Source organism: Nitrospira defluvii (genome assembly GCF_905220995.1).
Classification (GTDB): domain Bacteria; phylum Nitrospirota; class Nitrospiria; order Nitrospirales; family Nitrospiraceae; genus Nitrospira_A; species Nitrospira_A defluvii_C.
Genome location: NZ_CAJNBJ010000008.1, coordinates 1 through 57,671, shown reverse-complemented (window position 1 = coordinate 57,671; position 57,671 = coordinate 1). Strand labels below are relative to the sequence as shown.

The window sequence follows — 57,671 nt, the reverse complement described above, 5'->3', positions numbered from 1 at the left end:
CGATCAAGTCACGGTAGCGTGCCTCGAGGCGACGCACGTCTTCCATACGCTGTTCGATCTGCTCGAACGACACACGCAGATTGTGCGCCATCTTATTGAACGCCTCAGCAAGCTGTTCGATTTCGTCGCCGGTCTTCAGTTCCAACTGCTGATCCAATCGCCCGCTCCCGATTCGTTGGACACCCTCATGCAACAGGCCGATCGGGCGGGCGATTCTTCGCGCAGCGGTCAAGCCTGTGAGCAACAGCACCGCAAAAACGCCAAGCCCATACACCGTCACCTGCACGACGAGCCGTTCGAGCGGGGCATAGGATTCGGCCGGGTCCTGGCGGACGAAGGTCACCCAGCCTTTGCCGCCCAGACTCTCCGGCGTCAAATCCCCGCCGAGGCGAACCGGCGCGAATCCCACGATAGAATTCTCCCCGCCATGCGAATCATTCGCCACCGTCGTCCATCCGGCCGCATGTCCGTTGATCGCGCTCACCAATTCCGGTTTCACCACATGCTCTTCGGGCGACAGGATCGGACACACGAGCGGAACCCCGTCCGAGCTCAACAACATGGCATGCCCCGTCTTCCCCACCGTGGCCTCGGACACGGAATGGAACAGTGTCTCCCGACGCAAGAGAATCGTGACGGCGCCGATCGTCGTATGCTGCTCATCATCGATGATCGGAGCGGACACGTTGACCACATGGGTTCCGAAGGCCGGATCGAAAAAGATGTCGCTGACGAACACCTTCCCCGTACTCCGCTTCATGACGGCCTGCCACCAAGCCGTTTTCCCGTGGTAGTACTCGACTTGGGGTATAGAACTGACGACCAACGCACCTCGATTGTCCGTCACAAAAATGCCGACGTAATCGGATTTGCGGATGTCATGCCACCGAATCAGATAGTTGGTCACAATGCGGTTGATGAACAGCGGAAACTCGCTTTGCTTATCCCGCTGACGCCACCGCTGCTGCCAGGCCTTGATCATGGACTGGACGGTTTTTTCGTCCTTGTCGGCATAGGTGCGATTAGATTCGCTCACAGAGGTACGGAGGAATGGCGTGGCAGCGAGTTGTTGCGCTTCATTAATGCCGCGCGTGACTTGCATCTCGATCCGCCGGGCGGCCTCGACCGCCACTTCCTTGAAGTTGGCGCCGATGGTTTCACGCAACGCCCGGCGTTCTTCGATGTAGGTCAGGACGAGAGACAGGCCTAACGGCAGGAGACCGACCATCACGATGGCGGTGATGATCTTTCGCTGGAGACTGTGTGACCGGCTCCAGAGGAGCATGCGTGCGGCGACTCCGGCTAACGGCCCTCACACAACAGGAGGCAGGACCCCAGGCCCGGCTCAAAAGAGCCGGGACCTAGCGACGCTTCAGGAGGCTCCCGGCGCTACCGGGCCAGAGCAGCAGCAACGGGCTTGCTACGAAGACGGAGGAATAGGTGCCGAATATGACGCCTCCGAGCAGGGCCAACGAAAAATCATGCAACACTTCAGCCCCCGCCAAGACCAGTGGAATGAGCACGATCACGACGGTGAGACTGGTCACGATGGTTCGACTCAGGACCTGATTAATGGCCGCATTGATGATCGTTGCCTCGTCCTCGCGGCGACGGGCGCGAAGATTCTCGCGGATCCGGTCAAATACGACAACGGTATCCGTCAACGAGTACCCCGCCAACGTCAGCAACGCCGTGACAACCAACAACGTAATCTCTTTATCCAACACGTAGAACACGCCCAACACCGCCAGCACATCGTGAAACGTCGCCAAGGCGGCCGCCACCCCGAATCGCAGCTCGAACCTGACCGCGATGTACAACACGATTCCGACGAAGGAGATCAACACCGCAATCATGGCATCTTCTTGCAGCTTTTTCCCGATCGTCGGACCGATCTCCATGCTGGAATCCACGACGAACTTGTTTCCGGGAAACTCCTTGCTGAACACGGCCATGACCCGCTCCGCGACCTTCTCCTCGATGGTCGTCGACGCTTTCACGCGAATGAGCAACTTGTTGTCCTGCGTGAATTCCTGCAATTCGGCAGAGCCCAACCCGTTGTGTTCCAGTGCGCGTCGCGCTTCATCGATCCTGATCGATTGATCGAACTTGAGCTGGACCGCCGTCCCACCCGCAAAATCGATTCCCAGATTTGCCGCTCCACGCCCAATTTGAAGCACTGCGATGAGCCCCAGAAAGGCGAGGATGCCGGAGATGGCAAACGAGATGGTACGCTTCCCCATAAAATCGATATTCGTCTTTCCCAAAACCTCGAACATGCCGACTCCCTCCTAGCAGAATGCCGACCATGTTATCCAGCGCGATCTCTGTCCCTCCCAGAGGCTGCCGGCATCCACAAGATATGTCTCGTTGGACGGACATGTCGAACATTCTGTGACTGCGATTGCTATACCTATCCACCAGAGCAGTGTCCCGGCGACCATCCGGAATCGGAGCACCATGGTCCCACTAGATACTGAGCTGCTCAATTTTCTTGCGCTGATTAAACAGATCGAAAATCACCTTCGTCCCGACCAACGCCGTAAAGAGATTGATCGCGATGCCGAGGCACAAGGTCACAGCGAAGCCCTTAATCGGCCCGGTACCGAAAAGAAACAGCGCAAAGCCGGTGATCAACGTGGTCACGTGGGAATCGACAATCGTCAACAAGGCCTTGTCATACCCCGCATCAATCGCGACCCGAACCGCCTTTCCTTGCCGAAGCTCCTCACGAATACGTTCAAAAATCAGCACGTTGGAATCGACGCCCATGCCGATCGTCAGAATGATGCCGGCGATACCAGGCAAGGTCAGCGTCGCATTCAGCGCCGCCAAGGACCCGATGAGACAGATGAGGTTCAGCACCAGCGCGAAATTCGCAATCACCCCCGACAACCGGTAATAGAGGGCCATGAAGACGATCACAAGGAGGCCCGCGAAGAGCGTTGCCTTGATGCCCTTTTCGATTGAATCCTGCCCCAGAGAAGGGCCGACGGTGAGATCCTGAATGATCTTCAGCGGCGCAGGCAACGCACCGGCCCGGAGCACGATCGACAGATTGTTCGCCTCCTCCATCGAAAAGGTTCCGGTAATCTGGGCTCGACCGCCGCTGATACGCTCCTGAATGACCGGCGCCGAGTAGATGGTATTGTCGAGCACGATCGCCATGCGCTTCTTGACGTTCTCGCCCGTGATCCGATCGAACTCCCGGGCGCCTTTCGCATCAAAGGTCACGGACACATAGGGCTCATTGAACTGTCCGATCGAAACCCGCGCATCGCTCAACACGTCGCCGGCCAGCATGACCCGTTTCTTCACCAGATAGGGAGCCAGCCATTCTTGCCCGCTCTCTTTTTCAACGATTCGCTCAAAGAGGATCTGATCGCCTTCCGGAACCTTACCCTCTACTTGCTTCAGAAACGCCTCTTCTCGCTCCTTCCCTTTCTGTACGCGGCCCGGCAGATCCAATTTGAGCTGATTGTCGTCATCCAACAGCTTGAATTCGAGCAATGCGGTTTGCTTGATCAGATCCTTGGCCAACTTGGCATCCTTGATTCCAGGTAGCTGCACGACGACCTGCTTCAACCCCTGCCGTTGAATCAAGGGTTCCGCCACACCGAACTGGTCGATGCGATTACGGATCGTTTCCAACGCCTGATTGATCGCGGAATCCTTGATCCGCTTGATCTCCGCCTCACGCAAGCCCCACACCACCGTATTGGTCGAACCGGCCGACTCAACTTCCACATACGTCGGGAAGTCGTCCAACAGTTTCTGTACTTGGGCCTTCAATTCGGCATTTTGAAACCCGATCGTGATCTGCGACGAACCGGTCCGCTTCACCGATTCTGCAGGAATCTTCTTCTCCACGAGCAGATCCTGAAGCCCCGCGGCCGTCCGTTCCACGGCAATTTCAACCGCCCGATCCTCTTCCACTTCGAGCACGAGGTGAATGCCGCCTTGCAGGTCCAACCCCAGGGTAATGCCCTTGTCCGGCAGCACTTCACGAATCCACCGCGGCAATTCCTTGTACAGCGGTTGGTAGGAGGGCAAGAAAAAGATGATCGACACGACCACCAGCGTCACCAAAGCCAACAACCGTCCACCGACTTTTTTCATACGTCCGCCAATCCTTCCCGTCTCATTCGCATGTGTCAATCCTCTTCGTCACCGCGCAACCGAGCAATGTGTTCCTTTTGGATTTTGATTTTGGTCGTGTCCGCGATTTGCAGCGTCACGGTCTCTTTCCCCATGTTGGTGATGGTACCCCAGATGCCCGAGGCCGTGACCACCTTGTCGCCTTTCTTCAGAGCGGCGAGCATCGCGTCCGCCTGCTTTCGACGTTTCTGCTGCGGCAGAATCAGCATGAAGTAAAAAATGACGAAAATGAGGACGAATGGAACCAGCGACAAGAGGCCGCCACCCGTGCCTGCACTCCCCGATGTCCCCTGCGCCCAAGCTACAGAATCCCACATACCCTGCCTCGCCTGCTCTGCCGTTAAGACACGTTCGTATTCTGGAGATCCGACCCACTTTCACCGCCAGGCCGGTCCACGACATAAGTCCGATGAAATTCGCGACGAAATTCTTGAAAGGTTCCACCCCGCACGGCGCTGCGGATCTCCTCCATCAGCTTCGCAAAAAACCACAAATTATGAATCGTGTTCAGACGAGCCCCCAACATTTCTTTGATTCCAAATAAATGATGGAGGTAGGCCCGTGTGTATCGCGTGCAGACGGGGCAGCCGCAGGCCGGATCAATCGGTTGCTCATCCCGGGCGTACCGGGCCTGCTTAATCACGACCCGCCCGAAGGAGGTAAAAAGCCAGCCCGTGCGGCCGTGACGCGAGGGAACGACACAGTCGAACATATCAATCCCGCGCGCCACCCCTTCCACCAAATCCTCCGGCATCCCGACGCCCATCAGGTACCGTGGTTTATGGGTGGGCAGCTCCGGCACCGTCACATCCAGCATGGCATACATGTCGGCCTTGTCCTCCCCCACCGACAAGCCGCCGACGGCATACCCATCAAACCCGACCGACACTAAATCGCGTGCCGACCCCACTCGTAGACATCGATCCAATCCGCCCTGAACGATCCCGAACAGTGATTGATCGGTCCGGCGTTTTGCAGCCACACAGCGACGCGCCCAGAGCGAAGTCCGCTTGGAGGCGTCACGCACTTGGTCCAGCGACGAGGGCAAGGCAACAACATGATCGAACGCCATGATGATGTCCGCCCCCAACGCTTCCTGAATCTCAATCGACGTTTCCGGGCTGATAAACCGGGAAGACCCGTCGATGTGAGATTGAAAGATCACGCCTTCATCCGTCACCTTGCAAAACTTGGCCAAACTAAACACTTGAAAACCGCCGCTATCGGTCAGGATCGAACCTGGCCAGGCCGTAAAGCGGTGCACGCCTCCCAGTTCCTCGACGATTTTGTGCCCAGGACGCAGGTAGAGATGATAGGCATTGTTCAAGATGAGCCCGTAACCCATCTTGAGCAGCTCCTCACCATCCACACTTCGCACGTTCCCCAATGATCCCACCGGCATGAAGGCAGGCGTCGCGACTTCACTGCGTGCCGTGGTGAGAACCCCAACCCGAGCCCTTCCGCCTGCCTCTTCATGGGTAATTCGAAACGACAGCATGTGATCGGCAGTCCTACATCTGCTCCGGGGCTGACACACCCAGCACGTTCAACCCATTTCGGACCACCTGCTGCACCGCCCACATCAGCGCCAGCCGAGCCCCGGTCACACCAGGCGGGATCGAATCCGTCCCCCGATTTGGACGAGGCGCCGAGTCCGGCAAGATTGCCGTAGATGTCTCACTGTCGGGAGCCGGAGGAAGAATCCGATGTTTGTTATAAAAGGGATGCACCATGCCAGCCAGCTCGCGAAGATAGTAGGCCATACGATGCGGTTCCAGCTCCACGGCGCTGGCCTCCATCACCACTGGAAAAGTGGATAACTTTCGAATGAGTGCAAGTTCGTCCGGATCTTCCAACAGACTCAGCGTCGACTGACTCGGACGAGGACACTCAATGCCACGCGAAGCGGCCACGCGCAGCAGACTCGCGATCCTCGCATGCGCATATTGGACATAGTACACTGGATTTTCCTGGGACTGCTGCTTGGCCAGCTCCAGATCAAAATCCAAATGGGTGCTGGAATCGCGCATGAGGAAAAAAAACTTGGCTGCGTCTGCCCCAACTTCATCCATAACCTCCCGAAGAGTGATGAATTCTCCGGCCCGTTTGGACATTTCCACCTTACGGCCGCCGCGCAAGAGATTGACCATTTGCACCAGGACGACACGAAGCCGTTCCTTCGGATGCCCATAGGCCTGCACCACCGCTTGCATGCGCGGAATGTAGCCATGGTGATCCGCCCCCCACACATCGACAAGGAGATCAAACCCTCGGCGTAGCTTGTCGCGATGATACGCAATGTCGGAAGCCAAATACGTATACTCACCTTCCTGCTTCCGAACAACACGATCTTTTTCGTCGCCAAACGCCGAGGAGCGAAACCATTGCGCGCCGTCTTGATCGAATAGGAGCCCTCTGGTCTTCAGCTCGGCAAGCACCTGTTCAACTGCACCGGACGACAATAACGAGGCCTCACTGAACCAGGACTCAAAGCTAATCCCAAATCGTTCCAAGTCCTGCCGAATCAGCGCCAGCAGCTCTCGATAGGCGAATTCCCTGCTTTGGCGTTCCGCGTCCTCAACGGGAAGCGACAAGAGGTCGGCCCCTCGTTCGGCCTTCACCCGTTCTGCAACTGCGCGAATATACTCACCTTGGTACCCATCCTCCGGAAACGAAACCGTTTGCCCACACAATTCCCGGTAGCGTGCCAGGACAGACACCCCGAGCAGTTTCATCTGTCGTCCCGCGTCATTGATGTAGTATTCACTCACCACATCATGACCGGTCGCCCTCAGCAGGCCGACCAGCGCCTGCCCCACCGCGGCACCTCGCCCATGGCCGACGTGCAAGGGGCCGGTCGGATTGGCGCTGACATATTCCACCAAGACCCGCCGCGTTCGCCCCAGCTGACTGTGCCCATACTGCCTACCCTGCGCTTCGATCTGATGCAGCACGTCCTTCCACAGCCCCGGCTGAACCGTCAGATTGAGAAATCCCGGCCGCGCAATTTCAGCCCGGACGAACAATGAATCTCGCTGCTCAATGTGATCGAGTATGATCTGCGCGATTTCAAATGGCGGTTTGCGTTCCAGGGCAGAGAGAGACATCGCAACGGTGCAGGAAACATCTCCCCATTCTGGCCGCTTTGGGGCCTCCAAATGCACCGGCGGCAATAACTCAAAATTGAGAAGGCCTTTTTGTTTGGCGGAGAGCAACGCTCCGGTCAGCGCCGCACTCACCTTATCCTGAACGATCCCTTGAGTCACAAAGATCCCTCTAAGTCTGCGTGGAAACAGAGAAAATTAAACAGGGACTCTAACACACCAGGACTGCAGAGACAAGATCAGGTGTTCTCAGAATGGGGGAGGACTCGCTCAATCAAATATGCACGAATGGCCTCGATAATGCGCTCTGGACTTATCTGCAGACAGGCGCGTTCCCCGCAAATTTCGACGTCATGCCAGGACGGGCAGGCGCAACGTAACCCCGTGAGAACGGTGATGTGCGAACCACGCGGCGCCCAGCGACGAGGATCCGTTGGCCCGAAACACGCAACCGTTGGAACGCCCAATGCAGCAGCAAGGTGTGTGATGCCTGAATCCTGGCCGATATAGAGGGCCGCTTGCGACAGCACTCCGGCGATCACAGAGACACTCTCACCGCGTACCACCGGCACCCCGTGGCTCAGCCGCGACAGCACCGAAGCAACGGCGTTCTGATCAGCGGGTCCTTCCAGGAGCAACGGAGCGGCACCAAACGCAACCAACCATCCAATAACCTGCGCAAGCCTCCATGGCTCGATACACTTGCTGACACTGCCACTCCCTGCGTGGACCACCACCAGCGGTGTGTCCCTTCGCACCTTGAGCGCTTGCAAGCTCTGCTGCCCCTGCCTCCTTATCCCCGATGGTAGAGCAAGACGTCGGCCGAGCTGCAGCTCGGCCCCTTCCAGCCCGAGTGCCTCACAATACCGATCCGCCTGATGCTCAGCTTGATAGTCGGCCGACAAAGCAGGTTGAAACTGAATCGACCGCACGCCAACGGCACGCAAAGTGCCGGCGACGATCCCCTCACGATCTGTCAGCCAACCGACTGCCACATCAGCATGCTCTAGCCAATCCCGGAACGGCCGGCTCAGGTATTCGCTTCCGGCGAATAACTCACCCAAGTATGCCGATTCAATTGGAAAGACCTGATTCACCTCTCCACAGTCGTGCAAGAGCATGCCCACCGCCCGCCCCCCAAGGAATGCCATCTCATGGTTTTGGAATCGCCGGCGGAGCGCCCGGATCGCAGGGCGGGCCAACAGCACATCTCCCAATGCTGCTGGATGAATCACCAGTACCTTCCGCCTACTACTCTCCAGCGGCTCCTGCTCCATCATCGGCCGTCAACTCGCGCTCTCTGCCGAGACCAGGTCATCGGGGGTATTAATGTTCCGGAATGACCGGAGTCTCGATCGGAAATGAAGCAAATCCGCTTCGGTTAAGACCCTGACCTTCAACTCCTTGCAGCGAAACAGCGACTGAATCTTGAGCTCCCCTCGCTCAACCATGCCTTGCAGAATCGGAACACAACGCTTCGAATACACTGCATGCATAGGATGAAACCGGCCCTCAAGGTGCCCAACAACCACATCGGCAGTAGGATCACAGGAAGACATGAAGCGGATGACATCCTGGTCCAGGAAAGGCATATCACAGGCTATGGCAAATACTCTTGCCCGCGTGGAAGCGATGAGTCCAGTCAGAAGTCCTCCGAGGCTCCCAGCATTCCTCACCACGTCATACACAACGGAACATCCCTGTACCCCAAGTCCCTCAATTGGTTCAGCAAGAACCACGAGTTTTTCGTCAAAAATCGTTCCCAGTAGCGCGAGAGACCTATCAAATACACTCACGCCGGCCACCTTGAGAAAACGCTTGTCTCGCCCCATTCTTCGACTCTGCCCACCAGCGATCAAGACACCGGTAACATCCTCGATGTTTGGACTACCCATCCGGTGGCCCTCCCCAAATTGGGCTTAAAACAACGAGGGGGTGAGTTTCCTCACCCCCTCGCCACTACGCACTTCTGGTCAGGTAATCCTAGAATACCTTACCCTTTTTCCGGTTAGCACGGCGGGTCAACATCCAACCCTCCAGGAACACCACGCCAACTGCGATCACCGCAGGATAGATGTAGACCTCCTGAGGGATCGGCGGCTGCAGAATCGTGTAATAGAAGGCGGAGACCGCCATCTTCCGACCCGCATCACCATTATGTCCATCCCAGGCAAAGAACACCATCGGTATATACTTACCGATATCAAATCTGGTGTATTCGTCATAATCATCTTTGCTCCCTTTGAGGGGACGGGAGATCATGACAGTCCACTGGCCATTCTTCCATTCAGACTTCAACAGCTTGACCTTCTCCTCGAAGTCATCACGCTCTTCGAAGTCCTGATCCCATCCAGTTCCCTTGAATGAACGCAAGGAGCCGTCTGCTTCCCACTTGAGGATGTCAGCGTTGAACTTCGCATCTCCCCACAAATAGCGTGGCTTGAATGGCGCTGGAATCTCCTGCCACTTTATCGGAAACTGGAACGCGATAGCATCGTTATAGACGGCATAATTGTTCTGAGCCGCAGCGATCGACCCTTCCTCTCCCGTCTTTGGAGCCTGCTCCTTCACGCCGAAATTCTCGACGTTCACCTGGGTCGGCGCCCATGGGAGCTTACCTTCCGCGATGCTCTTCGTGCGATCATCCCATTGGATCAAGTACACGACGCTCTTCTCGTTGTAGAGCGACTTCACCCAAATATCGTCGATACGATTCACAAAATTTCGTGGCTTGTGCGTAATTTGACCGCCCATCGCCACGTAACGCCGTGGTTGCTTCTTCCACATCTCGTTCTCTGGATCGTTCGAGATCTCCCCTTCGACGGCGGTAGAAGGCACGACGAAGTTGATCTTCGGCTTGTCGGTCAAAGGATCGATACCAAGAGGCTTTCCTTCCTCGTCACGCTCGCACAAGGAATTGACAAAATTTGCGATGTTCCAACGGTCCTCGATCGAGGTGCTATCGGCAAATGAGGGCATCGGGGTTCCGTTGACGCCGGTCGAGAATGTACGGAAAATATTCCTTACATTGTAGGGATCCTGACGGCTTCCGCGGAAATTCCAGCATTTATGCCAATTCGCTGGCTGGATGGAGAAGCCCCAGTCGTCTTTCAAATTGAAAGCATTTCCGTCACCACGGCCCTCGACTCCATGACACTCAATGCACTTCTTGTCAACGATAAGTTGAGCGCCCTTCTTGATGCTATCTTCCGTAGCTTCAGCAGGCTTGATCGTACCAAGCTGAAGGATCGTTTGCGTTTCAGACTGTTTGTCCGTAAATTTCCTGTCCTTAACCAACTGCGTCGTCACATATGACAGCACCTGAATGCGCTGCTCTTCAGTTAAGATGCCTTCCCATGGTGGCATCGCCGAACCTGGAAGACCGTGCGTCACTGTATCGAACAAATCGTTCTTCCCGCTGTCCGGAGTCTTTTCATTGTAATTAAACAGCGGCAATTCTCCACTCGCCGTGTGACGAATTTTGAAAGTACCCTGATTGAAGTTTCTTGGGCGCGGCCACAGCCGATCGGCACCAGGCCCATCACCTGCGCCGTCCACACCGTGACACCAGACACACTTAGTGAAGTAGACACGCTTGCCTGACTCGATCATTTCCGCCGGTGGGGCAGGAGCCAATTCTCCCTTGGCAAAACCCTCGGGAAGATCTGCGGCTTGACCAACCCCTGCCGCACTGGCGGAGAGGAGAAGGGCACCGAGGGCAACCCCGATAACCGGGGAAGCCTTTGCGTTCATTCGAAATTTTCTCATTGTTAACCTCACACCTGTTCTCCCAGGTTGTTTGTAAGATTCAGAATTAGTCCCATGTCCGAGGATAGTATCCCGTGTGCCAATACTCGAACAAGATCACCTTCCAGATTTCGTCAGTGGTTAGGTGCTGTTCCCATGGCGGCATAACAGAAGCCCAAGGGAATCCTTCATTCGGCAGACCAATTCCTCCCTTAGCGACGCGCCAGAAGATGAATGTTTCTTGTAACTGCGCAATCGTGCCTGGGTCAGTAAAGTTCGCAGGAATAGGATTGAACGCAAACGCGTGGAGTCCACGACCGTTCAAATTGTCACCATGGCAGAAGTGACAATTCTGGAAGAAAATCTCTCCCCCTTCGCGCACATACTTCAAATACCCTTCAGCCTTCTCATCCCAGGGATTCGCATTCGGTGCCATCAAACGCCCCATGCCCTGCTCCACGATCAGCTTGTTGCTGTAGGCCTGATCGTATTTCCCTTCGAGGTTTACACGATAGGGATTCTGCGAGGTTTGAAGCGTGTAGGTCTTGCCGTGGACCTTCGTGCTCGCTGGAGGGGCCGGATGCACCGTGCGCAACTCGATCGGCTCGTCCACACTTGGCTTCATCGTCAAGAATGAGAAGCCTCCGATTAAGATCGGCAAGAGAATCAGATACATCGTTCGAAGCGCTTTGTGGAATCCCGTATTAGCGTCCAACACGTTGAGAATGGGCTGCCGGAATTTCTTCCAATCTTCTTCGTTGGCCGAAACCCACATGAAGACAGCGACGAAAGAAACGACCCCATACATTGCGCGCACGCTAAAGGGGATCGGCGGATAAATACGGAACTTGAGATAGGTCTGGACAAAAGCCCAGAACAAAACGCCCTGCCAGAACCGCGGAATGGTCATTCCCATGGAATTGGCCAGGTAGCTCAGGCCGGTAAAGCCGGCGACGAACACCGCCAGCTCGCTCAGCACCTGCATGGGCATGTAGCCCTCAACGAGCCTGACGGTGTTCGATGGAACTACTCCGAAGATCATACCGATCAACATGAGCAGTCCAAGGACGCCAATCAGGGCCCCGACTGACATTAATGCTTTCATGTCCTCATCTCCCTTTCTTCCGCAATAGCAACCAGATTACTACTCTCCAATCCTAGGAGGCCTTGGGTGGTTCCTTTCCTTCCTGAACCTGCGAGAGGTAATCTACAAGCTTCTTTAGTGCTCCGGCGCTCAGTTTTTGCCCAAATACCTTTGGCATCGTGTTGTCAGGGAAACCCTTCACGACATAAGCGCTAGGCTCTACGATCGATTCCATGATGTAGTCGGGCACACTCTTGGCCTTACCTTTATAATCCTTATCCTTGATCCGCAGAGGAGCATTAGTCCCCTCGACCAGCTTAGGACCAATCGTTCCCGTTGCACCGGCGATTCCGGGAATAGTGTGGCAAGCCACGCACTGGCCCTTTGCAAAAATTTGATCGACTGGCTCCGTTCCATCAGCCATCAGGGCTGCTCCACCACCCCCAGCTGCCTTGTCACCTTCTGTCGGTGGCTTCGGGCGGTCGGACTCCGGAATAAACTTCTCATAAGATTTCACAATTTCGTCAAACCCAGGGGCTTCGCGTCCCTCTCGGACATACAGCCACGTATCGACGGCAGCCAATTCTGGGAGGCTCAGGGAAATTGGAGGCTTGTGAATGGCCGGCATTGGGCTTTCTTTATCATTCGTTCCCTTCACGCCAAAACCAGCCACGACAAAGCAGCTAGGGCAAGCGTGCGACTCAGCAATGTACTGAATCCCGTTTTCCGCCGTACCAGACCCTGCAAATGCTTCTTTCTGATTGCTGTCGCGAGCAGCTGGGTTACCCTTATGGTAGCGAGGGTCATTGATTTGCGTTTCCGCTCTCTCGGGGATTCCATCGAGGTTCGGGGCCCGCTCGCCAAGCATGCCTTTATGGAAGGCATGACAGAGAGGACATTGACCTTTGCCAATGGCTCCCTGGACCTTATTCTGACCGACACCGCCAAAGATGATTTTTTCACCTTCGTCAGCCAACTCGGTCTGGGGCATGTTACTAAAATCCTTCTTTTCTTCGATGGGAGGAAAACCACCTTCCACCTGAGGCAGCCAGTTTCCGTATCCAGACAAGGCCGCCGCGATGAAAAACATGAACCCTCCGATTTTCAGCAAGGCGCTGATATTCGTAAAGTAGAGGGCCATCATGAACGTCATGGAGGTGATCAAGACAAGAGAAACGGGCAGCAATCTCGATTCACCGAAAAAGTTCATCTTGTAGTTGGCAATGGCCATAAAGAGGAGCAATGCTCCCCAAAAACCAATGAATGTCTTGAAGACCGCTCGCTTGTTCGCAACTGGGTCCGAGATGGAGGCCTTAAAATAAAACATTAGGCCGACTAACAGGCCCAATGCTGGCCAGCCCATCGACAAGGCCGATTTAATGAGTTCAATCACAGCTCAAACCTCCTGCAGGAGGGGAAGGCTCCGGTTAGCCAAGCAACACGGAGGCCTTCCCTCATTGATTCATTTTCTGTGCTTTGATTAGTGACCAACTGCCGGCGCCGTAGCGCGGCCAGGGACAGCAGCCTTCGCCTCCACTGGCGCTTTTTTCGCGGCCAGGGCACCCAACCAAAACACAAACATGATGCTGATCCAAAAGAACAACACGTTCGCAGAAATCATGTTCGCCGCAAAGCCAACCGTGTGTGTGTAGGCCCATGGTGAATTATCACGCATGATTTCGTTGACGTGCCAGAAGAGCCTGACAGACGATCTGATATAGCCCATCAAACCCATCATCCACGTAAATGCCGTGGCAAGCATGATGAGCGCATACTGTGATCGAGCGGAGATCTTACCCCACTCAATCGGGCCCATTTGCTTGGCCCCCTTCATCATGACGCTGTTAAGCGCAAACATGAAGAAGAGACAGGACAGAGTCGTGGCCACCTGAGGCACAGACAGACCAACACGAACGTTCGCTGGAATGTAATAGCCATACACGGCCAACATGATAATGTTGAGGTAGGCGAAGAAGAAGAAACAGCCCATGAAGATATTGCCAAATTTTGCCCAAGATACCGTCGAGACCTTATTGCCACGCATGTACCATACGAAGCTTAAGACGGTCGTGGTAATGATCACGTTAATACCACCGTTCTTGGCCGACATAACACCATAGTTACCAAGCACGGGATGCTGCTGACCACCCATCGCCTTCAACTCCGCCGGAGTCATGACGATGGTATGCGGCGTAATGAACACGAGATAGCCGCAAGTCAGGAGGAAGACCAGGTACTTAATGTAGCGCTGATACTTTTCTGCACCACGCATACGCCCCAAGGCCTGCCAGAGGTAATAGTTGGTACTCAAAAACAGGATGCCGATCATGGTCGCCTGAATGATAAACAACCAGGCAAGCAGTCCACCCATCAACGTGATGCCCATCTGCTGCCGATACGCATACACCTCACGCATCAGCCAGTAGCCAGCGAATGGAAGGGGAATCAAAAACGCCACACCCAAAGCCATGGCAATGTAACCCATCCAGTCGTAATGAGCGCGCTCCTCATCGGTCTTGGCGGACAAGAAGCGGTAGGCCGCGTAAGCCGCAACGACACCACCTCCGAACGCCATGTTACCGAGAATGCGATGCAAGTTAAGGGGATTCCACAGCGCAGTGTGGATGACGTGCCAGATATTCCCGAGATAACGCCCCTGCTCATCAACACCAGCAGGAGACATCATGAAGCCGATCCAGGAATTGGCGAGGAACATCAGAATCGTACCAATGACGTTCAGGACCACCGACATGCTGAGGTGAATCCACTTCAGGAATCCCTCCTTCATCTTGTCCCAACCGTAATAGTAGATGTAAAGCGTTCCGCTCTCAGCCACGAACATCAACGCATAGATGTGCATGACCGGCCTGAAGATACCAGAGAGGTATTGGAAAAAGGCCGGATAGAGAGTCAAGAAGGTGAAGATCAAAATTCCGCCCAGGATGGCGGTCAACGAATAGGCCGTCAGGCTGATTTTGATAAAGTCATAGGCCAGCTGATCATACCGCTTAGCCATAGCCTTATCTTTCGTCACCACGCCCATGAATTCGATGACCATACAGAAGATCGGCACGGCCAACACGAAGCTACCGTAATACAAATGCTGCTGGTTGGCGAACCACAGCAAGACGCGACTTTCAAAATTGTATCGCGGGTAATCCTTCTCACCGTCAGTTGTCTTGGGGGCCGGAGGCCCCGAGACAATACCTTCCGTTTTGTAATAGACGTCCTTGCCCTTCTCAATCTTTGCTTCACCGCCCTCTTTCTTGGCATCAGCGGCCGGAGCGCCACCGTCACCGGCAAGGGCAGGGATCGCAACCAGGATGGGCATGAGGAGGAGGCCGATCATCGCGCACAGCGCCATGATCGACATCAACTTCGTGCGGGTTACAGAGCCCATGGGTTACCTCCTTGATACATCTCGTATGTGAACAACAAAATCAAAACCTTATCTCCCCAATTACTTCCGAAGGAGATACCAAAAGTCCAACCCTTGCGCATCCATCAAAAAGTGATCAACAGCCGCAAAAAACGAGACGCAGATCAAGATCGAGACGACGAAATACACAATTGTTTGGCCCATCTCAAACCCCCTTCAACTTAGTAAACGTTTCCCATGGCCAGGATCAGCACGGGCACTGAATCCCTCCGAACCAATAAAAAAACCAGAGACTCACTGCCAGGGTGATGTAGAAAATCATTTTTCCGATCTTAATTGAGATGTCGTCCTGAGCAGCTTCCATCTTGATTCCCCCAACGGTTTAAGTACGTATTTTAAATTGACACACCAACTATGCTGTGTTAATCAAAATCCCTCACCCACCTGATTTTTAAAGGGATTTTTATGGCGAAAAACTCAAAAGTGTTCGACATTATAGTTTTGGCTGGAATGGTTGTCAATATCATTTTGGCCGTGTTTCTGATCCTCTACTACTTTGATTTTCTATGATTTTCTCACCCTTCCCGCCCTCAGACATACGGCCCTTCCCCACGCTGGATTGAGCACAACGAAACCCAATCGTTTCGTCACGAAAGTCCGCCATCATTTTACTGCGAGCGGTGATACGCAAGTCTGATCCTGAACTCGTGTATCCCGCTCCCCTCAATACTTTGTACGTTCCATATTCAGGACTTTCAGGGTTCCGGTCAGAAGCCGCGGCATAGGCTCCTTCGAGATACCAATCCTCCACCCACTCCATCACGTTCCCAGCCCCATCCATCACGCCATAAGGACTGACATCGCTTCGCACTCGCCCCACCGGAGCCGCCACATCAAACCCATCGTCAACACGAGCCCAGTTCGCACCGCCAGGCATTTCTACGTTGCCCCACGGCCACAGACGACCGTCGGTGCCACGCATGGCCTTTTCCCATTCAGCCTCGGTCGGCAAGCGCCGCCCTCGCCAGGTGCAGTAGGCTTTAGCATCCTCCCAGGAGACATACACCGCCGGCTGGTTCACCCCACGCATACGCCCAGGATTCTTGGCATACCGCGAGGGAGGCCCAGATTTTCGATGGCCCGTCGCCTTCACGAAGGCCGCATATTGCGCATTGGTTACTTCATAGCGATCGATGAGGAACTCATCGAGATAGATCTGCCGCTCCGGCTGCTCATCGAACCCGCCCTGATTCGTCCCTCGAATGAAGGGCCCCGCAGGGATGACGACCAATTCTTCCGGCAGGGGCTCTTCGGGCGATGCCTCTGAAGCGGTGCCAGACACTGCCTCTTCAGAATGCGTTGATGCCGCCTCAAATGGAGTGGAAATCGTTCCGCGAAGAATGGCGATAATAGGCAGACTCGCGGCAAAGAGCACCGCGAAGAGGAAAACCACTTTAAAGCGCGTTTCCAGCATGCCGTGATCGACTACTTCACCACCGTGTCGACATCGACATCTTTCGCACAACGAAATCCAACCGTGATGTCATGCCGCCACGGTCTCGCCTGGAATCGCTTGGAAGATCGCACATTTCGTTTTGTTTCTCTCCAGGAACCACCGCGAATGATTCGCTGCTCACCCTGGTCTGGCCCCTTGGGATCTCGGTAGGGCGAGGCTCGATAAAAGTTTTCATCGTACACATCCGCTACCCATTCACCGACATTTCCCGTCATGTCGTAAATTCCATAGGGGCTGCGCCCCGATTCGAAGGAACCGGGAGGGGCGAGGTAGCGAAACCCGTCTTCGGTGCCGTCGATGTTCGCGTATCCGGAGACAAACTCATCGCCCCAAGCATAACGACGCTTCCCCTCTCCACGGGCGGCTTTTTCCCACTCCGCCTCAGTCGGCAAACGCTTTCCAGCCCATTTGCAAAAAGCCTCTGCGTCATCCCACGTCACTGCAATGGCAGGATAGTCAGGCTTCAGCAACTTGGCCGGATCGTCTTCAAAGACCTCAATTTTTCGCTTCACCCTTTTCGTCATTTTGAGAAAACGGTCGTACGCGTCCTGTGTCACTTCATGCTTATCAAGGAAGTAGGTCTTCAAATAGACTTGATGCTCAGGCTTTTCATCCGGGTCACTGTCATTATCACGGCTCCCCATGACGAACGGGCCTTCGGAGATTTGCACCATTTCCCGGCCATCATCCCCGATAAGGGTCTTGTACATCGAAAAATCCTGCGCGATGGGCGCGGCAACGGGCTTGGCTTCTGATGCAATAGAGAGGGCCAATTGGCGCATCTGCTTGGCCTTATAGGACTCGTAGACCAATCCTCCGATCATCAGAATGAACGACCCAAACACAAAGATAATCGACCCGATGAGCACACCCCGATTTTCCATCGCCTTACTCACGCCTCATGATTTGGTCACTGCCGAGTGAGCCGCGCCTGCGTCCTCACTTTCCTCAACCTGTGCGGCTTTTCTGGCCGCTCGCACATCCAGCAACATCGAAATCTGCACACCGAGAAAGCCCCCCATGGCTGCCCCGGCGCCTGCCCCAAATGAGACCTTTTCCAGCCCGGCGATCATCCACGCGAGGAGGCCGCCCAAGACTGTGCCGACCAAAATACTGGCCAGGAATCGGCGTCCGCCAAGAAAGCCGACCACGGCGCCAAGCAACACACCAACTCCGGAGGTTACTGGAATGGATGCCGCACCGAGAAAAGTACCGATCAGCGCCCCGACCGTGCCCATGACCACGATGCCGAAGGCCAGATCAAATAACATATTGGTTGAGGGTCGACTCATCTCCGCCACGCAATCCTCATAAACCCGAGCTCATAAGCAATTTAGTTAGCCGGGCCCACCGTCACCGGGCCAAAATCGATTTCTACTCCAGGCCCGGCAAACAGGGAGATCCCCCAGGCTTTTTCCTGCGGCTCATGTTTGTGAATGCGCTTGAAGTCTTCGTAGACATTCACCCGCTCTTCGACCCACTCTCCGACCGGCAACACCCCGCTCTGCACGACCAGCTCCGAACCACTGAACATGCCGCCCTCGACGAACGTTCCCTCAGGTTTTCCAGCGCTCCAGATATATTTGGTAAAGACAGGAATGAACATGAGATCCGTATCCAACGAAGCGTACACGGCCGCCACAGGCTCAGAACCATTTGGAGCCTTGTGGAGACGCCACCGCCAGGTCAGGATCGGATACGCCTTTGGATCCCAATCAATTTTGCGCTTCTTGATACGCTGTCCCGCATCCTTAGCCGCCAGGAATTTCTTGCCATCCTCCGATTGAATCTTGTACGCGTCCCTACCCTTCGCCTGGCTACGTTGATTCTCATGCTGCCAATCAATCGGAAATCCGCCTTGGTCAGCCGATTGAAAATCTTCTAATACCAGGACTCCAGGCTCAGCCGCAAAAGCCACATCACCCTGCCCCAGAAGCGACGACCATCCCATCAACCCCAACAACCCTATCGCACCGACCAACATCCTCATTTCCATCCCTGCACTCCTCATCACTTGCCTATCCTTCATGCGAAGGAGAGGGCAAAAAGCCCGCCTCTTTCTCCGCACTCAGATCCTCATGCATCACCGGCTGCTGTCCTCGTTGGCACACCCAGAACAAGAAGAAGACCGCTCCCCAGAAGAGCACCATATTAATGGTCACCATCTTGGCGGCGAACCCAAGCGTCGGCGTAAATGCCCAGGGGGACGTGTCCGGCATCAACTCGTTCACGTGCCAGGCCAACCGCCCCGAGGAACGGATGTACCCCATCAACCCCATCACCCACGTGAACGCTGCGGCCAGCCCAAACAGCCCCACCATTCCGCGAACCGAAATGTGTCCCCATTGCACCGGGCCATGAATCGTCGCGCCACGTAACATGCGACGATTGAGTAGCAACCCCAGCGTGACCACCAAAAGGGTCGTCACAGCCTGCGGCCCAGACAGCGCCACGCGAAGACTCGCCGGCAAGTAGAAGCCGTAGACCGACAGCCCGATGATGTGGGCTACCCCGAGGCCGAAGAGCGCGGCCAGCGCGAGATTTCCCGCCCGAACCCAAGAGATGGTCATCGTCCGATTCGCACGACGGTAATAGATATAACTCAAGGCCGTGATACAGATCATGACATTGACCGCGCCGTTCTTGGAGGACATCACCCCGTAATTGCCGATCACCGGATGCTGGGCCCCGCCCATAGCCTTGACTTCAGTGCCGGTCATCAACAACGTATGGGGAGTCAACCAGATAAACAAACATCCGGTCAGTGCCAGCAGCAGATACTGGTAGTAGGGTTGATAGCGTTCCCCGCCGCGAATCCGTCCCATGCTCTGCCAGAGATAATAATTCACCCCCAGAAACAGGGCGCCGATCAGCAATGCCTGCACGACAAACAGCCAGGTCAGCAGGCCGCCCATCATCGTGACACCCATGCTCTGACTGTAGGCATACACGGATCGCATCAACCAATAGCCGGCAAACGGCATCGGCAGCAGCGCGCAGACCGTGACAAATAGAAACACGTATCCCACCCAATCATAATAGGCGCGCTCTTCCTGACTTTTCCCGGAGAAAAATCGATAACAGGCGTAGGCCAAGACGACTGCACCGCCGGACATGATATCCGCCAGAAACCGATGGAGGTTCAGCGGACTCCACAATGCCGATCGCAGCAGATGCCAAGGATTGCCCAAGTACCGGCCCTGCCCGTCAACCCCGGACGGCGCCATCATGAACGCCGACCAGGCATTTGCCAGCAGTAACAAGGAGGTACCGAACACCACCGCAATCACACCAATCGACAGATGCACCCACTTCGCGCCGGGCTCTGCCATGCGATCCCAGCTGTAGTAATACACAATCGTCAGTGCGGTGGTCCCCACAAACACCAGCGCATACAGCGGCATCATGCCCTTGAAGGTGCCCCCCATGTACTGCATGAAACTGGGATAGAGCGTGATAAACATCGTCAGCATTACACTGCCGACGACGGCGGTGACGGACAAGGCCAGCAACGCGACCTTCAGCAGATCCTGGGCCAGTCCGTCATATCGCAAGGCCATCGCGGGATTCTTTGCGACCAGCCCCAGCAGTTCCAGCAACACACAAAAGATGGGCAACGCCAGAACAAATCCGCCAAAGTACGTATGCTGTTGAATGATGAACCACATCAGCAGCCGGCTGTCGAGGGAACCGACCTGCGGGTAGTGATTGTCGTTTGCCGTCGGCGCCGAAGGCCCACTGGGCACACCGGGGGTGTGGAAATACACATCGGCGGAAGGGTCCGCAGCCATCAGCAGCGGCGGACTCACCAACAGCGCACCGAAGCTCGACAGGAATCCGCATAGTACCAGCACAATCACGAACGGAACCGACACATGTTTCGTCATGACGACACTCTCTGGCTATTCTTCTCAAAAACGGTTGCAGATTCATGGAGAGCCGCACCCGCAATGGCTTCGCGGGATTTACCCAAGATGCCCATGACAAACGGGCACCGCAGCAATGCACTGGGTACACCTCCCGGTTGACGACTTTCAATCTCTCGCCGATCGCCGAGATAATAACAATACAACGCCATCATGCCGCCGACGAGGGCGGCCACACAGACATGGAAGCCCGCGGAAAGCATCGGCTGCCGTAAGAGGTACAACCCCACTCCGACCAACACCAGATAGTAGGTTGCGGCAAAGGCCAATCCTGGCCACCACCAGAACTTGACGAGTTCCCTCCATTGAGTTACGGCCAACCTGGGCCTCCACGCTCCCCGCTCTGCTTGACCGGCAAAGAAAGCTAGGAGCCCGACCGTCCCTGCCGCCAGCGCTACGACACCGGCTTGACCGAGTACCGCCCAATCCCCATCAATCAGCGTCGCCGTCAGGACCGACAGGCTGGCGCACCCCACCGTGCCAGTTATCACCCAGGTAGCAAGCGATTGGTCGGCCCGCTGCAGCAACCCCCACAGCGCCGCACCGTCCGGGAACGTCACGAATGGCCGCCCACTCGATTCAAGCCACCGAACGTACCCGATCTCGAATGCGTCGCGAGCCACGGCTGAACTGGGAATGATGAGGGCCATCATGGCCGGCCCATCGGGATGTTTGAGATAGTCGTATCCCACCAACCATAACAAGGCGAGAACCAGCAATGACAACTGAACGCCGTAGACAAATCCAATCCAGGCGACAATCCAGCCAATCCGACGCACTCCGTCCAACGCAACTAATTCGGTAAATGGCACGGCCCGCCCGACGCGATAGGCGCACAAGGCTGTTGCCATGGAAACCAGGCCGCACAGCAACAGCAGCGTCAGCGGATCGGCAAGAGAAAACCCCTGTTTTGCGGCCCGATAGACCGCAAACGCTACCAACCCGGGGACGAACATCACGAGACGTTTACGTTTGCGAACCGAATCGTCCGTGACGGCAAGCGTCAAACTTGGAAGTACCCGTAATGCCAATCGATGCAGCATGATCTAGACGGCAAGGTGAGACGAGGAAAGGCCCATTCCGCCCCTCACTACTTCCTGCGCTCCTCACGTCTCATTGTTTCTGAGCTGCCATACCGAAATATCGTGCTTTCACTTCTTCCATCAACGCCACCGTGACCACACGAGCGCCACGATCGACGGCCGTCCGTTCAAGTTCAACCCGTGCCATAGCTCGAACGGGTGCCGGCACATTCGCGAGCCGCTGTTCCGCATCTGGATCCCAGGCGACGACATCGCCGGTTTGCGCCTGGTCGATCAGATCATAGGTGATCACCCGCTGCTGCCTGGCCTTGGCAAACCCCTCCACCAGCTCACGTAAGAAGGGCGCAGCATAGGGAGGAGTTCGATCCAACCGATGTTTTGCATCATCAGACCACATGAGCCGATCGACGAGCCCGTCAACTTGTCCCGCCGAGACCTCGATGCCGACCAGCCAACGACAGGGGCGACATTCCGTCCGGACAAACCAGGTCGGTTGTCCGTCTTCCGCCAGTCGCTCCTCAACCCCTTCGGTATGCATCCAGCCGCCGCAGCCGCATACAAGCATAAACCGTGACTCGCTCCGTGGCCCGTATCGATATCCCTACCCGATTTTCCCCGGATAGAAGATATACAACATGGCGTAGGTAAAAGTTCCCGTCAGAAACAAGATGCAGTAGACAATCATGGTGAAGCGGCCAAGCGCACGATGTCGCTGACCGCCGTCCGGCCAGATACGCTGAATACCCATTTCAACCGCGAAGACGATAGCCACGAGGACGAGAAACCCGATGTAGACCTCCAGCTTGCGCATGGAAAATCCAGCCGACATCACCCGTGTCCCGAAGAGGACGACGACCAGAGACAGGAGTGCCGCGAAGATTAGGCCGACTTTCTTCCACGAGGTCTGCAGCAGCGAGGCACTCAGGACGCGGGTTCCACCGATGAACTGTTGAGATCGAAATCCCAACACGATCATGTAGACGGCCATGACCAGTCCGATGATCACCAGAATGATATGGATGGTGAGCACAGGGATAAAGACATAGTCGTACAAGGCTTGCGACCCGCCGAACCCTTCCTTCCCCTCAAACGCCAAGACCCCTAACTGTCGAAACAGATAGTAGGCGGTAAAGAATCCTACCATCGTGATCATGCCGCCCAGCATCAACCAATGATGAGGATGTCCTCGATGCTGCTTTGCTTGAATCCACCCGATGATGAACAAGCCGGTGAACAACGTAGCCATCAACTGGCTGAGATCGGCCCCCATCGTGGCATGGGTTCCAAAAAATCCGGGCTGTCTCAGAAATTCAAACATGGCCGTTCCTACACTACCTGTGGTTTGAAGCCCTGCACCACCGCGGTCCGTTCAATTTCCTCGACCGAGACATATCCGCCATCGTGCATCCATTGCATGGCCTCTGCGGTCCGGTAGCAAGCCCCCTGCTCAGTGTTCACGAGGATATGCACCGCAAACGCCGCCGTCCACGCCGGGCTCGTACCAGCCGCATCAAGGAACCGGTCCTTGATGACCAAACGTCCACCGGGATTGAGGTGCCCATGAATCTTTTTTACCAGTGCCGCATTCGTCGCAAGATTCTGGTAGTGCAAAATGTCAGACATTAAGACCACGTCATAGGGACCGCCAAGGGAATCACGATTAAAATCACCAGATTTGAGTGCGATCCTGCCTTCGAGCCCTGCGTCTTTCACCGTCCGTTCCGTCAGCGGGAGAGTGGTGGCCAGATCAAATACCGTGGCAGACAGCCCCGGATACACCCGACAGAATGCAATGGCATTGGTTCCTGCCCCGCCGCCCAAATCCAACATGGTCCGAGCCTGATTAAGCCCCAACCGCTTCGCCAAATCTGGCCCGCTTTGCTGTCCAATGCGATGCAGAACGGACAATACATTGGCCCCTAAGGCTGGATCCGTCTCAAACACATGACGGCTGACGGGGGAACGGCCTGTCCTGATGGCCTCTTCCAGCTTCCCCCAGTTGTCCCACTCCGCATCATGGAGCAGAAGCAAGTGCCCGACATATTGCGGCCCATGCTTGACCAGATGGGTCATCGCCACCGGCGTGTTCGCATAGACGTGCCCACTTTTTGACAGGAGGCGTATGGCCACCAATGCGTTCAGGAGCAATTCCAAGGTGCGTTCATCGGCACCGAGCTGCTGAGCGAGTTCCGCTGCGCTGCGTCCCTGGCAATCCAGCAGCGAAAAGACACCTAACTTCACGGCAGTCAAGAGAATTTTCGTCTCCCAGTAGTACCCTAACTGGAAAACTTCGGCGAGAGATAATTCGCGAGGCACGGATCCCCCACTTCAAGAAATTGGCTTAGAAATTGGTCATCTTACCCAGTTCAGAAAGAGAAACGCAAGGCGAGCGACTGGCAGGCTCGGCCACTTCGTCTCCCCACTCTCGCAGGCGACCAGGCAAGATATTGCAGCGAGGATCACGGGCTGAACACCTCCTCAAACGTTGCGCGAATCATCGAGAACGAGAAAGTGACACAAAGAAAAAGGGCAGTGGCTCGCATTGAACCACTGCCCTTCTCTAAGCGGGCTGTCCCGCCTCAGATCTGAGGGGAATCGACTACTTGATTTCAGCCTTCAAGTTAGCGGTTCCGCCTTCGGCCACTTCAATTTCAAACTCGTTGAGCTTGCCCTTGCCCACGAACGGATGCCAGACAACCACCTTGTGCTTGCCGGCAGGTACGCCCGGGATCTCGAATGAGCCGTCATCCTTCACTACTGCGTGGTACGGATTCCACACCGGGAGGAAGAATGACTGCATGAACTCGTGCTGGTCGCACTGCAACCGATAGAAACCAGCCTTTTCGGCGCCGCCACGGAACGTCACCGGCTTTTCCAACTTGTCACCCTTCTTAGCCAAACCGATGTTGAAGCCGGTGGCCGAGGTGGAACCCTTCACCGTGAAGCTGTGCGGATTGTGCAAGACGCCCGCAGTAGACTTGGGATCATCAGGGTCGGCATCCTTATTCTCAGCGCGGAACGGTTTGTTGTTCACCACAACGCCACTAAACGGGAGGAATTCGCAGAATTCCGCCACCACGTCCGTGCCCTTGAAACCGTCCTGGAAGGCCTGATCCTCAATATCGACTACGGCCACAACCGCACCCTTCAACCCGCCATCCTTGGCCACTTCGATGGTCTTGAGGAAGCGCTTATCGCCATCCATGAGGCTCTTGTTCGGGTTCTTCGGGCAAAACTTCGGGTTCGGGAACTTTGAGAAGGAAAACTCCTTCTGCTCGGCCTTCCCGGGATAGGTCACTTTCCCGGCGATCGTGCCTCCGGCAAATGAGGTGAGGGGCGCAGCCAAAAATGCTGCGGCCGCAACGCCGAACACTACTTTCATCGCACCCTTCTTCATGTCACTGCCTCCTTAGTAATGAACATTAACCGAAACCGAACAGCTACTCCGTCACCACTTGACCACAAGGGCTGGTGAGCATGACCCCTTGCATGACAGTCCATGACATTTGGCGTGGCTTTCCCCTGACCACACCAGGCCCCTAAACATTTCTCTATACTGGAATCCGACTCGCACTGTCAACTTTAAATCTAGCCGGCCGTAGTGAGCAGAATTATGATTTTACAGGATTGAGCACGGGCTTCGTGCGTCCCATAATTCTCACGATCGCCCCGCCCACCGTGGCCCGAACCGCATCGTCTTCATCGTGCAAAGCAGCCTTCAATATCGACAAGGCTTCAACCCCTCCGATTTGCCCGAGCGCCCGTGCCGCGGCAATGCGGGGGCGCGGAATCGGATCTTTCAGCAGACCAGCAAGAAACTCCACCGCAGCTCTGGTATTGGCGCCATGAGCTCGCCCAGCGGCCTTCCCGGCAGCCGAGCGAGTTCCCGGATCGTTATTCAACACCAAATCATACAACTCTTGGGCAATAGAATCGAATGGCTCCTCAACCCGAAGGAGCGCCGACACCACCGCTGCCTTTACCACAGGATTACGATCGGTCAAAGCCTTTCTCAACGCAGCCAATGAGTCCTTCCCCCCCAACTCACCTAAACTGATCGCAGCCGAGGTCTTCACGGCGGGAATCTTATCTTCCAGGGCTTGCTCCAAAGCAGGGATGCCCTGAAGCGTTCCGAGATCACCTAACGCCGATGCCGCGGCTCCTCGCACAGAAGGCTGCGGGTTGGTCATCGCCTCCAGAAGAATCGGAAGCCCCCTCGCATCCTTCAGTTCGCCTACCATCCGCAACGCTGCAGCGCGCTCCTCAGGATTTGGGGCCGATGCCGATTTCTGTATGACATCCCACAGCGCGGTTTGTCCGGTATGATAGAGCGCGCCGGCAGCAGCCAACCGCACAGCCGGCTGTTCGTCCTTCAGTGCCTTTTCCAACAACGGGATCACCGACCGGTCGCTGCTTTTCCCCAACGCCTTCAGCACTGTTACTTTCACCAGACCAGCCTGGTCTTCCAATGCATTACGCAATCGTGGCGACCGTCTCCCGGCCTCGAGTCTGCCAAGCGCTTCCGCAGCTAAGGCCCGGACCAGACCAGATCCATCGCTCAAACCATCCTCCAATGCGGGGATGGTGTCCGGAGAGTCGATATCTTTCAGGGCCGTATACGCAGCCCCGCGCATCTGTTCGCGCATGTCCTTTATCAGCACATACACGAAGCCCAGCGCGACTTCTTTCAGGAGCGCCCGATCTTCTTGTTTCACATCCTGCTCAAGCCGTTCATATTCTGGCAATGCGTCCTTCGGCTTACCGAGGAGGATCAATGAACGGACCTTCAAGCGTCTCAGCTCAGGCTGAGCCCCCTTCTCCTTGGTGACCTGATCAATAAGGTCCAATGCTTCCCGATACTGTTTTTTGTCAAACGCCGCTTGCACATCCCTAGCTGAACTGGCACCGCAGGTCTCCGACCCAAACCCGATCAACATCAGAGAGAACATGGCCAGGGCGACGCACCGTCCCCCGACAGCCCCCCCGGTTTTCTCGCTTTGCAACACCATCAAGTCCCTTCCTGACCGTCGCCGGCCCTTTACCCTCGTTCTCGTGTTGAGGATGGCGGAAGCCAACGTTGATACCCAGTCGGCGCCTCAAAATAATAGTCCGGTTGAGGAGAGAGCCGGATCCGCACATATTCGATGGACCAATCACGGTCCTGACTGACCAATTTCAACACAATTCCCGTTTCGACATCGACCCACTCATAAAACCGCTCACTCCGGCCGTTGTAATCCACCCCAACCTCATACAGTCTGGAGGCTCGCCCGATGGTGGTGGCATCACCTATCAGAGTCCGGCTTTGCTCTCCAGGAAGGTTGGATTGAATCGGCAGGATTTCCTCAGGCTTGACGGGAACCGGAAGAATTTGCCGGCGCTGGGCCAGCACAAACCAGGACTCACGTTTATCCAATCGAATGATTTCTATACTGGAATAGCCGAGTTCGGTTTTGACCGCATACTTGTACTCCAGCCGAATGCGGTCATTCTTGGCAAACACCTGAGCTTCGAACCGTCGCCCTTCCACCCGCTTGACCAAGGAAGCAGAAAACTCCACCGACCCAGGAGAGGAGGCAGCCGCGGCAGTCTCATGCGACCAAACGGACGCGGCACCAAGAAGACAGAGGCTCATGGACAACCAGCCTCCGACGGCCCAGTGCCGAAGACGGTCCCAGGCTGGACTAGTGCTGATGCTCCACCAACGGCTCAATTTCAACGGGGTGGCCCAACGATTCGAGACCAAACCGTGGATTATCCATCACTTTGTAGGAAGTGCGGTTTCCCTTTGGAGCCTGCAAGGCCACTTGTTCAGTTGTGGTTCCGTCCGGGGAAATCGTAATGGTACGGGTGGCCCCCGGCCCTGCCTGCGGATGCCATACCACCATTTGATAGGTGCCCGGCGGGATATTCTCGATCCTGAACGCGCCCTGCTCATCCGTCACGGCATAATAGGGATTGTTCACGGCCATGGCCCAACTCTCCATATATGCATGGAAGCCGCACTGCATGTAGAACGTCCGACGGCCTTTATTCAAATAGATCGGGCCCACCAGGGACTTTCCCGGCGCATGGTTGTGGACTGCGCGCATGTTGCCGCGTTGATGCTGGTGATTCAAAATCAACGGGGTGTTGAACAACACCCGTGCTCCAGCCTCGGGCGAAGTTTCATAGCCTTGGATGTCGTGCATCACGGGATCCATATTCACCACTTCCACCGCGTGGCCATTTCGCACGATCGTAATCCAAGGCTGGAACATGCAGTCGCGTGCCTCGATCAACGGCACAGACATGTCAAACGGCTTTCCGGACTCAGCCCCCTCCAGCGTAACAATTGCGTTCTTCAATCCGCCCGCCGGCGCCACGATGAAATCACGCAGGAGACGCCATCCCTTGCCGTTCGAGATCCGTCCACAGTAGGTTGGATCCGGAAACGTGATCAGATTAAATCCTTTGGGTTCAGGAATCGCTCCCGCCAGCGTCACTGTCCCATCCAATGTCCCGCCGTGCTGCACGTCGATCACATCATAGGCTCCAGCCGGCGACACCATGTGCCCCAACCACATCAAGGCGGCCACTGCGAGGGTATGAACCTTCTGAGTTGTATTCAGCTTCATGACCTTCCTTACCTCTGATGCAGGCGCTGCTAGGGAACCTGCCGTTCCAGCGTTGGACGGATGTCGACGAGCTTTCCAAGAGATTCCGGTCCGTAATGCGGATTATGCTCAATCGCGTGGACACTCCGACGCCCTTTCGGTGCCTCAAACGCGAAATCGACGGTAGACATCCCCTTCTCCGTGACCATGACTTTCTTCTGTAGCAAGGTTCCCAACCCTGGATGCCAAGCCATGAGGGTGTATTCCCCTGGCGGCACATCGGTGAGCGTAAATGTGCCGCCATCGCCCGTCACGGCATAATAGGGATTGTCGACGGCCAGGCCCCAACTTTCCATATAGGCATGGAATCCGCACTGCATCACGAAAATCCGGCGCCCTTTGGTCATGTGAATCGTTTCTTTCACTGGCTGGCCGGCCAGATGCTCATGGCTTTCCGCCGTGACGAATCGCTTGTGATGGGGATTCATAGGGAGCGGCGTGTTAAAGAGAACGCGTGGCCCCAGTTGAGAGGTTTCGTATGCCTGAATGTCGTGCATAACGGGGTCCATGTTCATGACCACCACCTCAGAGCCGTCTCTGACGACAGTAACAAACGGCAGGAAGCGGCAGTCACGAGCCTCAATCGTGAGGGGTTCGAATTTGAATGGCTTTCCCTTTGCGGCGTCCGTCAGCAAGACTACGACGTCCTTCAATCCGTTCCCGGAAGCCATCGAGAACTCATCAAGAACTCTCCACCCAGTACCGGTCGAAATGCGCCCGCAGTAGACAGGATCCGGATACGTGATTAGGTTATATCCCTTCGGTGTCGGCTTGCCCCCGGTCATCATGACCGTACCAGTGATGCTGCCGCCATCCGTGACGGTGATTTCCTCATAAGCCCATGATGAAGAAGAGAAAATGCTCAGAGCAGTCAGAAGAGCGAGTCCGATCATTCGCATAGATGGTCCCTCCAACAACGATGAGTGCGTGTATGGAACGAATGCCGATCGACCAAAGCACTTGGCAGATCATACACAATCCCCGTCCCATAACAAAAGGGGGGAACCCTCTCAGGCTCCCCCCCTCCTCACCTCGCGCGAGATGTAATCAGCTTACTTCGACGCGACTGGAATCGCGTGGGGAGTCGGCTGCTCCACCTCAGCACTCTTGGTTCCGGCACCGGCACCGGTCAGCGGCAACAGCCTGGTGTCACCGGACGGCAACACCCGAACATATCCCCACTGTCCAGACTGCGAATACGGCAACCGCTGGTTGCTGTACACATAGTCGCCGGGCAGGCGATACATCCCACCGGCAGACGGGATGAACGCATCGATCGCCTCCGAACCGGAGTATTCGACGACGCTGATCAAGTCGGCACCGCGCATGAACGGCTCAATCGGCCACTCGTGCTTTTCGACGCTGAACATTCCGTTTTGCTCATTGCTCACGCCCAGCACATGGATGCGTACTGGGTCGCCAGCATGGGCCTCGATGATCGGGGTGGCCGGATCTTCCGGTTTGTCCGCCTTACACGGCTGGAATACCTTGCCGAGCGAACACCCCTGCTCCTCACGGAACTTGTACGGCTCCGACCGGTAGTTGACGCCGGTCAAACCCGCCACATTCTGCACGTACGGCATGAAACTCGTGCCGATGATGTTGTCTTCATCCTGGAAGAACAACGCCACGTCACGGTAGTTCGCACGCATTTCATTGCCCGGGATGGACCGGTCAATGATCACGTCGGCCGCCCACGCATTCTTCGTGGACAGGTCGGCGCCGGTCTTCGGATCACGGTACTTTGATCCCTTCGGACCGACCACAATGGCCCCGAACAAGCCATTCCGCGGATTGGTCATGACATTACCCCAATCCCACACCAGGGATGCGGTCTCCCCGTTGAAGGGATCCGCATAATAGGTGTAGTCGCGCTCGCCTCCAGGCACCACGGTTTGGTCACCAGGATTGTTCCCGACGTTCGCCCCCAGGGAGTCCTTGGGATCGAAAGCAAGGCCGATCGCTGAGAAGGAGGCCTTGCTCGCCTTCATCTTATTCTTCAGGTGCACCTTGACGCAGTCACCAGCGTTCACCCGCAGGGTCAACGGCATCGGCTGTGCGCCGCCGGCTACCTTTGCGACATCCTCTTCCAAGGCGTAGATCTTGGCCTCAGGATTGGTTGTGAGAATCTTCCGCTCAAAGTCCACTTCGATTTCATCCGGCGCCTTCGGATTGAACTTCATACCGGGGAAGTCCATCGCGACGACGTTGAAGTGCTTCACCGGAGCATCTGCAGGACACACCGGCAAGGGCTTGGGCACTTCCCCCTTGTTAGAGAAGCCTGCTGGGAGTTTCTTCAGATCTGCCTGCTCCTTATCCAACACCCGAATGATGCCCCATCCGCCCTCGGAGAACTTCGAGGACCGGCCGTTGAAGTGGATGTAATCTCCGGCCAAATGCCGGCTTCCGCCCGCTTCAGGCACCACGAGGTCATAACGCTCCGCGATGCCGATGTGGATGGAATTCTTGCGATTGGCATCCGCCGCATACCGCTCGGTCCAGAACGTGTGACCGGACAGAGTCCAGACCATCGACTCATTCATGAGCGTGTGCAAGAGACGGAACACCATCGTATCGCCGACATACGCACGGAGCGTCGGCGTATACGGATCGCCATGGATCTGGCTATTGAAGGCCTGTGACACATCAGGATTGGTCGCTAACCGCTGTGCGATCGGCGCCGCCCTGAAGTTCAAGCCGCTGCCTGTGGTGTGGGTGCCACCATTCAGGAACGGCATCGGAGTCATATAAATCTTCTCCGGCATCATGAAGGACACGGTCTTTCCCGCCTCGAGCGCCACTTCAATCGGCTGCCCGGGAGGATTGCCCGCCGTCACAACGTTGACGGTGTGCGGCACCGTGTCATGCACCTGCACCATCAATTCGCGGAAGCTGTTGTTCACACCATGACCGACCGGCTCATTGGTATGAATATCAGCAATCGGCCCACTGCGGATCAATTTTCCGGTCTTGGGATCATGATAGGTCGATCCGACCGGTTCGGCGATAAAGGTCCCGAACCCGCCATGTGGCCAGGTGGTTGCGCCGAACGCATGGTCGTGCCAGAACACGGTCCCCACGTCCGCATCAACCCAGAACCGCTGACGCACGAACTCGACCGTGACGATGTCATTGGCCGGGTGATCGTTCTTCAGCCCTTTGGCCAAGGTGATCGTATTGCCATTAATGGCCTTGATACGCGAGATTTCATTGCCCTTCACATTGTCGGCACCAACGAGAAGCAACGTCCCGACATGGAACTGTTTCGCGTTCTTCACTGTGATCGTATTCGCGCCCTTCTTGGCGGCGGCGGTCACGACCGTGTTCATCGGAACCGGCAATCCCTTCGTGTTCTTCTTCTCCAGCATCGTGAACGGACGCACCGACTGTTCGTAGGAGAAGCCGGTGATCACGCCGTCGGACGCCTGGTTATCGAACTGCAGGAAATGCCAGTGGGTGTTGATCTTCGATGACTGGAAATTCGTGTAGTCATCGTCGTCCCACTCGCTGGTTAGGGTCCAGTCCACGCAATCGTAAATGTTGCCGCGGACGACCAACGGATACTTCAAATCATCGTTCTTCCGAATCTCCGCTTCTTCTTCGTGCAAGACATAGATCAAGCCGTTCGGATCAATGACTGGCGGCTCCTTGCCGATTTTCTTCGCAATCGTGATCGGAAGCTTGATGAAGTGGACATTGTAGTGCTTCCGTCCGGCATTCTCCGGGCAGAGACTCCAATTGCCGTTTTCACCAGGCAGCGCCTGATCGACGCTTTCCTCACCATTGGCATCCCGGCGGATCATCTCCAACCAAGGCGCGCCCACATGGTTCGGCGAGAACATGACGCGCCGGCCGAAATGCGGAGTGAGGTGAGGCCATGCCACTTTGCCGGTCAACGGCTCGAAGGTAATCGGATGCCGCTTGCCCGGGTGAGTGGATTTGTATTTCGGGTTGTCGATAGTGCTCTCAGGCTCGCTCAATGCACGCGTGCCTTCCCAAGCCCAATCCAACACCGTGGCGTCATAAGAAATCGTCTGGCCTTTTTCGTCATTCTTGTGGCCAGGCTTGCCCATCGTGGGCAACTGCATTTCCACCCAATCCTTGATGGTGATGGTGGCAGGATTCGACTTCCAATCGCTCTTGCCCTTCTCAACGATCTTGAAGGACTTACCGAACCAATCGACGGTCTGACCGACTAACTTGTCCGACGTAATCGGGGCCTTGATGCGGCCCTTCCGATCGGGCAACTCGAGCAGATCCGGCATGACGTCGTTACGCATGTCGCCCTGCTGTAGGGTGTTATACACGCGCCAGTAGCCCCACATGCCCGCCACATAATGGTGCGCCACGTGGCAATGGAAGAGAAAGTCTCCGGCCAACTGCTGACACAACCCCGAGCCGCACTCCGTCTCAAGGTCCAATGCTTCCGACGGCCCGATCACTTCCACGTCCACACGATCTGTCTTGGCGCGAATGACCGGGTATTTGACCGGCCCATTGGCACTGGTCGTCCACAGATTCATGTCGTCGATGGCGCGCGGGCTGCGCGGCCATCGGATGGTGCCGCCATGGGGATGGTGGCTGTGAAACACTTCCGATCCGCCATGCACCAGGCGGAACTTCGCCGGGTCACCCATGTACGAGCGCGGAATCGTCGGAGACGGGTCACCGAAGGTGTACGAGCTGTACCCCATCGACTCGTCCTCGAAGCCGAAGTATTCGTGCTGCACATGCATGTTGTTGATGCCGAACGGCTCGCTGCGATAGTTGATCGCGCGACCACCTGGACGGTAGGCATCGGTCAGGGGATCCCGCTGAGGCAGGAAATCGCCCTTCTTGTTGACGGGGCGGAACGCCTCATCGCCGACCTCGTGGTAGTAGAGGACGAACTCGCGGAAGTCTGGGCCGGTCCCATTCTTGATCATGACCTGCCAGCCGCTGGAGGCGGGCGTCGGAGCACCGGATCCCAGAGCTTCCAGGTACTCGGACCCGCGCGGCTCGACCACGAAGGACCCGAAGAGGCCCATCACGGTCAGTTCACGGTCATTGGCGAAGGTGTGGAACTGCCGGACACCCTCCTGGGTGCTCGGATGAATGTACCACTCGAACTCCCCGCTCTTATCCTTCTGGACGATGCTGTCGGAGTTCGTCGTGGCGGCTGCGGCACCGGTGGCACTCACCACCATGCTAGAACCATGGATGTGAAGACTGACGTCTTCGCCACCTTCTAACTTGTTGGTCAACTTGATCTTGACGCAATCACCCTGGTTACCGCGAATGGTCAGCGGCTGAATCCATTGGGCCTGTACGCCCGGAATCACCGCACCAGGATCAAACCCCTCCTTGTCGCGGGCTTCCCGATTCTTGGTTTCCTCCGCCCGAACCTTGTCCAGGTTTTCATCCAGCGTGTACATGTAGCCAGGATAAAAATCGAGCCATTGGTTGAGCGTAATCTCGACGTTGATCGCCGAGACGTTGTACTGCTTGACCGGCGCAGTGGCCGGGCACTTCCCGCCACCCGTCATTGCCACTGGTTCCACTCGCGGATCAGACATCAAGAGGAGGTCCTGACCGCCTGCCCCGTACTGGTGCATCATGGTCTGAGTATTGAACATACCCGTGTTGACCGCTTGCGCCTGCGGATCATGGGTCAAATGCTCCATGATCCGTTGGTGCTGCTGTTCGACCATCGCAGACCGCTCCGGCTTTCCAGCCATCGAATCTTCGACGATCGTCTGCCCTTTCAACTTCTCCGCCCACGACGGGAGTTGATGGGACATTGCTGTGTGTTGAGGCACCGCGTGGTCCGCGTGCAGCTGATCTTCAGCCGACGCGGCTAGCGGTAGGCACACAAGCGCACCGCCAGCGATGACGCTGAGGGCGCGCAATGTGACGCGAGTGAACCACTGACAATCCATGGACCGGCCTCCTTGGATAGAGTTGGAAGAGAAACTGAATGTTAAATGTTATGAGCGCCTACGAATTAGAACATGACAACCTCAGACCTTGCACAACGCCTTCCGGCTGTAATCCTGCGGCATCACGCGCGCAAGCCACTCCGTTGAAAACAGGTGCCGGAGATTACTGGAGTCCCTAGTCTCTGTCAACCCCCTCACCCTGTCGTGAACTTTCACGCCACATCGATTCTCCATTATCCATTCGCTCAGCCCAGTTCGCACACCGCGACAGGCTGTAATGGAATCATCGGACACCCTTCGACCGCAAGACAGAACCGCCGCGCTCCATTGTCTCTCTTCGGCAAGTTGAGGCATAATGGCGTATGATCTTGAAACGCTGGCTGGTTGGCCTGCCACTCAAGACGAAGGAAGCCGCTCACGAACGCCTTTCTAAGCGACTCGCCCTAGCCGTCTTTTCCTCCGACGCCCTCTCTTCAGTGGCCTATGCCACGGAAGAGATTCTGCTCGTCCTGACCCTCGCCGGGACCGCCATGGTCGGGTACTCCATTCCACTCAGCCTCTCCATCATCGGGCTGCTGATCATTCTGACCATGTCCTACCGGCAGATTATCTTTGAATATCCTGAGGGTGGCGGGGCATATATCGTCGGGAAATCCAACCTCGGCGAATGGTCCGGCCTGGTTGCCGCCGCAGCCTTAATGATCGACTACGTGCTGACGGTCGCCGTCAGCGTCGCGGCCGGCATTGCAGCGCTCACCTCCGCTGTCCCGGACCTGCTGCCGCATCGGGAAGGACTCTGCGTTGCGGCTATCCTGCTGGTGACGGTCGTGAATCTGCGCGGGGTTCGCGAATCAGGACAGTTTTTTGCCGTCCCGACCTACATTTTTATCGGCACCCTCGCCGCCATGCTCGGCGTCGGTGCCATTCAAATCGTGCTTGGGCACGCATCGCGCGTTGAGCCATTGCCCAGCATCGCGGCTGCGGAGCCGCTCACCCTGTTTCTTCTCCTCCGCGCATTTTCGTCCGGCTGCACAGCCTTGACCGGCGTGGAAGTCATCTCAAACGGCGTCTCAGCCTTTAAAAAACCGGAACCCCAAAATGCCGCGCTGACCATGATCGGCATGGCGATGATTCTCGGCACCCTGTTTATCGGAATCAGCTCTATGGCCTATTACTTCGGCATCGTGCCGAAGGGAGATGAAACCGTCGTGTCTCAAATTGCGCGCGCCACTTTCGGCACCGGCCCGCTGTATTACCTGGTGCAGGCCTCGACCATGGTCATTCTCATCCTGGCCGCCAATAGCAGCTTCAATGGATTCCCCCGACTGGCCTCGATTCTCGCTCGCGACAGTTACATGCCGCACCAGATGTCCATGATGGGCGATCGGCTGGTGTTCTCGAACGGTGTGATCATCCTCGGTGTGTTTTCCTGCTTATTGATCGTTCTCTTTAAGGGCGATACCCACGCGCTCATTCCACTCTATGCCGTCGGCGTCTTTCTTTCCTTCACCATTTCTCAAGCCGGCATGGTCAAACGGTGGCTCGTCAAGAAAGGACCGCACTGGGAAAAAAAGCTTCTCGTGAACGGCATCGGGGCTGTGACCACCGCCATTGCCACCGTGATTATTGCCAGCACCAAATTTACCCATGGAGCCTGGATCGTTATCGTGTTGATTCCGCTCCTGATCACCTTCTTTCGCGCCATTCATTCCCATTACAAGGCCGTCTCGGAACAGGTCGCGCTGTCGCGGGGGCACCGTCCCCCCATGCCGCGCCGGAATATCGTAGTCCTGCCGATTGGCGGCGTCAATCGCGCGGTCATCCGCGCCGTCGACTATGCACGAAGCCGCTCCGGCGATATCCGCGCCGTCCTCGTTGATGTCGACCCGGAAGAAACCGCCCGCGTGGAAATTCAATGGGCCCAGTGGGGCTGTGGCGTCCCCCTCACCGTGCTGCCCTCTCCGTATCGTTCCGTGTTGAGCTCCCTGCTCGACTACCTCGAGCAGGTGCTGCAAAAAGACCAGGAATGCTGGGTCACCGTGGTGATTCCGGAGATCTTGCCTGCTCGGTGGTGGCAGAATATTCTTCATAATCAGCGGGCGTTCATGCTGAAAGGCGCCCTCCTGTTCAAAGATCGTGTCATTTTGACCGACGTCCCCTATCACCTGACGAGGTGACCATGACAAGGCCCCTGTCCCCAGGAGTACATCTCCCCCATAGGGCGCTGTGGATCCTACCTCCCCTGATCCTGCTGCTGTGCCTGCCGCCTCACCCCGCACTGGCGTTCAAAATCTTGGCCCCTGTGAACGGGGCCACCCTGGTTTCCGGCCAACCGATCACCGTGGAAGTCGAGGCTGGAAGAGAAGCAGGCCTCGTCGAAGTGCGGTACTACTGGTATCCGGAACACACGGAGGCACTGGTGGAACAGGGTGAGAACCGTACCGGCAACGCTTCTCAGGGAGCTATGGCAACCGGCAAATACTGGCAAAAGGACAGCATCACCGGAGCACCGGTCGTCGCCTTGCCGGCCCTGACCTCCACCGTCGACCGCATTCCCCCCTATGGAGGCGCGCTCCCGGTGCCGCCGGATGCTATCGGACGAATGCGGCTCCTGGCCATTGCCGATATTTCACAAGGACGTCTGGGCCGGAAAACCGTGTTCGACGAAATCTTTGTCACCGTCCAGCCTGCAGCTGAACTACTCTCGATCGATTTTGAAACGGATAAACCTCTCCAACTCGGCCGGACCGGACAGTCATCCGCCTACGGTCACGTGGATTCGCTCGGCAAGATCTTCGAACTCCCCGTGGTCGGCGAATTCGCTGACGGCATCACTCGTCCACTGTCCTCTCCCAATACAGGCACAACCTACACGTCCGGCGACGACCATATCCTCAAGGTGTTACCCGACGGGCTGTTACAGATCGTGGGAATCGGCAAGACCTCGCTGACCGTGACGAATCGGGGGAAGCAGGCCACACTCGACGTGCGTGTGGAGGTGAATCCCGAGCCGAATGAGCCGCCGATCGCCGATGCCGGTGCCGCCAGAACCGTCAAAGCCGGCACCAAGGTGCGCCTCAATGGATTGCAGAGCCGAGACCCGGAGGGCGAAGCGCTCTTCTATACGTGGAGTCAGGTACGGGGCAGCAAAGTCGCGATGCTTGACGTCAACATGGCGGAACCGTCCTTTGTTGCCCCCTATGTCTCCGAGACTCGCACCTTCCGCTTCAAGCTGCGCGTGACGGACAAGAAAGGTGCGGACAGTGTGCCGGCGTATGTGGACGTCACCGTCGAACCTTGAGACAGGCTGCTAAAACAGACCCCAGGCGGCGTTCTCAGTCGCCGCACGCCTGCAGCCTTATGGGGTTCACTTCACACCTTGTCCCCGTATCTTTCGGGATACTCTCGTATCCTCTGGGATACATGCGATCCACCAGCGTCACGAACATCTCATCCGCGGTCATCACGACGGAACTGATACCTCGCTCACAAGCCGTGCTACTATCGATGCAGTGTTTGCAGAACCTCGGATCAGACCGCTAACCACGGAGGACTCTCATGGCATTGATTCAACAGGATCTCGTTCCAGGCAGTGGCGACCAGCTTCTGACGTACGATACAGACACCAACCTCCAATGGATGAATCTCACGGTCACCGCTGGGCGATCCTACCAGGACATCATCGGCGGTTTTGGCCGACTGACGACCAGGCACGGGTTTCAGTATGCCGACGGCGCACAAATCAGCGAATTATGCGCGCATGCCGGCATCACGAAGGGCCTCACGGAACCGGCCCTGACGCCGTCCCCGAACGACGCCAAGAATCATCAAGGCATTCTCACGCTGCAGGGGCTCATGAACGGCAAGACATTCCATGGGGTGAATTCCGTGGTCACGACGCGCGGGATCATGAAGCCGCCCGCTCCTCCGCCCAATGTTCCAACCCGAATCCTCGGCACAATCCGCCTCCAGCTCAGCCTGCTCAATCACACCGGCTCGCATGCGGAAAGTGAAGGTCCGACCGCGAGTCCCCAAACAGGTGATCCGGAAATCTGCTCGTACCTTGTACGAGTCCGGCCAGTGGCGTTGGCAGCAAAAAAGCGACCCGCAAGGCGAGCGGCGACAAAGAGGGCGCCGGCACGAAAGGCTCGAAAAACCGGCAGATCTCGATAGCGCTGCCCACAGACGACGGGCCCCGGGTTTAACCAAACCCGGGGCCCGTTCGCGCTCTCTCCACGCCACAGTCGCACAAGCCACTCTCAGATGAGGCTCAACGTCCCCCTCGCATGCGCCAATTCCCCTCGATGCCGTTGCAGCGCCGGACCAAAAGATGATCGGCGCACCTCAGCCTCCTGGGATACCATCACGCCCTCGATCTGCGCGAGCACGTCGGCGAGCTGTCCCACCAGCTGCTTGCCTCCGCGAGTCAGCCATTTCAACTGGCCACCGGCGTAGTCGAGATCGCTGAGCGAGTATCGAACCGACTCGATCTCTTCGAAGCATCGATAGCGGGCACGTGCGAGATCACGCTGACTCAGACCAGCGCGCCTCCAGGCCGCGTTGCCATTTGGGCCTGAGCCCCAGGCCACCAACCGCTCGAATAACATTGCCCCCATGGTAAAGGTAAACGTCGCGTGCAAGATACCTCTCAACGGCCGCAAACTCCGCCGCCACGGAGAATAGAACAACTCCTGGTTATGGTCGTGCTGATACAGCACGTCTTTGCGCAACAGCAGGTTGAGGTGATGATGACTGTTCTCGTGAATCAGGTCATCGATTAAATCGAGTTGATCACGGTCGAAACAATTGATGGCGGAGAGGCCGGGACGATGTCGGTAACTGAAACTCACCACCCCCTTGGCCTTGAGCGGGACGATGCGTGAGGTCAACAGGACCAGGAGCCGATCGCCTTCGGGCCAGGCAGACCCAATTGCGGCCAGTGCACGACGCATGCGGCTCGCGACTTCCGGCCTCGTCGGACGCACGCCTATGGGCGTCTTGTCCTTGCCATAGACCAGTGTCGGCCCGAGCACCAGTCGGCCGCATGGCGTGTCCCTCAGCACGACTGGGGCCAGGCGGCGCCAATGCCACCGTTCTCGGCCGCCGAACGCAACAACCGGATACGCTTGATCCCCGAGCAGAAGATCGATACCGGAGGGTTTGACCAGCCACTCCGCCTGCCCACCCGTTCGCGTGAGTGCCAGTCGAACAGGAGCCGGAGCCTCGTAGGCCACACCCGTGGTCCCGATGGCGCAACTCCCAGGCAGTTCGACGCGTTCAACGTTCGCGCTTAAATCGCACGGCACCAACCAGGCATCCGATCGTCGGCTCGCCACCCAGTCACAGGCCAACCGGGGGGCAAGACATACGGACTCCTGTGTGATTTCTCGTGCAAGTCGCTGACAGAGCGCCGTCAGACGCGGCAACAGCATGCGCGGATCCGGCTTGCCCTCGGGGAAAATCTCATCGGCGTACCCATGCTCGTAAAACTTTTCTCGAAACTCCGCACGCAGCTGTTCAGCGATGTCCCGGCGCGATCGCTCCTGCCGCACTTGCACGACGATATCGACGAAGTACAGCAGGTCGTTGAGCGATTCGATCCATCCGACCACTTTCCAATGGCTATACTCGGCCGTGGTGAAGGAACGACCGAGCCGGCGAAACCAGTCGATTTGCAGGCCCAGGGTGCAGACGTCCGCGGCATAGTTTTGCTCAAAATCTCGGCAGAGATCCTTCAACAATCTCCGCATCGAGTGCTGAAACTCTTTCATCAGCCGCTCAAGAATTTCTACCGTTAGTAAGGTCATCGCCGCGCAATACTCCTCAGCCGGTTTTCTTTCCGCGCGCACTGTACGCGAGTGTGTGCAGACTGACAAGCCGACGACCTACGGAGGGGAACATGGTACCTGGGGTGAGGTGGAATGGGGACGAACAGAGCAGGCTAATGCCCTGGGCGGAGCTGCGGAGTTGAGTGGAAACACAAGAACAGCTGGATGAATCCCCCCGCGAGGCACAGAGCATCGCCCCGCAGGGGAGTCTCCTACGCCGTGAGCTTGATGAGATCGAAGAGGAAGGGCTTCTCCGGCGCGGAAGCAGGAACAGGACGAAGATGGGAATTCTGGACCATTCTATGACGCTGAATCAGGGTATCGACAATGTTGCCGCAACTCAGGCACCGATGTCCTTGCAGCCGCATGGGATGAAAACTCTCCTGCAGATCGATCAAGTCATCCTTCACCATCAACCCTTCACATCGCGTGCACGTCATGGGTCCCTCCCTTCGGAGACAATGTGGCCCCTCGGAGCACCAAAGGATCTGTTGCCGACGAGGCATTCGACAGTCGCTACAGACATACAAGCAAGCCGAATGCCATGGATTCGTCGGCATCATGTGCATCCCGGGCGGCTACCGCAGGATGGCGACATGCTCCAACAGTGCCCCTGATGCCTGTGTCTGTGTACGAATTGGTCCCATGGGACAGAAATGGGTACAATCGGCTACAGTGACTCTCAATCGAACGGAGACCGGCAGGGCGTACAGGATAGGACACCCGAGCGATCGCTGGGTAGTTGGTCTGGCATACAAATAATGTCTCTCTCTGCGACAGAAATTGGTTCTATTATTCAGGAGCTGGATCCAGCCCTCGCCGAAGGCTGGATCCAGAAAATCTCCCAACCGCTGCCCGATTGCCTCATCCTCGAAATTCGTGTCCCTGGGCATACTCGCAGGCTGCTATGTTCGGTGCACGATGGCACCGCCCGCATGCACCTTGTAGAGCGCGCACTTCCCAACCCGCCTAGCCCGCCGGCGTTCTGCCAACTTCTCCGGGCGCGGATTCAAGGCGCGCGCATCGATGGCCTTCATCATGTTCCCGGGGACCGAATCATCCGTCTTGACCTGACAAGTCGAAGCGGACCGGTGTCGCTGGTCGCGGAATTATTCAGCCGCAACGCCAACCTTCTCTTGCTCGATGAGGAAGGCCGGGTGTTGGCGACCCTTCGCCAGCACAAAGAACGACTGAACCAGCCATACGAGGTTCCCAGCACTCCTCTTGCACGTATTGCCTCGCAGGAGATCGCCCCTCTCGAACAAGCAATAATCCATCCCCTCGATACTGAGGCCTTCCCGCTGTCAGCTGAACTGGAGACCCGCTATCGAGAACGGGAAGCAGAGCTCTCCCGCCTGACCCAGGTTCGGGAGCGGGAGTCGGCACTTCGCAAGAATCTCAAGAAGCTGCTGCGCCGCGCAGACGCACTCCGGCGCGATCTCGAACAGGCTGGACGGTACGAACCCTATGCACGCTACGGCGAGCTCCTGAAGGCCAATCTCGGGTCGATTACAAAAGGCATGACGAGCGTCTCCGTTATCGACTATTACGACGAACGACTGCCTGAGCTGATGATTCCCCTCGATCCGACCAAAGGAGCGCAGGCCAACATGGATGCCTACTTTGCGAAGTACCGGAAGTTCGTATCGGCCCAACGGGAAATTGCACCACGCCTGGCCACCATCCAAGCGGAGGTTCAGCCCATACAGGCGGAACTCGAGGTGATCAAACAGGGTACCTGGGTGGCCGCCAGCAATGCTGAACGACCGGCAGGACGCCCCACCTCACGCAGCGCCAAGAGGCACTCGGCGGATGAGGCGCGCCGCGGACCATTTCGGCGCTTTCGGTCGTCCGACGGGTATCCGATCTTCGTCGGACGCAATGCCCGAGAGAATGATGAACTGACATTCGGTCTGGCGAGGAGTGAAGACCTGTGGTTCCATGCCCGAGGCACCCCGGGCTCCCATGTTGTCGTCCGTCTGGAAAAGGGAACAGAGCCGCCGCTCGAAACGTTGCGCGACGCAGCCACGCTCGCACTGCTCTACAGCGATCTCAAGAAAAGCGGCAAGGGCGACGTGATCTATACTCGGCGCAAATGGGTAAAAAAATCCAAGGGCCAAGCCCCCGGTGCGGTGACCGTCACACAGGAACAGTCCATCTACGTGACTCTTGATAAACGACGCCTCGACGGACTGAAATCACGCCTCACTGAACATGTCTCCTAACCTCCCTTCATCACCGCCGCCCGCTTTTCATGGATTACCGTCACATGGTACAGTGCCCACATATGGGCATCCTGTATGACACACGTGACCGCTTCCACATCCTGAGTGCCCTGCTTCAGACTAAGACACTGCGCCAATTTGATAAACGCCTCCAGGACGAACTCCTGCCGATCCTTGGTTGCTCCACCATTGGCCTCTACCTCTACAGCGAGACCGCCGCGGCATTTTCGCCGGTATCGGACATCTTTCGAGACCCCGCCTCCCCCGCCTATCCCATTGCACAACTGCCTGCGGCCGGTACAATCAAGGAAGCGGCGGTCCACGCCGGGCAGGCCATTCTCGCCAACGACCTCAGCAACGCCCCTTGGACCGAAGCTCAGGCCATTGATCCCCGCATCTACCGGCGTTCATCGGTCTTGGCGGCACCGATCATCATGCCTGAGGACGCTTCCACCCTCACGCCGGCCAAGACGCTAGCGGTCATCGTGGCAGTCTCCCTGGAGGCTTCAGACTCGTTTACCGAGGAGGACAGGGGTTTCCTTGAGGTGTTCGGCCAGCATATTGCCCCGGTCCTCACCGCCGTTTTGGCGGCAGAAGAGCGTGACACCCTGGTCGCCATCAATAGTCAGGTTGTGCTCGGCGCCATCACCCTCGACAATCTGATCTATTCGATTCAGCCGATTCTCCGCGACGTCATTCACCATGACGTGATCGGGCTGGTGCGGTTCGTCGGTGAAACTCACAATCGCTGGTTTGACATCGTGGCCTGCGAGGGTGTCGACATCGACCAAGAAGCCCTGCGACAGTTTCCATTCGAACACATGGCGGCGGCGGAAATCCTGGCCACGGGCAAACCCCTTCTTCTGACCGGGCACAATCAGGAACGATTTGCCGAACACCGTTACTTCGAATCCCTCGGCGTCTTCTCGGCGATGCTCTGCCCGCTCCTGGTCCGTGGAAGGCCCTATGGGTTTCTCGCGATCGGGAGCAAGCGGCGAAACGCCTTCTCTCAACGTGATCTGGCCCTGACGGAGCAGATCGGCTTCCACCTGTCCCACGCGATCACGAATCTTTCGGCCTACGACGAGATTCGCCAGCTCAAAGACCAATTGGAACAGGAAAACGTCTACCTGCGGGAGGAAATGGGTGCCTCACTGGACCTAAAAAGCCTCGTGGGTGATAGCCCCGCGTTACAAAAATCGCTTCGGGCCATCGAGATGGTTGCCCCCACCGATTCCACTGTGCTCATCACCGGAGAGACGGGGACCGGCAAGGAATTGGTGGCACAAGCCATTCATCGACTTTCGCCCCGTCAGCATAAGGCGTTGATCACGGTAAACTGTGCCGCGCTTCCACCCACCCTCATCGAATCCGAACTGTTTGGGCATGAAAAGGGCGCATTCACCAGCGCGACCTCCCGCAAGTTGGGACGCTTTGAGCTCGCCCATGGTGGCACCATTTTCCTGGATGAAGTGGGAGAACTCCCGATCGATGTGCAAATGAAACTGCTGCGCGTGCTGGAGGCCCAGGAATTCAATCGGGTCGGCGGAACCCAGACTATCCGGGTCGATGTACGCGTGCTCGCCGCCACCAACGTGGACCTGGATCAAGCCATCACACGCAATACCTTTCGTGCCGACCTGTTCTATCGCCTCAATGTGTTCCCGATTCGGCTTCCCACGTTGCGCGAACGCCTTCAAGATATTCCGCTGCTGGCCCGCCACTTTGCCAGAAAATACAGTCAGCGGCATCGGAAGCCGGTGACGCGCATTCACAGCGCCGCACTACAAGCGTTGTCCGCCTACGATTGGCCAGGCAATGTGCGCGAACTGGAGCATGTCATTGAGCGCGCCGTCATCGTCAGCCGAGGCTCGACCATCACCATCGAGGAGCTCGACGGCCTGGGGCGCACCAATGCCTCCGCCCCCCACCCACGCACACTGGCGGAAGCCGAGCGGGCGCACATCCTTGATACGCTGATTCGAACCAATTGGGTCCTGGCCGGCAAACAGGGCGCGGCTGAGCACTTAGGCATGAAGCGGTCAACCCTTCAGCACCGCATGAAAAAGCTGGCGATCACCCGCCCTCCGCAAAAGAAGCATTGAGTGCCCACATATGGGCGCGTTTCCCTTCATCTGCCAACATTTCGGCAACTCCCTCTTCCCGCCTGCGCGCAACATTCCCTACGCGAAGCACAGTTCTTCAAACAAATCAACGCGTTCAATCACGCAGATCGTTCCCCTTCTAATTCTGGCATCGTCCCTGCTCGTATTCTCCTACATGAAACCAAGTACGCTGGCCCCGACTCCGCAATCACTGGGCGACGAGATCCAGGCCTATGTGGTCGAGCGGCAGAGCAAGTTGCTTGCGTCGGGCGAAGCCAGTCGGGATGGCCGACGGTTCTCCTGGTGCGGCGACATTCTGGACTTTCTGACGGAAGGACTGGACGAAAGACTGGCTGCGAGGGACATCACCTTCACCAATGCGTTCCCCGGCCCATTGCGCCTCATGGACGAAGAGCAACAACCCAACGGGCAGCATGTGCGGCGCTTCTGGACCATCGCCCTGCACCGGGGATGCCCGATCGCAAGAATTTGCACTCTCTTCTTCCACCGTCACGATCAAGTGAAACTTCCTCAGCCACCGCGCGTCGTCGCCTATACGCTGGACCACCAGGACGGCGAGGAGCACGCATGAACTACGTGGCGCTTAAGATGCTCTTCGGAGACCGCGCGAAGTACCTCATGCTGTTGTGCGGACTCACCTTTGCGGTGATGCTGATCGTGCAGCAGGGCTCAATCTTCTGGGGTCTCATGATGTGGTCGCAATCAAGCGTCAGCAATATCAATGTACCCCTCTGGATCACGGACCCCGGCATCGGACAGGTCGACGAGGTGAAGCCGATCGCCGACACCGCCGTCGATCGAGTGCGCAGCGTCTCCGGAGTCGAATGGGCCGTGCCGTTGTATAAGGGGGTGCTGCGCGCGCGGCTGTCCAACGGGGACTACCACCAGATTACGCTGACCGGGTTGGATGCCTCCACACTCATCGGGCGACCTGCCGAGGTCCTCGAAGGGAGGTTTGAAGACATCTTACAGCCCGACGCCGTCATGTTGGATCAATGGGCCGTTGAACGCATGGGCGGTCCCACGGTCATCACGATCGGTACGGTGTTCGAGTTGAACGACAAGCTGGCCCGCGTCGTTGCCATCGCCAAGACGCAAAAAAACTTCACAAACATCCCGGTCGTGTACACCACGTACGACCGCGCCATCCGGTATGTGCCACGCGAACGTCGCACCCTTTCGTATGTGTTGGCCAAGGCCAAGGACGGCGTCTCCGACGCGGAAGTGACGGCGCGTATCCAGGCGCAGACCGGCCTCGGCGCGTTTACTGCGCAAGACTTCGGCTGGAAGACAATCAGTTGGGTCCTCAAGAACACCGGTATCGGTATCAACTTCGGCACGACCATCCTGCTCGGGTTCATTGTCGGCATGGCCATCGCCGGGCAGACGTTCTACCTGTTTACCGTGGAAAATCTCAAACAATTCGGGGCGCTGAAGGCCATGGGTGCATCCACCTTCACGCTGGCGCGGATGATCCTCCTGCAAGCCTTTACCGTCGGGCTCACCGGCTATGGCATCGGCCTCGGCCTCGCCACAGGATTCGGATTTTTATCCGCGAAAGGCGGCGGGCTTCCCTTTGTAGAAACGTGGCAGTTGCTCCTTGTCGTGCTGATCGCGCTCCTCGGCATCTGCACCTGCTCTGCCTTGATCAGTATCGTCAAACTCGCACGCCTTGAACCGGCGATCGTGTTCCGGTGATGCCCATGGATGATCACGCACACGCGCAAGTCCCTGTCACCGAGCCCCCCAGCACCGCCGCCGTGCAGGTGCGCGGACTCGTGAAATCGTTCGGCTCCGGGGAGACCACGGTAACCGTACTCAAAAGCATTGATCTCGACGTGTATTTCGGCGAATTGCTCCTCCTGGTGGGGGAATCAGGCGGCGGCAAGACGACCTTGCTCTCAGCCATCGCGGGCATTCTCGACATCGACGCAGGAACCCTGGACGTGCTGGGTGCCTCACTGACCGAGATGCCACCCAATGCGCGCACCCGGTTTCGTGGCCAGCGCATGGGGTTTATCTTTCAACAGTTCAATCTCTTACCCTCGCTGACCGCGGCAGAAAATGTCGCGATTCCACTCCTGATTCATGGCCTTCAGAAGAAAGAGGCACTCTCGCGGGGACGGCTGATGCTCGAACGTGTCGGACTCGGCGACCGCACGGAATTTCTGCCCAGAAACCTGTCCGGCGGCCAACAACAACGCGTCGCCGTCGCACGGGCCCTGGTCAATGATCCACAACTGCTGGTCTGCGACGAACCGACGGCTGCCCTCGACGGGCCCAACGGTCAGAAAATCATGGAGTTGATCCGTGATGTGGGACGAGCCCCCGACCGTTGCGTCATTGTCGTCACGCACGACAGTCGCGTATTTCAGTTTGGTGATCGCATGGCCGAACTCACGGACGGCCGCATCGTCGGCATCCATCCGATTCAGAAAGAGGCCATGGCATGAGCATTCTCAATCGTTTCAGCGTCTGGCTGGCACTGGCCTGCGCGGCGCTCGCCGCCTGGAGTGTGCTGACTGCCGGCAAGACCGCGCCCATGCCGACACCGATCGTGGCGCCACCCCGCTCTCCCTTCGAAACGACCGTGGCCGCGAGCGGCATTATCGAAGCCGCAAACGAAAACGTGCGCATTGGTCCCCCCGCGGCCGGGCTCGTCACACAAGTGTTCGTCGCCGTCGGGGACCCAGTGCGTGAAGGTGACCCGCTCCTTCAACTGGATGATCGAGATCTTCGCGCGCAACTCGTGGCTCGCCAAGCCGCCATTCCCCCGGCGGAAGCGCAGGTCGAGGAACAGACCTACCGCATCGGCGACCTCAACACCCAACTCAAGCGGCTGAAAGCGGTGGGGGACAGCAGGGCCGTCAGTGATGACGATATCAAACGCACCTGGTACGCCCTCGAAATGGCCAAACGCACGATGACTCGCCACGAAGCGGCCTTGAAACAGGTCATTGCACAGCGGGACGAAACACAGATGTTGCTCGATCGGCTCACAGTACGCGCACCGCGCGCCGGCACGATTCTCCAGGTGAATGTCCGAGCCGGTGAATTCGCCCTCACGATCGGCGCGAGCGAACCACTGATGTTGCTGGGAGACATGCAACAACTCCAGGTTCGCGCCGAGGTCGATGAAATCAATGCTCCGCTCGTGGCTCCACATCGGCCCGCCGTGGCCTACCCGAAAGGCAATACCGCCAAGCCGATCCCCCTGACATTCGTGCGGATCGAACCCTACATCGTCCCGAAGAAGTCGCTGACCGGAGAAAACACCGAGCGAGTGGATACGCGAGTCCTTCAAATCATCTATCGATTTGAACGCCCGGCGTTTCCAGTCTATACCGGGCAGCAAGTTGATGTGTTTATCGAGCGCGAACCCGCCACTGAAGGACCGGCCGTGGAGTCGCCACAATGAACCGGGTACGCTTACTGCCACAACGCGCAGGGTTGTTGGTGACGGGTCTCCTCACCCTCTCCGTCACTGGCTGCCTGCAAGGCCAGCCCTATACACGCCCGCCGATCGCCGCCCCCGCTGACTGGACCGATATGAGCTCCGGCTCCATAGCGGGTACCAACTCCGACAAACCACCAAGCGCCGACTGGTGGCAGGCATTTCGTAACGAGGAGCTCACGCAGTTCATCGAGCGCGCGCTCGCCCAGAACCATGACGTGCGGCGGGCCGTATCTCGGGTGATCGAGGGTCGCGCAGCCGTGACCACCGCCGGGGCCGGACTCTACCCGCAACTCAACGTTCAAGGCAGCTACACAAATATTTCCGTCTCTAAGAACACGCTGGCTGGGTTAGGATTGGCCACCGGACAGCAACCGGGGCCGCAGGTCTTTGCCAAGCCGGGCAGCAGTTTCGACCTGTGGAACGGGGCGGCCGATCTGCGTTGGGAGCTGGATCTCTGGGGACGAATCCGTCGAGGGATGGAAGCGGCCTCCGCCGATGCGCAGGCCATCGAACAGGATGCCCGGGCCATCGCCCTCACACTGATTGGCGACGTGGGGCAGTCGTATTTTCGCATCCGGGAATTGGATGAGCAGATCGAGATCGCCCAGCGAACACTGGCACTGCGGCGTGATTCCCTGGACATTATCCGCAAGCGAGCCTCCGTCGGGTTGGCATCCGACCTGGACGTGAAACGGACGGAAGTGCTGGTCGCCGAAAGCGCGGGACAAATTCCAGACGTGATTCGCTTGCGAGCCGTTGAGGTGCACCGTCTGGAAGTCCTGACCGGGGCTGCACCGGGAACGTTGACGCTTCCACAAACGCCACTGCGAAAGGTTGTCATCCAGCCGGACATTCCGGTCGGGCTCCCGTCGCACTTGCTCGAACGACGGCCCGACATCTTGCAGGCTGAAGCTGCGCTCAAAGCTGCCAATGCCCGCATCGGACAGGCACGCGCCTACTTCTTCCCCACTCTGTCCATTACCGGCCAGGGAGGACTCCAAAGCGCGGAGTTCGCCAACTGGTTCACGGGCAACAGCGCGAACTTCAGCATCGGCCCCTCGGTGACCTTGCCCATCTTTCTCGGCGGCACCAACGTGGCGCGACTGGACGCCGCTGAGTCACGCTATCAACAATTGTTGGAGGGCTATCAGCAGACCATTCTCCTGGCGTTTCGCGAAGTCGCAGATCTCCTGGTCTCGATCCACACCCGCACAGAGCAGTTAACGCGCCAGCGCGAACAAACAGCGGCAGCCGATGCCGCCGTGGGTCTGGCGGAGGTCCGATATCGCAAGGGCCTGGTAAACTACCTGGATGTGCTCGACACGCAGCGCACGATGCTGGCAGCGCAAACGCAACTCGCTCAAACCGAACGTGCCCGTCTCACGGACATGGTCAGCCTGTACAAAGCACTAGGCGGAGGATGGCAGCAGGCCCCAGGAGGTGATGCTGTCCTATCGGGAGCCGCGGCAGCACCATAGACATGGCCTCTCCTCGCATCTTCCCCTTGCGCCTGCTGAAATCCACGAGCCGACTTTCAACTTGAAATTTCAGACTGGATCGGGCTATCTGACAGCGTGCGGTTCTGGCTTCTCAATTCTCAGACAGACCAGACACCGGTTCTTCCTCTTCACCCTCTTCCTCATGCGACGACGTAGAAGGAGCCTCCCATGCGAGACGGTGTTCGCCACCCGGCGCTGGTATGCCATATCAGTCCAATCCTCATCCTGTTGACGCTCAGCCTGGTCTTGCCCTTTGGAGCAGCAGGCCGCGCGGCACCGGCGGACAAGCCGGCAGCCAAATCCGGCCCGCCCGACAAACAGACGCTGGAAGAGGAACAGATCGTGTCCACCACGGACAAGATTACCCAACCGGTGGACACGGACGCTGAAGCCATGCGCCACAACGATCTCGGGGTGGCTTTTGTCTTCAAAGGGGATCTCGGGCAAGCCATCGACGAATTCAAACATGCGCTGCGCCTCCAGCCGAACTATTTCGCCGCCCACCTTAACTTGGCGAATACCCTTCTGGATATCGGCCGGCATGACGCCGCGATGCTCGAATTCAAGGAAGCCCTCCGGCTGAAGCCGGACGATCCGAAAGCGCACAATGACCTGGGGGTCGCGCTCAAGGAAATGGGTGATCCGGCCGGCGCCATCGCGGAATTCAAGACCGTCCTACGCCACAATCCTGACGACGTGAACGCCCACAACAACCTCGGCGTCGCTCTGAAGGCCTCGGGCGATCTCGACGGCGCCATCGCGGAGTATCGAACCGCCGCGACTCTGCAACCAAACGATGTGAATGCCCATTTCAATCTCGGACTCGGACTGATGGAAAAACGTCAGCCGGAGGCGGCGATCAATGAGTTTCGCACGGCCCTGCATCTGCGCCCCAACGACGCCAAGATCCGGTTTAACCTCGGCAATGCCTTGGCCGGCATCGGACAGCGCATGGAAGCCGCGCAGGAACTGAGACAATACCTGCGACTGGAACTCGACACTCGGGCAAACAGACGGTGGCTTGAGCAAGCCGAAGCGAAACTTCGGGAATTGGAGATGCCGTAAAAGGGTTGCCTCCCTCGCCATATGGCGGTGTACGTAACCGCGAAGCAGCGCTCAGAACGAAATGTTCGGCAATACTCGCCCCCAGGCCCTCATTTAGTGTACAGTCCTCACCGCTTCAGTTCGGACAGGGACGTTCAATGTACCAGGTTCACTCCGAAACCGGTCTTCCATGGCACCGGCGCCTGGCTGGCGGGATTCTGGCCGTCATCGGTATAGGCCTGTTCGGCCCCTCCACATCCTTGCCGGCGGAGCCATCCGAAACCGCCTCGGAATCTCCGCATCGACGTCAATGGACGTTCGACAGTTCCGCTCCAGGAACGTTGCCAAGTTCGTATGTCGTCGGGACGCTCTTCGATGGGCGACCGGCCGGTGAATGGAAAATTCTCATCACAGACCGCGCGCGAAGCGCTTCCCAAGTCCTTGCGCAAGTGCAGCCCAGAGGTACCGACCAGACGAACAAACTCCTCTTGCTGGACGGGACCACGAGCACGAACATCGACCTTGAGGTCTCCTACTTGGCAGTCGCCGGAAAGGCCGATTTGGGCGGTGGGTTGGTCTGGCATGCGGTTGACGATCGCAACTATTATCTTCTGCGTGCGAGTCTGGTTGAACAAAAACTTCGCCTGTACCGCGTCGTAAAGGGGGTGCCCCAGGTGGTAAAGCAGATCGATCGTCCCCTTCCTGCAAGCGGGTGGCATACGCTTCGTGTCGTCCAGCGGGGATGCGAGATCAAAGCCCTGTACGACGATGCCATCCTCTTTCGCGCATGCGACTCGACGTTGGCGAACGGCCGGATCGGACTGTTGACGAAAGCTGACGCCATCACCTATTTCGATGACTTGTCTCTCCGGCTTCTTGAATAGACACATTCGCGGCGACACCTCTGCGGGTTGCCCTCCGTGAGCCTCGTCGACGAGGCAACTCCACACTCTCTGGCCTTAAGGGATTCTTGCCGATACCTCAACCTCGGTTACCCCCTGTCCAGAAAGCCTTTCGTCATGCGGCGGCATAACGCGGCATAAAAAAAGGGCAGTCACCCTGAGGATGACTGCCCCGATCTGACTCACAAGTGGGCGTTACCAGCGATCGCGCTTGCCCCCGCGATCGTTAAACCCCCCGCCGCTCCGTCCGGGACCGCCGGAACGAGGCTCCTGCGGACGCGCTTCATTGACCGTCAATGTCCGGCCACCCATGTCCGACCCGTTGAGAGCCGAAATCGCCTTTTGCGCCTCATCGGAAGAGGCCATTTCAACGAATCCGAAACCTCTCGATTGGCCGGTAAACTTGTCCGTGATGATCCGGGCGGATTCCACCGACCCATGCACCGCGAACAAATCACTCAACTGCTGTTCGGTTGCCGAATAGGGCAACCCGCCAACATAAATTTTAGAACCCATGTGGGTCCTCCTCTTGGGTAGTGACATTGTCTTGATCGAAGGAAAGAAAGGGAAAGGACGGGCCGAAGACGCGACAAAACGGAGCGACTTGGGTCTGGCTTTCGATTAGATTCCCGGGCAAGGCAACATCGAATCAGGCCTGAACTATTTCAACGCATCCCTCACCAGGCCCCAGCGCGAGACGGCGAATAGTACCATGCCCCCCCCTGCCATACAAGCCAGGAAAGTGCCGGATGGCAACTCAGGGTAGGCGCAGGCCCAGGGCCACTGCGGCCCCATGTACAACCAGCACAACCGGCTTAGGCCGGCGAGCATTCCGAATCGAAAAATGCCCTAGGAATTTCCCTAGTCGACAGAGCGAAAGGAGCCGAGCAATTTTCCTCCGGCGGGCGGTGGCCGGGCGCAGCTCAATCCGGTGAGCAGAACGCAGTGCTACTGGGTCACCACGGCACGGACGAATGTGACGGATTCAGAGGTCGTCCTCGTAACAGCTACACGCATACCGGCGGAGTACCGACAACAACTTTCTTCACCGGACATCCACTTTTCGACTGTCCAGTATAGCTGGACATATGGTAAGATTGGCTACGTGCACCCGGTGAAGCCCCTCCGCACACGAAGGCATCCACGCACCCATCCACATGCGTGCGATATAGGGCTCTCACTCTCCCAGGCTCTCCGTTGCATCATACGCGCAGCCCACGGTGCAACGAACTGATGGAGCCGGAGGGGCGCATCGGGACCCGGCAGGAGAACATGACATGAATGCGTTGACACGGCTGCTTCACCCTGCGGAACTCCCCATGCTGAGCTCGCTACTGCGCCTGTATCGAAGCGTACAGGACTTGGCCGCCCAGATTTCAGAAGACTGGGCCGCCAATCAACACGATTGGACGATGCCTGGGTTTCGCGCCATTGCAGTCCATCGCTTCGGCACCTGGACCACCAACAAGCGCCCCGGTGTCCTGAAAACTGTGCTACTCGGCGTCTATGGTCTGCTCTATCGATACGTCCGCAATCACTATGGAATCGAGATTCCCCTCACGGTTACGCTCGGGCGGAGGCTGTGCTTGGTTCATCAGCACGGCATCGTGTTTCACTGGAAAACCTTCGTCGGCGATGACTGTCTCATCAGGCATGGCGCCACGATCGGAGCGGGCTATGGAGGAGAAAAAACCCTCCACAGGGGCCCTCAACTAGGCAACCGTGTCGAGGTAGGACCGGGAGCGGTGATCCTTGCCGCCGTGAAAATCGGCGATGGGGCAGTGCTCGGACCTAACGTCGTGGTCATGGCAGATGTCCCGGCAGGAGCGCGGGTGTTCACCGAAGCGCCGCGTGTCATTCGGCTCCCCAAATCCTCTCAAGAGCCCGCCCCCACCACAAACATGCAGCAACGCATCTGAGAACGCCGGAATGACCCCGAACGGTATCACGCCTGCTGGACAAGCCACGGCCGGTGACACGCCGGAAGTTCGTGGTGACACCCTCGTCCGACAAGGATTGATCAAAGAAGCCATCCAGTCATACCTCGACGCGGTTACCGTACCTGCAGCGTCCTCACTCTGCCTGAAACTTGCGCGAAGCTATGATCGCATCGGCAACCATTCGGAAGCTTGCCGCTGGGCACTGTCCATCGTTGATGGAGGCGACGACTATACAGCCTGGCAGGCTGGCTGGACGTTATTCCAACGCAATGTTCAACACACCGCATGGCCGACTGCCAGAAGGACGAAAGTTGCCATCGCCGGCAGTTACACCACCACGCAACTCGGCGCGATGTTACGCCTCGCGGGGGCTCGGATCGGCATCCAGATCGATCTGTACGAAAGTCCCTATGGGCAATACCAGCAGGAGATCATCAACCCAGCCAGCCCACTCTACGCCTTCGCGCCCGACATTGTGCTTCTAGCGGTGCACGAAGGGGATGTACATCTCCCGGAGTTCAGTTCGGACCCCACGCGGGAGGTTCACACAGAGATCACCAGGTGGACCACGCTCTGGACTCTGGTCAGCAACCAATCGCGCGCCCGAATTGTCCAGCATAATTTCGTCTTACCCTGCGACATCCCCTTAGGACATCTGGCCACCAGGCTTCCTGGCTCTCGATACATGATGACACAAGCCGTCAACACGGGACTCGGACAGGCGGCGGGAACCGCCGTCTCCATCGTAGACTGTGAACGCCTCTCCGCGCTGATCGGCAAACAGCGCTGGTGCGATCCGCGCTACTGGAACATGTCGAAACAAGCCGTGGCTCTGGATGCCTTGCCGTTGCTCGCCAGGCACACGGCTGCAGTGATCGCCGCGGATGTTGGCTTGAGCCGGAAGTGTCTGGTGCTCGACCTAGACAATACGTTATGGGGCGGTGTGATTGCTGAGGACGGCCTGGCCGGCATTAAACTAGGGCACGGCGCAGAAGGCGAAGCGTTTGTGGCTTTCCAAGAGTACCTGCTGAAGCTTAAACGCAAAGGGGTCATCCTCGCCGTCTGCTCAAAAAACAATCATGCCGATGCCATCCAGCCATTTGAACGACATCCCGAGATGCGCTTGAAGCTGCATGACATCGCGCTGTTCGTCGCCAACTGGACATCTAAACCAGAAAATATTCGTTCTATTGCCGACACGCTGCAAATTGGCTTGGACTCGCTCGTCTTCGTGGACGACAATCCTGTGGAACGAGAGATCGTTCGAAAGTTTCTGCCTCAGGTGGATGTTCTTCCAATGCCCGAAGACCCCGCGTATTACGTCCGAACGCTTTCACAATATCTCCTATTGGAAACGGCATCCATGACGGCCGAAGACAGCGAGCGGACCGCCCAGTATCAAGCCCGTGCTCACATCAAAGCGCTAGAAGCATCAGCAAGCTCGATCGAAGACTTTTATCGCAGCCTCCAGATGCAGGCCATCGTCACCCCCTTCGAAGAGACGCAGCTGCCACGGATCGCCCAACTGATCGGCAAGACCAACCAATTCAACCTCACGACCCGGCGCCATGGCATGTCGCAATTGGAGGCCTTCGTCAAGGACACGACATACGTGCATCTCGCCTTGCGACTGCGCGATCGGTACGCCGATCACGGGCTCGTGAGCGTAATGATCGCGCGCCACGACGGCAGCACTCTGGATATCGATACCTGGCTCATGAGTTGCCGTGTCATCGGACGCACCGTCGAGGCCACCATGCTCGAACATCTGTGCCGACGGGCACGACAGCTCGGCTGTACGTCGATCCGTGGCACCTACATTCCGACGCCGAAGAACGCCATGGCCGCAGAGGCCTATGCCAAACAGGGCTTCAGCCGACTCGACTCAACCGAGGGTGTTGAAACCTGGACGTATGATCTGCTGGCGAACGGCCCACCGACGAATCCGTTTGTCAAAAGCGTTGATTTCTGGGAGCAGGCTGATGGCCAGTCCTGAGCGCAACGCCTCGGGCAACCCTTCCCGGGCCAAGACCGCAACCATTTCCTTCACGGGCGAAGATTTGGCCCGATTCAGCGCGGCCAGCCACGACCACAACCCATTGCATGTTTCCGAGGAATACGCCAGGGCTACACCCTATGGGGAGCCTGTCGTGTTCGGAATCCTCGGGGTGCTGGCGGCTCTCGGACAACTTCCGGATCGCCCACATCATCGGCTCCAGAGTCTTTCGGTCGAGTTTCGCAATCCCCTTACGGTCGGCGTGTCGTATCGATTGGAAGTGTCCACTCCCTCGATTGATTGCGAAATCGTCAAACTCTACGACACCACTCGTCTGATGCTGAAAGCAACCTTCGCATTTGCTCCGGCACAAGTGCCGGCTCAACTCCTACGGATTCACGAGGGCTCCTCCGTTTCGGAAGCGGCGGATCGGACGAAGACAGACCTGACTCCTGGCACGAGGGTGACAGGGGAATATGGGCCTGGCCCAAAAGAGTTTGTTCAGGTCGTCACCCGATGGGGACTGTCAGGAAAAGGCGCAACATCACACCAGATTGCAGCCATGATGTGGGCAAGTTTTTTGGTGGGCATGGAGCTGCCCGGGCAACGAGCCGTCTTCTGGCGATTGATCCTCAGCTTCCTTCCCGAACTGGACACACACAACGGCCCGTTCAATTACGAGGCTGTCGTTGAAGAACTCGACGAGCGCTATGACCTCCTGCACACCACCGGCACACTATCGTCTGGACACACGCCTGGTGCGACGGCGCAGATGTGGGCATTCGTACGGCAGGACTCTCCACAGCCCTCACTCAGCCGGATCATCAACATCCTCCCTCCATCACAACGGCTGAGCGGGAAGGTCGCCTTGGTCATCGGAGGCAGTCGTGGTCTGGGCGCGGCCATTACCCAGGCACTGGCTTCACAAGGCTGCTCCGTCGTCATGAACTATCATCGCTCCACACAGGAAGCCGAACGGATTCGAGCCAGCCTTGGAGCGGATGCCGACCGTATCATGCTCCTGCAGGGAGACGCGGCGGATACCGAATGGTGTGCGACCGCACGACAGACCACACTCAATCGATATGGCAGACTGGACCTACTGATTTGTAACGCGTCTCCGCCCATTCGTCCCCTCCCGTTCGCGCCGGAAAGGCTCGCGCAATTTGAAGAGTTTTTGGCAAGAAGTCTCGCGCTTGTCACCGGCCCTATGGCCAGCTTTCTCGGCACGCTGGCCGAGCAGGGAGGATGGAACATTGTGCTCTCATCATCGTTTGTGACGGAACTTCCCGCTGAGTTTCCGCAGTATGTCACCACGAAATCTGCCGTCGAGGGGCTGGTCCGCTGGGCGGCGCGGCACTACCCAAAGGTACACCATCTGATTCTCAGGCCGCCAAAATTGTTGACGGATCAGACCAATACGGCCATGGGACGACAGGGCGCGCTGGAAGTCGAACAAGCCGCCGTTTCGCTCGTCCGACACATCTGTTCCGCAGACCATTCCGAATCACCAGAGATTCTCGAGACATTTGAATTGAAGCGGGACCCGTCTCCCAACCGAGACGCCTGCGAACAGCCGGGCCCGGCTGATTGGCAACCGGCAAGAGATCAACCCATAAGAACAAGTTGAGGAACCACATGGATCTGCATGCTCGCCTCGAAGACGTGTTTCGTCAGGTATTCGACAACGATCAACTCACGCTACGTGACGACATGACTGCGACTGACATCGAAGGCTGGGACTCCGTTGCCCATATCAATCTCATGTTCGGGATCGAACAGGCATTCGGGATCCGCTTCAAGGGTAATGAGCTGGCCGACATGACAAACATCGGTGAGCTCAAGCAGTTTTTATCCGGCAAGGTTCCCTGCTGACCTCATTCCAGATCTCGACCAATGCCGGCATGGCCCTCACCCGGCAGCCGGTCGTGATGATTGTTGCACCACCGCCCACAACAGACGCTGGTATGAATGAGTGACCTGGCCGTTCGAGTCGAACAGTTATCAAAGCGGTATCGACTGGGCGCAACCCATGCCTCAGAGGGCTCTCTCGCCGGGACCCTCTCCCAGGGGCTCCGGCGGCTGATGGGGCGTCGCCCCACCGTCGCAGGGCCAACGGGCGA

Annotated in this window: 47 protein-coding genes (1 of these 47 running past the window's edge); 16 read left to right on the top strand and 31 right to left on the bottom strand. The window is 57.3% G+C overall.

Annotation, left to right across the window (positions count from 1 at the left end; all coding sequences use genetic code 11):
- The 28 genes from KJA79_RS11135 to KJA79_RS11005 form a co-directional block, all read right to left on the bottom strand.
- On the bottom strand, positions 1–1,285 hold the 5' portion of the coding sequence (locus tag KJA79_RS11135) for a PAS domain S-box protein (RefSeq protein WP_213042121.1). 1,892 nt of this gene lie to the left of the window's left edge; only the first 1,285 of its 3,177 coding nucleotides appear in the window; its start codon is at positions 1,283–1,285; its stop codon lies beyond the left edge, outside the window.
- Positions 1,286–1,361: 76 nt separating this feature from the next.
- On the bottom strand, positions 1,362–2,279 hold the full coding sequence (gene secF / locus KJA79_RS11130; RefSeq protein WP_213042120.1) for a protein translocase subunit SecF: 918 nt from the start codon (positions 2,277–2,279) through the stop codon (positions 1,362–1,364).
- A gap of 190 nt (positions 2,280–2,469) precedes the next feature.
- Complete coding sequence (gene secD / locus KJA79_RS11125; protein WP_213042119.1) at positions 2,470–4,119, bottom strand: protein translocase subunit SecD; 1,650 nt, start codon at positions 4,117–4,119, stop codon at positions 2,470–2,472.
- 35 nt (positions 4,120–4,154) lie between these two features.
- Positions 4,155–4,475, bottom strand: a complete 321-nt coding sequence (yajC, locus tag KJA79_RS11120) for a preprotein translocase subunit YajC (RefSeq protein WP_213042118.1) — start codon at positions 4,473–4,475, stop codon at positions 4,155–4,157.
- Between the two features lie 23 nt (positions 4,476–4,498).
- Entirely contained in the window at positions 4,499–5,656 is a 1,158-nt protein-coding gene (tgt, locus tag KJA79_RS11115) for a tRNA guanosine(34) transglycosylase Tgt (RefSeq protein ID WP_213042117.1), read from the bottom strand.
- A 13-nt stretch (positions 5,657–5,669) separates the two neighbouring features.
- Entirely contained in the window at positions 5,670–7,424 is a 1,755-nt protein-coding gene (gene argS, locus KJA79_RS11110) for an arginine--tRNA ligase (protein ID WP_213042116.1), read from the bottom strand.
- Positions 7,425–7,501: 77 nt separating this feature from the next.
- Positions 7,502–8,542: a glycosyltransferase family 9 protein gene (locus tag KJA79_RS11105; RefSeq protein ID WP_213042115.1), complete on the bottom strand. Its 1,041-nt coding sequence runs from the start codon at positions 8,540–8,542 to the stop codon at positions 7,502–7,504.
- Positions 8,543–8,548: 6 nt separating this feature from the next.
- On the bottom strand, positions 8,549–9,157 hold the full coding sequence (locus tag KJA79_RS23325) for a molybdenum cofactor guanylyltransferase (protein WP_213042114.1): 609 nt from the start codon (positions 9,155–9,157) through the stop codon (positions 8,549–8,551).
- 88 nt (positions 9,158–9,245) lie between these two features.
- Positions 9,246–11,015, bottom strand: a complete 1,770-nt coding sequence (locus tag KJA79_RS11095) for a c-type cytochrome (protein ID WP_246507596.1) — start codon at positions 11,013–11,015, stop codon at positions 9,246–9,248.
- Positions 11,016–11,076: 61 nt separating this feature from the next.
- A complete protein-coding gene (locus KJA79_RS11090; protein ID WP_213042112.1) occupies positions 11,077–12,114 on the bottom strand; it encodes a c-type cytochrome in 1,038 nt (345 codons plus the stop codon).
- Positions 12,115–12,166: 52 nt separating this feature from the next.
- Entirely contained in the window at positions 12,167–13,486 is a 1,320-nt protein-coding gene (locus KJA79_RS11085; RefSeq protein WP_213042111.1) for a cytochrome c family protein, read from the bottom strand.
- Between the two features lie 87 nt (positions 13,487–13,573).
- Positions 13,574–15,493: a cytochrome ubiquinol oxidase subunit I gene (locus KJA79_RS11080; RefSeq protein WP_213042110.1), complete on the bottom strand. Its 1,920-nt coding sequence runs from the start codon at positions 15,491–15,493 to the stop codon at positions 13,574–13,576.
- Positions 15,494–15,553: 60 nt separating this feature from the next.
- Positions 15,554–15,676 carry a hypothetical protein gene (locus tag KJA79_RS22980; RefSeq protein ID WP_281412680.1) on the bottom strand — a complete coding sequence of 41 codons (123 nt, stop codon included), beginning with the start codon at positions 15,674–15,676 and terminating at the stop codon, positions 15,554–15,556.
- A 319-nt stretch (positions 15,677–15,995) separates the two neighbouring features.
- A complete protein-coding gene (locus KJA79_RS11075) occupies positions 15,996–16,946 on the bottom strand; it encodes a formylglycine-generating enzyme family protein (protein WP_213042109.1) in 951 nt (316 codons plus the stop codon).
- Positions 16,947–16,957: 11 nt separating this feature from the next.
- Positions 16,958–17,884: a formylglycine-generating enzyme family protein gene (locus KJA79_RS11070; RefSeq protein ID WP_213042108.1), complete on the bottom strand. Its 927-nt coding sequence runs from the start codon at positions 17,882–17,884 to the stop codon at positions 16,958–16,960.
- A 3-nt stretch (positions 17,885–17,887) separates the two neighbouring features.
- Positions 17,888–18,280, bottom strand: coding sequence for a hypothetical protein (locus KJA79_RS11065; RefSeq protein WP_213042107.1), 393 nt, complete (start codon positions 18,278–18,280; stop codon positions 17,888–17,890).
- 41 nt (positions 18,281–18,321) lie between these two features.
- Positions 18,322–18,984: a DUF3047 domain-containing protein gene (locus KJA79_RS11060; RefSeq protein ID WP_213042106.1), complete on the bottom strand. Its 663-nt coding sequence runs from the start codon at positions 18,982–18,984 to the stop codon at positions 18,322–18,324.
- Positions 18,985–19,006: 22 nt separating this feature from the next.
- Entirely contained in the window at positions 19,007–20,875 is a 1,869-nt protein-coding gene (locus KJA79_RS11055) for a cytochrome ubiquinol oxidase subunit I (protein WP_213042105.1), read from the bottom strand.
- The gene (locus tag KJA79_RS11050; RefSeq protein WP_213042104.1) at positions 20,872–21,957 is read right to left on the bottom strand and encodes a hypothetical protein; all 1,086 of its coding nucleotides are present in this window, start codon (positions 21,955–21,957) and stop codon (positions 20,872–20,874) included. The genes KJA79_RS11055 and KJA79_RS11050 overlap by 4 nt, the downstream gene beginning before the upstream one ends.
- Before the next feature lie 70 nt (positions 21,958–22,027).
- Positions 22,028–22,522 (bottom strand): PCP reductase family protein, encoded by a 495-nt coding sequence (locus tag KJA79_RS11045; protein WP_213042103.1) that lies wholly within the window; start codon positions 22,520–22,522, stop codon positions 22,028–22,030.
- 36 nt (positions 22,523–22,558) lie between these two features.
- A complete protein-coding gene (locus tag KJA79_RS11040; protein WP_213042102.1) occupies positions 22,559–23,275 on the bottom strand; it encodes a DUF420 domain-containing protein in 717 nt (238 codons plus the stop codon).
- Between the two features lie 8 nt (positions 23,276–23,283).
- Entirely contained in the window at positions 23,284–24,273 is a 990-nt protein-coding gene (locus KJA79_RS11035) for a methyltransferase (protein ID WP_213042101.1), read from the bottom strand.
- Positions 24,274–24,556: 283 nt separating this feature from the next.
- A complete protein-coding gene (locus KJA79_RS11030; RefSeq protein ID WP_213042100.1) occupies positions 24,557–25,354 on the bottom strand; it encodes a carboxypeptidase-like regulatory domain-containing protein in 798 nt (265 codons plus the stop codon).
- A 214-nt stretch (positions 25,355–25,568) separates the two neighbouring features.
- Positions 25,569–26,966, bottom strand: coding sequence for a HEAT repeat domain-containing protein (locus KJA79_RS11025; protein WP_213042099.1), 1,398 nt, complete (start codon positions 26,964–26,966; stop codon positions 25,569–25,571).
- Between the two features lie 29 nt (positions 26,967–26,995).
- On the bottom strand, positions 26,996–27,592 hold the full coding sequence (locus KJA79_RS11020) for a hypothetical protein (RefSeq protein WP_213042098.1): 597 nt from the start codon (positions 27,590–27,592) through the stop codon (positions 26,996–26,998).
- 49 nt (positions 27,593–27,641) lie between these two features.
- Entirely contained in the window at positions 27,642–28,574 is a 933-nt protein-coding gene (locus tag KJA79_RS11015) for a carboxypeptidase regulatory-like domain-containing protein (RefSeq protein WP_246507594.1), read from the bottom strand.
- Positions 28,575–28,603: 29 nt separating this feature from the next.
- Positions 28,604–29,512 (bottom strand): carboxypeptidase-like regulatory domain-containing protein, encoded by a 909-nt coding sequence (locus KJA79_RS11010; RefSeq protein WP_213042097.1) that lies wholly within the window; start codon positions 29,510–29,512, stop codon positions 28,604–28,606.
- Positions 29,513–29,665: 153 nt separating this feature from the next.
- Entirely contained in the window at positions 29,666–34,531 is a 4,866-nt protein-coding gene (locus tag KJA79_RS11005) for a multicopper oxidase domain-containing protein (protein ID WP_213042096.1), read from the bottom strand.
- A 362-nt stretch (positions 34,532–34,893) separates the two neighbouring features.
- Between KJA79_RS11005 and KJA79_RS11000 the strand changes: the two genes are divergently transcribed.
- The 3 genes from KJA79_RS11000 to KJA79_RS10990 all read left to right on the top strand — a co-directional run bounded on the left by KJA79_RS11000 (position 34,894) and on the right by KJA79_RS10990 (position 38,704).
- The gene (locus KJA79_RS11000) at positions 34,894–36,708 is read left to right on the top strand and encodes an APC family permease (protein WP_213042095.1); all 1,815 of its coding nucleotides are present in this window, start codon (positions 34,894–34,896) and stop codon (positions 36,706–36,708) included.
- A gap of 125 nt (positions 36,709–36,833) precedes the next feature.
- Positions 36,834–37,832 (top strand): PKD domain-containing protein, encoded by a 999-nt coding sequence (locus KJA79_RS10995; protein WP_213042094.1) that lies wholly within the window; start codon positions 36,834–36,836, stop codon positions 37,830–37,832.
- Positions 37,833–38,089: 257 nt separating this feature from the next.
- On the top strand, positions 38,090–38,704 hold the full coding sequence (locus tag KJA79_RS10990; protein ID WP_213042093.1) for a hypothetical protein: 615 nt from the start codon (positions 38,090–38,092) through the stop codon (positions 38,702–38,704).
- Positions 38,705–38,790: 86 nt separating this feature from the next.
- Here KJA79_RS10990 and KJA79_RS10985 read toward each other — a convergent pair whose 3' ends face one another.
- A complete protein-coding gene (locus KJA79_RS10985) occupies positions 38,791–40,338 on the bottom strand; it encodes an aKG-HExxH-type peptide beta-hydroxylase (RefSeq protein ID WP_213042092.1) in 1,548 nt (515 codons plus the stop codon).
- A 233-nt stretch (positions 40,339–40,571) separates the two neighbouring features.
- Positions 40,572–40,799 (bottom strand): hypothetical protein, encoded by a 228-nt coding sequence (locus KJA79_RS10980; RefSeq protein ID WP_213042091.1) that lies wholly within the window; start codon positions 40,797–40,799, stop codon positions 40,572–40,574.
- Positions 40,800–41,015: 216 nt separating this feature from the next.
- Between KJA79_RS10980 and KJA79_RS10975 the strand changes: the two genes are divergently transcribed.
- The 9 genes from KJA79_RS10975 (at position 41,016) to KJA79_RS10935 (ending at position 51,594) form a co-directional block, all read left to right on the top strand.
- The gene (locus tag KJA79_RS10975; RefSeq protein ID WP_343224254.1) at positions 41,016–42,584 is read left to right on the top strand and encodes an Rqc2 family fibronectin-binding protein; all 1,569 of its coding nucleotides are present in this window, start codon (positions 41,016–41,018) and stop codon (positions 42,582–42,584) included.
- A gap of 62 nt (positions 42,585–42,646) precedes the next feature.
- Positions 42,647–44,689, top strand: coding sequence for a sigma 54-interacting transcriptional regulator (locus KJA79_RS10970; protein ID WP_213042089.1), 2,043 nt, complete (start codon positions 42,647–42,649; stop codon positions 44,687–44,689).
- A 175-nt stretch (positions 44,690–44,864) separates the two neighbouring features.
- A complete protein-coding gene (locus KJA79_RS10965; protein WP_213042088.1) occupies positions 44,865–45,281 on the top strand; it encodes a DUF6022 family protein in 417 nt (138 codons plus the stop codon).
- Positions 45,278–46,408, top strand: a complete 1,131-nt coding sequence (locus tag KJA79_RS10960; RefSeq protein WP_213042087.1) for an ABC transporter permease — start codon at positions 45,278–45,280, stop codon at positions 46,406–46,408. The genes KJA79_RS10965 and KJA79_RS10960 overlap by 4 nt, the downstream gene beginning before the upstream one ends.
- 5 nt (positions 46,409–46,413) lie before the next feature.
- Positions 46,414–47,163, top strand: a complete 750-nt coding sequence (locus tag KJA79_RS10955; protein WP_246507592.1) for an ABC transporter ATP-binding protein — start codon at positions 46,414–46,416, stop codon at positions 47,161–47,163.
- Positions 47,160–48,128 (top strand): efflux RND transporter periplasmic adaptor subunit, encoded by a 969-nt coding sequence (locus KJA79_RS10950; RefSeq protein WP_213042086.1) that lies wholly within the window; start codon positions 47,160–47,162, stop codon positions 48,126–48,128. Before KJA79_RS10955 ends, KJA79_RS10950 begins: the two co-directional genes overlap by 4 nt.
- Positions 48,125–49,645 carry an efflux transporter outer membrane subunit gene (locus KJA79_RS10945; protein WP_213042085.1) on the top strand — a complete coding sequence of 507 codons (1,521 nt, stop codon included), beginning with the start codon at positions 48,125–48,127 and terminating at the stop codon, positions 49,643–49,645. The genes KJA79_RS10950 and KJA79_RS10945 overlap by 4 nt, the downstream gene beginning before the upstream one ends.
- A 189-nt stretch (positions 49,646–49,834) precedes the next feature.
- Positions 49,835–50,731, top strand: coding sequence for a tetratricopeptide repeat protein (locus tag KJA79_RS10940; protein WP_213042084.1), 897 nt, complete (start codon positions 49,835–49,837; stop codon positions 50,729–50,731).
- A gap of 137 nt (positions 50,732–50,868) precedes the next feature.
- Entirely contained in the window at positions 50,869–51,594 is a 726-nt protein-coding gene (locus KJA79_RS10935) for a hypothetical protein (RefSeq protein ID WP_213042083.1), read from the top strand.
- Between the two features lie 213 nt (positions 51,595–51,807).
- Here the strand turns inward: KJA79_RS10935 and KJA79_RS10930 are convergent, their stop codons facing one another.
- On the bottom strand, positions 51,808–52,128 hold the full coding sequence (locus KJA79_RS10930) for an RNA-binding regulator (protein WP_213042082.1): 321 nt from the start codon (positions 52,126–52,128) through the stop codon (positions 51,808–51,810).
- Positions 52,129–52,889: 761 nt separating this feature from the next.
- On the opposite strand from KJA79_RS10930, the gene KJA79_RS10925 reads away from it, so the two are divergent.
- Genes KJA79_RS10925 through KJA79_RS10910 form a run of 4 tightly spaced genes read left to right on the top strand, consistent with a single transcriptional unit; the run spans position 52,890 to position 57,423 of the window.
- Entirely contained in the window at positions 52,890–53,531 is a 642-nt protein-coding gene (locus tag KJA79_RS10925; protein WP_246507590.1) for a serine O-acetyltransferase, read from the top strand.
- Between the two features lie 10 nt (positions 53,532–53,541).
- The gene (locus tag KJA79_RS10920) at positions 53,542–55,548 is read left to right on the top strand and encodes an HAD-IIIC family phosphatase (RefSeq protein ID WP_213042081.1); all 2,007 of its coding nucleotides are present in this window, start codon (positions 53,542–53,544) and stop codon (positions 55,546–55,548) included.
- Entirely contained in the window at positions 55,535–57,178 is a 1,644-nt protein-coding gene (locus KJA79_RS10915) for an SDR family NAD(P)-dependent oxidoreductase (protein ID WP_213042080.1), read from the top strand. Before KJA79_RS10920 ends, KJA79_RS10915 begins: the two co-directional genes overlap by 14 nt.
- A gap of 8 nt (positions 57,179–57,186) precedes the next feature.
- A complete protein-coding gene (locus tag KJA79_RS10910; RefSeq protein WP_213042079.1) occupies positions 57,187–57,423 on the top strand; it encodes an acyl carrier protein in 237 nt (78 codons plus the stop codon).
- Positions 57,424–57,671 lie beyond the last annotated feature (248 nt).

What these genes read in the sequence shown, in the direction of transcription:
- secF (WP_213042120.1), bottom strand. Translation starts at nt 2,279, where the DNA reads ATGTTCGAGGTTTTGGGAAAGACGAATATCGATTTTATGGGGAAGCGT.
- secD (WP_213042119.1), bottom strand. Translation starts at nt 4,119, where the DNA reads ATGAAAAAAGTCGGTGGACGGTTGTTGGCTTTGGTGACGCTGGTGGTC.
- yajC (WP_213042118.1), bottom strand. Translation starts at nt 4,475, where the DNA reads ATGTGGGATTCTGTAGCTTGGGCGCAGGGGACATCGGGGAGTGCAGGC.
- tgt (WP_213042117.1), bottom strand. Translation starts at nt 5,656, where the DNA reads ATGCTGTCGTTTCGAATTACCCATGAAGAGGCAGGCGGAAGGGCTCGG.
- KJA79_RS11105 (WP_213042115.1), bottom strand. Translation starts at nt 8,542, where the DNA reads ATGATGGAGCAGGAGCCGCTGGAGAGTAGTAGGCGGAAGGTACTGGTG.
- KJA79_RS23325 (WP_213042114.1), bottom strand. Translation starts at nt 9,157, where the DNA reads ATGGGTAGTCCAAACATCGAGGATGTTACCGGTGTCTTGATCGCTGGT.
- KJA79_RS11095 (WP_246507596.1), bottom strand. Translation starts at nt 11,015, where the DNA reads ATGAACGCAAAGGCTTCCCCGGTTATCGGGGTTGCCCTCGGTGCCCTT.
- KJA79_RS11090 (WP_213042112.1), bottom strand. Translation starts at nt 12,114, where the DNA reads ATGAAAGCATTAATGTCAGTCGGGGCCCTGATTGGCGTCCTTGGACTG.
- KJA79_RS11080 (WP_213042110.1), bottom strand. Translation starts at nt 15,493, where the DNA reads ATGGGCTCTGTAACCCGCACGAAGTTGATGTCGATCATGGCGCTGTGC.
- KJA79_RS22980 (WP_281412680.1), bottom strand. Translation starts at nt 15,676, where the DNA reads ATGGGCCAAACAATTGTGTATTTCGTCGTCTCGATCTTGATCTGCGTC.
- KJA79_RS11075 (WP_213042109.1), bottom strand. Translation starts at nt 16,946, where the DNA reads ATGCTGGAAACGCGCTTTAAAGTGGTTTTCCTCTTCGCGGTGCTCTTT.
- KJA79_RS11065 (WP_213042107.1), bottom strand. Translation starts at nt 18,280, where the DNA reads ATGAGTCGACCCTCAACCAATATGTTATTTGATCTGGCCTTCGGCATC.
- KJA79_RS11060 (WP_213042106.1), bottom strand. Translation starts at nt 18,984, where the DNA reads ATGGAAATGAGGATGTTGGTCGGTGCGATAGGGTTGTTGGGGTTGATG.
- KJA79_RS11055 (WP_213042105.1), bottom strand. Translation starts at nt 20,875, where the DNA reads ATGACGAAACATGTGTCGGTTCCGTTCGTGATTGTGCTGGTACTATGC.
- KJA79_RS11050 (WP_213042104.1), bottom strand. Translation starts at nt 21,957, where the DNA reads ATGCTGCATCGATTGGCATTACGGGTACTTCCAAGTTTGACGCTTGCC.
- KJA79_RS11045 (WP_213042103.1), bottom strand. Translation starts at nt 22,522, where the DNA reads ATGCTTGTATGCGGCTGCGGCGGCTGGATGCATACCGAAGGGGTTGAG.
- KJA79_RS11040 (WP_213042102.1), bottom strand. Translation starts at nt 23,275, where the DNA reads ATGTTTGAATTTCTGAGACAGCCCGGATTTTTTGGAACCCATGCCACG.
- KJA79_RS11030 (WP_213042100.1), bottom strand. Translation starts at nt 25,354, where the DNA reads ATGAAGAAGGGTGCGATGAAAGTAGTGTTCGGCGTTGCGGCCGCAGCA.
- KJA79_RS11025 (WP_213042099.1), bottom strand. Translation starts at nt 26,966, where the DNA reads ATGGTGTTGCAAAGCGAGAAAACCGGGGGGGCTGTCGGGGGACGGTGC.
- KJA79_RS11020 (WP_213042098.1), bottom strand. Translation starts at nt 27,592, where the DNA reads ATGAGCCTCTGTCTTCTTGGTGCCGCGTCCGTTTGGTCGCATGAGACT.
- KJA79_RS11015 (WP_246507594.1), bottom strand. Translation starts at nt 28,574, where the DNA reads ATGAAGCTGAATACAACTCAGAAGGTTCATACCCTCGCAGTGGCCGCC.
- KJA79_RS11010 (WP_213042097.1), bottom strand. Translation starts at nt 29,512, where the DNA reads ATGCGAATGATCGGACTCGCTCTTCTGACTGCTCTGAGCATTTTCTCT.
- KJA79_RS11005 (WP_213042096.1), bottom strand. Translation starts at nt 34,531, where the DNA reads ATGGATTGTCAGTGGTTCACTCGCGTCACATTGCGCGCCCTCAGCGTC.
- KJA79_RS11000 (WP_213042095.1), top strand. Translation starts at nt 34,894, where the DNA reads ATGATCTTGAAACGCTGGCTGGTTGGCCTGCCACTCAAGACGAAGGAA.
- KJA79_RS10990 (WP_213042093.1), top strand. Translation starts at nt 38,090, where the DNA reads ATGGCATTGATTCAACAGGATCTCGTTCCAGGCAGTGGCGACCAGCTT.
- KJA79_RS10985 (WP_213042092.1), bottom strand. Translation starts at nt 40,338, where the DNA reads ATGACCTTACTAACGGTAGAAATTCTTGAGCGGCTGATGAAAGAGTTT.
- KJA79_RS10980 (WP_213042091.1), bottom strand. Translation starts at nt 40,799, where the DNA reads ATGACGTGCACGCGATGTGAAGGGTTGATGGTGAAGGATGACTTGATC.
- KJA79_RS10975 (WP_343224254.1), top strand. Translation starts at nt 41,016, where the DNA reads ATGGGTACAATCGGCTACAGTGACTCTCAATCGAACGGAGACCGGCAG.
- KJA79_RS10970 (WP_213042089.1), top strand. Translation starts at nt 42,647, where the DNA reads ATGGGCATCCTGTATGACACACGTGACCGCTTCCACATCCTGAGTGCC.
- KJA79_RS10965 (WP_213042088.1), top strand. Translation starts at nt 44,865, where the DNA reads ATGAAACCAAGTACGCTGGCCCCGACTCCGCAATCACTGGGCGACGAG.
- KJA79_RS10960 (WP_213042087.1), top strand. Translation starts at nt 45,278, where the DNA reads ATGAACTACGTGGCGCTTAAGATGCTCTTCGGAGACCGCGCGAAGTAC.
- KJA79_RS10955 (WP_246507592.1), top strand. Translation starts at nt 46,414, where the DNA reads ATGGATGATCACGCACACGCGCAAGTCCCTGTCACCGAGCCCCCCAGC.
- KJA79_RS10950 (WP_213042086.1), top strand. Translation starts at nt 47,160, where the DNA reads ATGAGCATTCTCAATCGTTTCAGCGTCTGGCTGGCACTGGCCTGCGCG.
- KJA79_RS10945 (WP_213042085.1), top strand. Translation starts at nt 48,125, where the DNA reads ATGAACCGGGTACGCTTACTGCCACAACGCGCAGGGTTGTTGGTGACG.
- KJA79_RS10940 (WP_213042084.1), top strand. Translation starts at nt 49,835, where the DNA reads ATGCGAGACGGTGTTCGCCACCCGGCGCTGGTATGCCATATCAGTCCA.
- KJA79_RS10935 (WP_213042083.1), top strand. Translation starts at nt 50,869, where the DNA reads ATGTACCAGGTTCACTCCGAAACCGGTCTTCCATGGCACCGGCGCCTG.
- KJA79_RS10930 (WP_213042082.1), bottom strand. Translation starts at nt 52,128, where the DNA reads ATGGGTTCTAAAATTTATGTTGGCGGGTTGCCCTATTCGGCAACCGAA.
- KJA79_RS10925 (WP_246507590.1), top strand. Translation starts at nt 52,890, where the DNA reads ATGAATGCGTTGACACGGCTGCTTCACCCTGCGGAACTCCCCATGCTG.
- KJA79_RS10920 (WP_213042081.1), top strand. Translation starts at nt 53,542, where the DNA reads ATGACCCCGAACGGTATCACGCCTGCTGGACAAGCCACGGCCGGTGAC.
- KJA79_RS10915 (WP_213042080.1), top strand. Translation starts at nt 55,535, where the DNA reads ATGGCCAGTCCTGAGCGCAACGCCTCGGGCAACCCTTCCCGGGCCAAG.
- KJA79_RS10910 (WP_213042079.1), top strand. Translation starts at nt 57,187, where the DNA reads ATGGATCTGCATGCTCGCCTCGAAGACGTGTTTCGTCAGGTATTCGAC.